This is a genomic window from Streptomyces sp. SID8352, from assembly GCF_009862265.1.
GTDB lineage: Bacteria > Actinomycetota > Actinomycetes > Streptomycetales > Streptomycetaceae > Streptomyces.
The window spans coordinates 1-57,256 of record NZ_WWGX01000086.1; the positions used below are offsets into that span (position 1 = coordinate 1).

The 57,256-nt window shown below is 74.2% G+C and carries 47 protein-coding genes, 10 tRNA genes and 1 other RNA gene; 31 read left to right on the plus strand and 27 right to left on the minus strand.

Annotated features, from left to right (window positions below; all coding sequences use genetic code 11):
- Positions 1–214, minus strand: a 214-nt coding sequence (locus tag GTY84_RS25465; RefSeq protein WP_161228738.1) for a transposase, incomplete at its 3' end; no start/stop codon positions are given.
- Positions 215–801: 587 nt separating this feature from the next.
- On the opposite strand from GTY84_RS25465, the gene GTY84_RS25470 reads away from it, so the two are divergent.
- Positions 802–1,110: a hypothetical protein gene (locus GTY84_RS25470; protein WP_161228739.1), complete on the plus strand. Its 309-nt coding sequence runs from the start codon at positions 802–804 to the stop codon at positions 1,108–1,110.
- Positions 1,111–1,206: 96 nt separating this feature from the next.
- On the opposite strand, the gene GTY84_RS25475 is transcribed toward GTY84_RS25470, so the two are convergent.
- The 4 genes from GTY84_RS25475 to GTY84_RS25490 form a co-directional block, all read right to left on the minus strand.
- Positions 1,207–1,279 (minus strand) — tRNA-Lys (locus tag GTY84_RS25475).
- 168 nt (positions 1,280–1,447) lie between these two features.
- Positions 1,448–3,649: a DEAD/DEAH box helicase gene (locus GTY84_RS25480; protein ID WP_161228740.1), complete on the minus strand. Its 2,202-nt coding sequence runs from the start codon at positions 3,647–3,649 to the stop codon at positions 1,448–1,450.
- Between the two features lie 506 nt (positions 3,650–4,155).
- A complete protein-coding gene (locus GTY84_RS25485) occupies positions 4,156–4,776 on the minus strand; it encodes a hypothetical protein (RefSeq protein ID WP_161228741.1) in 621 nt (206 codons plus the stop codon).
- A gap of 97 nt (positions 4,777–4,873) precedes the next feature.
- On the minus strand, positions 4,874–5,224 hold the full coding sequence (locus tag GTY84_RS25490; RefSeq protein WP_345943526.1) for a metallopeptidase family protein: 351 nt from the start codon (positions 5,222–5,224) through the stop codon (positions 4,874–4,876).
- Between the two features lie 98 nt (positions 5,225–5,322).
- Between GTY84_RS25490 and GTY84_RS25495 the strand changes: the two genes are divergently transcribed.
- The 7 genes from GTY84_RS25495 to GTY84_RS25525 all read left to right on the plus strand — a co-directional run bounded on the left by GTY84_RS25495 (position 5,323) and on the right by GTY84_RS25525 (position 12,060).
- Positions 5,323–6,987, plus strand: coding sequence for a metallophosphoesterase (locus tag GTY84_RS25495; protein WP_161228742.1), 1,665 nt, complete (start codon positions 5,323–5,325; stop codon positions 6,985–6,987).
- Positions 6,988–7,067: 80 nt separating this feature from the next.
- A tRNA-Glu gene (locus GTY84_RS25500) sits at positions 7,068–7,140 on the plus strand.
- Between the two features lie 50 nt (positions 7,141–7,190).
- Positions 7,191–7,265, plus strand: a tRNA-Asp gene (locus tag GTY84_RS25505).
- Positions 7,266–7,289: 24 nt separating this feature from the next.
- Positions 7,290–7,363 (plus strand) — tRNA-Phe (locus tag GTY84_RS25510).
- A gap of 117 nt (positions 7,364–7,480) precedes the next feature.
- Positions 7,481–11,449, plus strand: a complete 3,969-nt coding sequence (hrpA, locus tag GTY84_RS25515) for an ATP-dependent RNA helicase HrpA (protein WP_161228743.1) — start codon at positions 7,481–7,483, stop codon at positions 11,447–11,449.
- Between the two features lie 134 nt (positions 11,450–11,583).
- Positions 11,584–11,658, plus strand: a tRNA-Asp gene (locus GTY84_RS25520).
- Between the two features lie 216 nt (positions 11,659–11,874).
- Complete coding sequence (locus tag GTY84_RS25525) at positions 11,875–12,060, plus strand: DUF6274 family protein (RefSeq protein ID WP_161228744.1); 186 nt, start codon at positions 11,875–11,877, stop codon at positions 12,058–12,060.
- Positions 12,061–12,510: 450 nt separating this feature from the next.
- On the opposite strand, the gene bldC is transcribed toward GTY84_RS25525, so the two are convergent.
- Together bldC and GTY84_RS25535 are read right to left on the minus strand one after the other, a co-directional pair.
- Positions 12,511–12,717, minus strand: a complete 207-nt coding sequence (gene bldC, locus GTY84_RS25530; RefSeq protein ID WP_003949541.1) for a developmental transcriptional regulator BldC — start codon at positions 12,715–12,717, stop codon at positions 12,511–12,513.
- 491 nt (positions 12,718–13,208) lie between these two features.
- Complete coding sequence (locus GTY84_RS25535) at positions 13,209–14,054, minus strand: hypothetical protein (RefSeq protein ID WP_161228745.1); 846 nt, start codon at positions 14,052–14,054, stop codon at positions 13,209–13,211.
- A 217-nt stretch (positions 14,055–14,271) separates the two neighbouring features.
- Between GTY84_RS25535 and GTY84_RS25540 the strand changes: the two genes are divergently transcribed.
- On the plus strand, positions 14,272–15,366 hold the full coding sequence (locus GTY84_RS25540; protein WP_161228746.1) for a Glu/Leu/Phe/Val dehydrogenase dimerization domain-containing protein: 1,095 nt from the start codon (positions 14,272–14,274) through the stop codon (positions 15,364–15,366).
- A gap of 298 nt (positions 15,367–15,664) precedes the next feature.
- Positions 15,665–15,916, plus strand: a complete 252-nt coding sequence (locus GTY84_RS25545; protein WP_161228747.1) for a DUF3073 domain-containing protein — start codon at positions 15,665–15,667, stop codon at positions 15,914–15,916.
- Between the two features lie 95 nt (positions 15,917–16,011).
- Here GTY84_RS25545 and purM read toward each other — a convergent pair whose 3' ends face one another.
- The 7 genes from purM to purS all read right to left on the minus strand — a co-directional run bounded on the left by purM (position 16,012) and on the right by purS (position 23,946).
- On the minus strand, positions 16,012–17,094 hold the full coding sequence (gene purM / locus GTY84_RS25550) for a phosphoribosylformylglycinamidine cyclo-ligase (RefSeq protein ID WP_161228748.1): 1,083 nt from the start codon (positions 17,092–17,094) through the stop codon (positions 16,012–16,014).
- A gap of 48 nt (positions 17,095–17,142) precedes the next feature.
- Positions 17,143–18,669 (minus strand): amidophosphoribosyltransferase, encoded by a 1,527-nt coding sequence (gene purF / locus GTY84_RS25555; protein WP_161228749.1) that lies wholly within the window; start codon positions 18,667–18,669, stop codon positions 17,143–17,145.
- A 62-nt stretch (positions 18,670–18,731) separates the two neighbouring features.
- Positions 18,732–19,673 (minus strand): META domain-containing protein, encoded by a 942-nt coding sequence (locus GTY84_RS25560; protein WP_161228750.1) that lies wholly within the window; start codon positions 19,671–19,673, stop codon positions 18,732–18,734.
- Between the two features lie 35 nt (positions 19,674–19,708).
- The gene (locus GTY84_RS25565; protein WP_161228751.1) at positions 19,709–20,506 is read right to left on the minus strand and encodes a sterol carrier family protein; all 798 of its coding nucleotides are present in this window, start codon (positions 20,504–20,506) and stop codon (positions 19,709–19,711) included.
- Between the two features lie 211 nt (positions 20,507–20,717).
- Positions 20,718–22,976, minus strand: coding sequence for a phosphoribosylformylglycinamidine synthase subunit PurL (purL, locus tag GTY84_RS25570; protein ID WP_161228752.1), 2,259 nt, complete (start codon positions 22,974–22,976; stop codon positions 20,718–20,720).
- Complete coding sequence (gene purQ / locus GTY84_RS25575) at positions 22,973–23,677, minus strand: phosphoribosylformylglycinamidine synthase subunit PurQ (protein ID WP_161228753.1); 705 nt, start codon at positions 23,675–23,677, stop codon at positions 22,973–22,975. Before purQ ends, purL begins: the two co-directional genes overlap by 4 nt.
- On the minus strand, positions 23,674–23,946 hold the full coding sequence (purS, locus tag GTY84_RS25580; protein WP_161228754.1) for a phosphoribosylformylglycinamidine synthase subunit PurS: 273 nt from the start codon (positions 23,944–23,946) through the stop codon (positions 23,674–23,676). The genes purQ and purS overlap by 4 nt, the downstream gene beginning before the upstream one ends.
- Before the next feature lie 342 nt (positions 23,947–24,288).
- Here purS and GTY84_RS25585 point away from each other — a divergent pair, with 342 nt between their 5' ends.
- The 8 genes from GTY84_RS25585 to GTY84_RS25620 all read left to right on the plus strand — a co-directional run bounded on the left by GTY84_RS25585 (position 24,289) and on the right by GTY84_RS25620 (position 29,474).
- Positions 24,289–24,606 carry an Lsr2 family protein gene (locus tag GTY84_RS25585; protein WP_161228755.1) on the plus strand — a complete coding sequence of 106 codons (318 nt, stop codon included), beginning with the start codon at positions 24,289–24,291 and terminating at the stop codon, positions 24,604–24,606.
- A gap of 548 nt (positions 24,607–25,154) precedes the next feature.
- A tRNA-Gly gene (locus GTY84_RS25590) sits at positions 25,155–25,226 on the plus strand.
- Between the two features lie 100 nt (positions 25,227–25,326).
- Positions 25,327–25,399, plus strand: a tRNA-Gly gene (locus tag GTY84_RS25595).
- A 242-nt stretch (positions 25,400–25,641) separates the two neighbouring features.
- On the plus strand, positions 25,642–26,658 hold the full coding sequence (locus GTY84_RS25600) for an ABC transporter ATP-binding protein (protein ID WP_161228756.1): 1,017 nt from the start codon (positions 25,642–25,644) through the stop codon (positions 26,656–26,658).
- Complete coding sequence (locus GTY84_RS25605; protein WP_161228757.1) at positions 26,655–27,455, plus strand: ABC transporter permease; 801 nt, start codon at positions 26,655–26,657, stop codon at positions 27,453–27,455. Before GTY84_RS25600 ends, GTY84_RS25605 begins: the two co-directional genes overlap by 4 nt.
- Before the next feature lie 35 nt (positions 27,456–27,490).
- Entirely contained in the window at positions 27,491–28,741 is a 1,251-nt protein-coding gene (locus GTY84_RS25610) for a histidine kinase (RefSeq protein WP_161228758.1), read from the plus strand.
- The gene (locus tag GTY84_RS25615) at positions 28,738–29,352 is read left to right on the plus strand and encodes a response regulator transcription factor (protein ID WP_161228759.1); all 615 of its coding nucleotides are present in this window, start codon (positions 28,738–28,740) and stop codon (positions 29,350–29,352) included. Before GTY84_RS25610 ends, GTY84_RS25615 begins: the two co-directional genes overlap by 4 nt.
- 49 nt (positions 29,353–29,401) lie before the next feature.
- Positions 29,402–29,474: transfer RNA gene (locus GTY84_RS25620), tRNA-Gly, on the plus strand.
- A gap of 431 nt (positions 29,475–29,905) precedes the next feature.
- Here GTY84_RS25620 and GTY84_RS25625 read toward each other — a convergent pair.
- The 6 genes from GTY84_RS25625 to ffs form a co-directional block, all read right to left on the minus strand.
- Positions 29,906–30,808, minus strand: coding sequence for a phosphoribosylaminoimidazolesuccinocarboxamide synthase (locus GTY84_RS25625; protein ID WP_161228760.1), 903 nt, complete (start codon positions 30,806–30,808; stop codon positions 29,906–29,908).
- A gap of 69 nt (positions 30,809–30,877) precedes the next feature.
- Complete coding sequence (locus tag GTY84_RS25630; RefSeq protein ID WP_161228761.1) at positions 30,878–32,401, minus strand: N,N-dimethylformamidase beta subunit family domain-containing protein; 1,524 nt, start codon at positions 32,399–32,401, stop codon at positions 30,878–30,880.
- Positions 32,402–33,537: 1,136 nt separating this feature from the next.
- Positions 33,538–35,685: a hypothetical protein gene (locus GTY84_RS25635; protein WP_161228762.1), complete on the minus strand. Its 2,148-nt coding sequence runs from the start codon at positions 35,683–35,685 to the stop codon at positions 33,538–33,540.
- Between the two features lie 570 nt (positions 35,686–36,255).
- Complete coding sequence (gene purD, locus GTY84_RS25640) at positions 36,256–37,509, minus strand: phosphoribosylamine--glycine ligase (protein WP_161228763.1); 1,254 nt, start codon at positions 37,507–37,509, stop codon at positions 36,256–36,258.
- 1,002 nt (positions 37,510–38,511) lie between these two features.
- Positions 38,512–40,803: a DNA polymerase III subunit gamma and tau gene (locus GTY84_RS25645; protein WP_161228764.1), complete on the minus strand. Its 2,292-nt coding sequence runs from the start codon at positions 40,801–40,803 to the stop codon at positions 38,512–38,514.
- 48 nt (positions 40,804–40,851) lie between these two features.
- Positions 40,852–40,948: signal recognition particle sRNA small type (ffs, locus tag GTY84_RS25650), an RNA gene on the minus strand.
- 72 nt (positions 40,949–41,020) lie between these two features.
- Here ffs and GTY84_RS25655 point away from each other — a divergent pair.
- Positions 41,021–41,108, plus strand: a tRNA-Ser gene (locus GTY84_RS25655).
- Between the two features lie 227 nt (positions 41,109–41,335).
- On the opposite strand, the gene GTY84_RS25660 is transcribed toward GTY84_RS25655, so the two are convergent.
- A complete protein-coding gene (locus tag GTY84_RS25660; protein ID WP_161228765.1) occupies positions 41,336–42,559 on the minus strand; it encodes a damage-control phosphatase ARMT1 family protein in 1,224 nt (407 codons plus the stop codon).
- Positions 42,560–43,172: 613 nt separating this feature from the next.
- Positions 43,173–43,796 (minus strand): carbonic anhydrase, encoded by a 624-nt coding sequence (locus GTY84_RS25665; protein ID WP_161228766.1) that lies wholly within the window; start codon positions 43,794–43,796, stop codon positions 43,173–43,175.
- Positions 43,797–43,934: 138 nt separating this feature from the next.
- Between GTY84_RS25665 and GTY84_RS25670 the strand changes: the two genes are divergently transcribed.
- Positions 43,935–44,309 carry a metalloregulator ArsR/SmtB family transcription factor gene (locus GTY84_RS25670; protein ID WP_161228767.1) on the plus strand — a complete coding sequence of 125 codons (375 nt, stop codon included), beginning with the start codon at positions 43,935–43,937 and terminating at the stop codon, positions 44,307–44,309.
- Between the two features lie 49 nt (positions 44,310–44,358).
- Here the strand turns inward: GTY84_RS25670 and GTY84_RS25675 are convergent, their stop codons facing one another.
- Complete coding sequence (locus GTY84_RS25675) at positions 44,359–44,709, minus strand: metalloregulator ArsR/SmtB family transcription factor (protein WP_161228768.1); 351 nt, start codon at positions 44,707–44,709, stop codon at positions 44,359–44,361.
- Between the two features lie 306 nt (positions 44,710–45,015).
- Here GTY84_RS25675 and GTY84_RS25680 point away from each other — a divergent pair, with 306 nt between their 5' ends.
- A complete protein-coding gene (locus GTY84_RS25680) occupies positions 45,016–46,587 on the plus strand; it encodes a GAF domain-containing SpoIIE family protein phosphatase (protein ID WP_237532655.1) in 1,572 nt (523 codons plus the stop codon).
- Positions 46,588–46,632: 45 nt separating this feature from the next.
- Here GTY84_RS25680 and GTY84_RS25685 read toward each other — a convergent pair whose 3' ends face one another.
- The 3 genes from GTY84_RS25685 to GTY84_RS25695 form a co-directional block, all read right to left on the minus strand.
- Positions 46,633–47,070 carry an ATP-binding protein gene (locus GTY84_RS25685; protein WP_161228769.1) on the minus strand — a complete coding sequence of 146 codons (438 nt, stop codon included), beginning with the start codon at positions 47,068–47,070 and terminating at the stop codon, positions 46,633–46,635.
- A 311-nt stretch (positions 47,071–47,381) separates the two neighbouring features.
- Positions 47,382–48,146, minus strand: coding sequence for an SDR family oxidoreductase (locus GTY84_RS25690; protein ID WP_161228770.1), 765 nt, complete (start codon positions 48,144–48,146; stop codon positions 47,382–47,384).
- The gene (locus GTY84_RS25695) at positions 48,143–48,637 is read right to left on the minus strand and encodes a cupin domain-containing protein (RefSeq protein ID WP_161228771.1); all 495 of its coding nucleotides are present in this window, start codon (positions 48,635–48,637) and stop codon (positions 48,143–48,145) included. Before GTY84_RS25695 ends, GTY84_RS25690 begins: the two co-directional genes overlap by 4 nt.
- A 166-nt stretch (positions 48,638–48,803) precedes the next feature.
- Here GTY84_RS25695 and GTY84_RS25700 point away from each other — a divergent pair, with 166 nt between their 5' ends.
- From GTY84_RS25700 to GTY84_RS25720, 5 genes are all read left to right on the plus strand, one after another.
- Complete coding sequence (locus GTY84_RS25700) at positions 48,804–49,532, plus strand: siderophore-interacting protein (protein ID WP_161228785.1); 729 nt, start codon at positions 48,804–48,806, stop codon at positions 49,530–49,532.
- Positions 49,533–49,597: 65 nt separating this feature from the next.
- A complete protein-coding gene (locus tag GTY84_RS25705; protein WP_161228772.1) occupies positions 49,598–50,212 on the plus strand; it encodes an HhH-GPD-type base excision DNA repair protein in 615 nt (204 codons plus the stop codon).
- Between the two features lie 570 nt (positions 50,213–50,782).
- Positions 50,783–51,466, plus strand: coding sequence for an HdeD family acid-resistance protein (locus tag GTY84_RS25710; RefSeq protein WP_161228773.1), 684 nt, complete (start codon positions 50,783–50,785; stop codon positions 51,464–51,466).
- 131 nt (positions 51,467–51,597) lie between these two features.
- Entirely contained in the window at positions 51,598–51,894 is a 297-nt protein-coding gene (locus tag GTY84_RS25715) for a type II toxin-antitoxin system VapB family antitoxin (RefSeq protein ID WP_003999914.1), read from the plus strand.
- A 259-nt stretch (positions 51,895–52,153) separates the two neighbouring features.
- Entirely contained in the window at positions 52,154–52,768 is a 615-nt protein-coding gene (locus GTY84_RS25720) for a LytR C-terminal domain-containing protein (protein WP_161228786.1), read from the plus strand.
- A 21-nt stretch (positions 52,769–52,789) separates the two neighbouring features.
- On the opposite strand, the gene upp is transcribed toward GTY84_RS25720, so the two are convergent.
- The gene (gene upp / locus GTY84_RS25725; RefSeq protein ID WP_161228774.1) at positions 52,790–53,425 is read right to left on the minus strand and encodes a uracil phosphoribosyltransferase; all 636 of its coding nucleotides are present in this window, start codon (positions 53,423–53,425) and stop codon (positions 52,790–52,792) included.
- Positions 53,426–55,327: 1,902 nt separating this feature from the next.
- Here upp and GTY84_RS25730 point away from each other — a divergent pair.
- The 5 genes from GTY84_RS25730 (at position 55,328) to GTY84_RS25745 (ending at position 57,246) form a co-directional block, all read left to right on the plus strand.
- Positions 55,328–55,870, plus strand: coding sequence for a hypothetical protein (locus tag GTY84_RS25730; protein ID WP_161228787.1), 543 nt, complete (start codon positions 55,328–55,330; stop codon positions 55,868–55,870).
- Between the two features lie 59 nt (positions 55,871–55,929).
- Positions 55,930–56,361 (plus strand): tRNA adenosine(34) deaminase TadA, encoded by a 432-nt coding sequence (gene tadA, locus GTY84_RS25735; RefSeq protein ID WP_237532660.1) that lies wholly within the window; start codon positions 55,930–55,932, stop codon positions 56,359–56,361.
- 237 nt (positions 56,362–56,598) lie between these two features.
- Positions 56,599–56,683: transfer RNA gene (locus tag GTY84_RS25740), tRNA-Ser, on the plus strand.
- Between the two features lie 93 nt (positions 56,684–56,776).
- Positions 56,777–56,953: a hypothetical protein gene (locus tag GTY84_RS33170; protein WP_202551745.1), complete on the plus strand. Its 177-nt coding sequence runs from the start codon at positions 56,777–56,779 to the stop codon at positions 56,951–56,953.
- Positions 56,953–57,246, plus strand: a complete 294-nt coding sequence (locus GTY84_RS25745) for a Dabb family protein (protein WP_161228789.1) — start codon at positions 56,953–56,955, stop codon at positions 57,244–57,246. Before GTY84_RS33170 ends, GTY84_RS25745 begins: the two co-directional genes overlap by 1 nt.
- Positions 57,247–57,256 lie beyond the last annotated feature (10 nt).

Genomic DNA, 57,256 nt, shown 5'->3' on the forward strand with positions numbered 1-57,256 from the left:
GCCAGCACGTCATGCCCGACCCGAAGCCGAGTTCCTGCGGCAGATGCTCCCATGAGATCCCGGTGTGCAGCACGAACAGGATCCCCTGGAAGACCAGACGGTCCGGGTGCCACTTGCGCCCGGGATGCCGGGCCCGACGCTCCACTTTCGGCAGCAGCGGCTCGACCACAGCCCACAACGCGTCATCAACATCCCACGGCTTCGGCCGAGCCACCCCACACCCCCGGATCAACAGTCCCGGAGTGATCCAACCACCTCAAAGATCATTTCGTTAGGAGTTCTAAGTAGACCAGGTATCCGATGCGAGGCCGTGACCCCTGGCGCATGCGCACCGAGAGCTACCATCTCGGTGGCGTCGGCAACCGCCTACGCCCAGGAATCCATCCGGAGCGATCATGCCGACTCAAGGCCCCGGCAGAACAGCGGTGTGGGCGAAGGTCTTCGCTGCGTTCGCTCTCCTTGTCCTCATGCCTCTGGTGCTCTATTTCATGGTCTCATTCCAGGGGTCGGGCGCATTTCCCTGGTGAGTGCGGCTTCCGGTTTCCGCAAGTCCTCATCCGACCTGGGCCGTAGCTCCCCGCCAATGGACCGGAGGGCCTACCGAGGTTGAACTCGTGGTGTCGTAGGGGCTGATGGCTCGTCGTCCACGCGGTATCACCGGAGTATGCGGTATCCACCGGGGGCCGGACTGACCGCCGAACGGCAGTACTTCCGCGAGGAGTTACGGCTCCGGGCTGCGGAGACGTTCACGCAGGGGGCGAGTGCGTTGACCGCCAAGGTCCTGCGGGCGGTGTCCGCTCGGTGCAGCGATGGCGGCAGGCGTGGGACGAGGGCCGCCCGCGGGCTCCGCGGTCGCAAGGGCCGGCGTCGCTGCCGAGGCTGAGCGAGAAGCGGTTCGCCCGGTTGGAGGCGGAACTGGCCAAGGGGCCGGTCGCGCACGGCTGGGAGGGCCGACGCTGGGCCCCGAGCCGCGTGAAGACGGTGATCGGCCGGCGGCGCCTCCACCTGGTCCACACGACCCAGGGCGTGCGGAAACTGCTGGTGCGCAACGGCTGGTCCTGCCAGGTCCCGGCCGACGCGCCGCCGACGGGCCGGGTGACCACTCGGTGACCACCCCGGCTGCGGGTTCGGCCGACGAACAGGCCACGGAGCGGCGAAACCCCCGTCTGACCAGGTCAGCGGGGGTCACGAACCCGAGGGTTCCGGTAGGCCCTGTGGGACTCGAACCCACAACCAATGGATTAAAAGTCCACTGCTCTGCCAATTGAGCTAAGGGCCCAGGTGCTGTTGCTCGATGATGCCACTCCGAGCATAGCCGGACGCGGGCGCGCCGCCGATCGGGTATCCGGGTCACGGTCGCGTCGGCCGGGCGGGGGAAACGGCGCGGCCCCCGCCCGGCGGGGGCGGGGGCCGCGGCGCTCAGCGGGCCCCGGGGGCCCACGGGGCGTCAGCCGTTGCGCTTCCAGCGCGGCTTGTCGTCGCGGCGGCCGAAGGAGGACGTGCCGCGGTGGTCGTCACGCCGGCCGTAGGGGCGCTCGTGGCCGCCGGAGCGGAAGCCGGGGCGGTCGCCCTGGCGGTCGCGGTTGAACGGGCGGTCACTGCCCCGGTGGCCGCCCCGCTCGCCACCGCGGTCGTCACGGCGCTCGAAGGAACGGCCGCCACGGTCGTCACGGCGGTCGTCACGGCGGAAGCCGCCACGGTCACCGCGCTCGCCCCGGTCGTCCCGGCGGAAACCGCCGCGNTCNNCNCGGTCGTCACGNCGGAANCCGCCGCGGTCGTCACGGCGCTCGAAGGAACGGCCGCCACGGTCGTCACGGCGCTCACCCCGGTCGTCNCGGCGGAAGCCACCGCGGTCGCCGCGCTCACCGCGGTCGTCACGACGGAAACCGCCGCGGTCGTCACGGCGCTCGAAGGAACGGCCGCCACGGTCGTCACGGCGCTCGCCACGGTCGTCCCGGCGGAAGCCACCGCGGTCGTCACGGCGCTCACCCCGGTCGTCACGGCGGAAGCCGGCACGGTCGCCGCGCTCACCGCGGTCGTAGGAGCGCGGAGCGCGCTCGGTGCGCTGCTCCATGTCGCGCGCGCCCGGCTGCTCCGGCACGGAGACCTCGGCCTCGGCGGCCGGCGCGGCCTCGGCGGCGACCTCGGCCAGCACCGTCTCCGGGTCCTCGCCGCGCTCCCGCGCGACGCGGGTGACCAGCCGGTCGGCCTCCTCGCGCAGTTCGGTCGCGCGCCGCTGGGCCCGCTCCAGCTCCTTGGTGAGCTGGGCGACCTCGCGCTCGGCCTGCTGGGCGGCGTTGCCCGCCGACTCGGCCTGGACCTCGGTCATGGACCGGGCGCCGGTGATCTCGGCGACCTCCGGGTCGAAGGCGGCGCCGCCCTGGATGATGTGGCGCGTGGCGTCGACGCCCGCGTCCTCCATCAGCCGGAAGATCTGGCGCCGCTGGTGCGGCAGGGAGAGGGAGACGACGGTGCCGGTGCGGCCCGCGCGCGCCGTGCGCCCGGCGCGGTGCAGGTAGTCCTTGTGGTCACCGGCCGGGTCCACGTTGAGGACGAGGTCGATGCCGTCGACGTGGATGCCGCGCGCGGCGACGTCGGTGGCGACCAGGACGTTGACGTAACCGTCCTTGAAATCGGCCAGGGTGCGGGTGCGGGCGCCCTGGGTCATGCCGCCGTGCAGCGCGTCCGCCTTGGCGCCGGCCTCGCGGAGCTGGTCCGCGACGCGGTCGGCGCCGAGCTGGGTGCGCACGAAGATGATGGTGCGGCCCTTGCGGGAGGCGATGGCCGCGGTGACCGGCGCCTTGTCCTTGGGCTTCACGACCAGGATGTGGTGCGACATGGTCGTCACCGCGCCCTGGGCCGCGTCGACCTCGTGGCTGACCGGGTCCTTCAGGTACCGGTCGACGAGGGTCTTGATCTCGTTCTCCATGGTGGCGGAGAACAGCATCCGCTGGCCGCCCGCGGGCACCTGGTCGAGCAGTTCGGTGACCTCGGGCAGGAAGCCCAGGTCGGACATCTGGTCGGCCTCGTCGAGGACCGCGATCTCCACGTTCTCCAGGGAGCAGGCGCCGCGGTTGATGATGTCGCGCAGCCGGCCCGGGGTGGCGACCAGGATGTCGACGCCCTTCTCCAGGGCGTAGATCTGGTTGCCCATGGAGGTGCCGCCGCAGACGACCTTCATGCGCAGGCCGACGACGTCGCCGTAGGGCTGGAGCGCGTCCGCGACCTGCATGGCCAGCTCGCGGGTCGGCGTCAGGATGACGGCGCGGGGCTTCTTCCTCTCGGTGCGGCCGCCGGCCAGCGTGGCCAGGGTCGGCAGGCCGAAGGAGAGGGTCTTGCCGGAGCCGGTGCGGCCCCGGCCGAGGATGTCCTTGCCGAGCAGGGCGTCCGGGATGGTCGCGGCCTGGATCGGGAAGGGGGTGGTCACGCCGTTCTGCGCGAGCTTGCGCACGACGCCCTCGGGCAGACCGAGGTCCTCGAAGGTCACCTCGGGGGTCTCCGGCGCCTCGGGGGCCTCCGGCACCTCGACCGCGTCGTCGGCGACGGCGGTCCCGGTGGCCTCGACGGCCGCCTCGGGAGCCGACTCGACGCCGTCGACGCCCTCGGCGTTCTCGGGCACGACGACGTGATCAGTACTGATGATGGACATGCGAATGCGAAACCTTCCGGAGTCTCGTCGGCACGCGCCCGTCAACTCCGTGAATCGCGATTCGCAATACGACCGCCTCAATGCGGTCCACCACGGCAAGGGGAGAGTACGCGCCACACGGCGCGCTCTGCAGTGGCGCCGGGCAAATGGGATCAAACGATCTACCACCATACGCACCGTGCCCCCCTCAAGGCAAATCACCTGTTCGGAGCGGGCACGGCGGGCCTCTGCGGCCACCCGGAACCCGGCGCCCGGCACCCGGCACGGACGGGCGGCGGCCCCGCACGCGACACCCCCGCCGCGCCCCCGCGCACGGCACCCCTCGGCACCCCCTGGCACCCCCTGGCACCCCGCGCACGGCACCGCCCGTACGGCATCCCGGCACCCCGGTGGCCGCGCCACGCACCGCACCGCACCGCACCGCCCAGCCGAAGCCCCGCCCGGGACCCACGCCCGTGAAGCCCCGCCCTCGGATCCCCCGCCCCGGGTCCGGCCGCGCGGCGGCATCACGCCCAGCCCCGCGCCCCGTACCCGGGCACCGGCACCCCCGCCTCCGGGGCCGGTTCGCGCTGCGCGAGCTGGGTGCCCGGTGGTTCGTGCGCCGACGAGGAGGGTTCCGCCACGGTCGGTTCCGGGTCCGGGGAGGGCGGCGGCTCCTGGGTCGGTTCCGGCTCCGGCTCCTCCGTCCACGGGGGCTCCGGCGGGGGCGTCCGGGACGGGACCGGCTCCGGGGGGCCCTCCCCGGGGGGCGCCGACCCGGTGGAGCGCGGAGGCACCGGCGCCGAGGGGACGCCGGCGCCCTTCGCCTCCCCCTCCGCCCCCTCCGCCCCCTCTGCCCGCTCCGCCCGCCCGCCGTCGGCCCCGTCGTCCTCGGGGCGGGCCTCCTCGGCCGCAGTCCCCCCGGCGGGCCTGCGGTGCCCCCGGCCCGCCTCGGCCACGCCGTACCCGGCCTCGCCGCCCGACACCACGTCCGTGCCGCCGGGGATCCCGGAGCCCCGCTCACCGGCGGAGCGCGACGGCCGGGCGCCTCCCCCGGACCCGTCGTCGCCGACGCTCACGCAGCCGGTGGCGGCGACGGCCGTCAGGACCGCGACGGCCAGACGGACGGGTACGTTCAAGGGGCGCACGGGCGGCCACCTCCGGGGGTCAGGGGTCGACGTGCCCAACTCCCGCCACCCGCGGGAGGACACGCGGCCCGCCCCGCGGACCCGGCCCCCGGGCGGGTCAGCCGTACCCGAGGGCGTGCAGCCGCGCGTCGTCGATGCCGAAGTGGTGCGCGATCTCGTGCACCACCGTGATCTCCGTCTCCTCGACGACCTCCTCGCGGGTGGCGCAGTGGCGCAGCGTCGGCCCCCGGTAGACGGTGATCCGGTCCGGCAGCACCCCCGCGTACCACTCCCCGCGCTCGGTCAGCGGCGTCCCCTCGTACAGCCCGAGCAGCTCGGGATCGCCGGCGGGCGGTTCGTCCTCGACGAACACCGCGACGTTGTCCATCAGGCGCGTCAGCTCCGGTGGAACGCGGTCCAGCGCCTCGGCGACCAGTTCCTCGAACTCCTCGCGCGTCATCTCCAGCACGCCCCCATTGTCGGCCACGGCACCCGGGACGACGACCCCTTGGGCCGGTCGCGCCACGAGCCCGCATATCCGCGGCGCGAGACGGGCATACGCGACCAATGGCCCGCGTTCCCCCCGTCCCGCACCCCTTGGCCGAGAGGGCGCGGCGCGTCCTGCGCGCACCCGCCGCCCTCGCCCGCGGCGCCCGCGACCGGCGACGCGCCCGCCGGGCGGCCGGAACCGGTGCCCCGGACGGAGCGGGTGCCGGCGCCCTCGGCACCGCCCGTGCCGTCTCCCGCCCCCGGCGCTGGGCCCGCGCCCTCGGCATGGTCGCCGTCGTCCTGCTGGGCGCCTGGCTGGGCCTGCTGGCCGTGGGCGACGTCCGCGTCCCGGTCGGCCCGATGAACACGACGATGACCCTGCGGCCCTCGTTCGACGGCGGCACGAAGATCAATATCTCGCCGCTGGGCGCCCTGCGGCTGGACAGCCACACCGCCCCCGTCCGTCTGGACGTCAACGTCGACCAGCTCGACCCCGCCCGCGCGGGGGCCCTCGTCGACCACCCCGAACGGCTCTCCGGGCTCCAGGAGGAGGTCGCGGCCGACGTCGCCCGCGGCACCCTCGGCCTCGCCGCCCGCTCGGGCGTCGCCGTGGTCACCGGGGCCACCGCGCTCGGCCTCGCCGTCTACCGCCGCCCCCGCAGGGCCCTGGCCGCCGGGGGCCTGGCGCTGGCGCTGCTGGCGGCCTCCGGGGGCACGGCGTACGCCACCTGGAACCCCGACTCGGTCCTGGAGCCGAAGTTCTCCGGGCTGCTCTCCTCGGCACCCTCCCTGGTCGGCAACGCGCGCAGCATCGTCACCGAGTTCGACGTCTACCAGAAGGAACTGGCGCGCCTGGTGACGAACGTGACCAAGCTCTACGACGTCACCTCCACGCTCCCCGTCTACCAGCCCGACCCGACCACGATCCGGGTGCTGCACGTCTCCGACATCCACCTCAACCCGGCGAGCTGGAAGATCATCGGCTCACTGGTGCGGCAGTACCGGGTCGATGTGATCGTCGACTCGGGCGACACCATGGACCACGGCACGGCCGCGGAGAACGGCTTCCTGGACCCGGTCGAGGATCTGGGCGCCCCCTACGTCTGGGTGCGCGGCAACCACGACTCCCGGGTCACCCAGAAGTACCTGGAGGGGCTGCGGAACGCGCATGTGCTCGACGAGGGCCGGGCCCTGACCGTCGCCGGGCTGCGGTTCGCCGGGATCGGCGACCCCCAGTTCACCCCCGACCGCTCCCGGCCGCTCGGCGCGGAGGCCTCCCAGGAGCTGGCCGGGGCCCGGCTGGCCTCCGCCCTCCGCGACCAGCGGGCGGCGGGCACCCCGGTGGACATCGCGGTCGCCCACGAGCCGTCGGCGGCCCGCGAGGTGGACGGCGAGGTGCCGCTCGCGCTGGCCGGCCACCTCCACCACGAGGGCATGGAGGTCATGAAGTACGGGACCCGGCTGCGCACCGAGGGCTCCACCGGCGGCAGCGGTCTGCGCGCGGTCGAGGGCGAGCACCCCGATCCGATCCAGGCGTCGATCCTCTATCTGGACCGCGACACCCGCCGCCTCCAGGCCTGGGACGAGATCCGGCTCGGCGGCCTGGGGCTGACGACGGTCGAGGTCAGCCGCCATCTGCCCAAGGAGAACCAGCCGGGCGCCACCCCCTCCCCGACGGTCCCGGGCGGCTCCCCCGCCCCCGGCACGACAGCGCCGGGAACCCCCTCCCCCACCGCTCCGTAAAGCGTTTTGGCGATAGCTCCCGCCATCCCATATGCTTCTCACGTCCCCGACGCGCCGAAAGGCGCGCAGGCGGGCCGATAGCCCTCATCGTCTAGCGGCCTAGGACGCCGCCCTTTCAAGGCGGTAGCACGGGTTCGAATCCCGTTGGGGGCACGCAGTACGGTGTGCAACACTGACTCACGTCGGTGCGCACACATCCACATGGTCCTGTGGAGCAGTTTGGAGTGCTCGCCACCCTGTCAAGGTGGAGGCCGCGGGTTCAAATCCCGTCAGGACCGCTGAGGTTTCACGTGAAACCTCGCGGCTGGGTAGCTCAGTTGGTACGAGCGATCGCCTGAAAAGCGATAGGTCGCCGGTTCGACCCCGGCCCCAGCCACAGCACAGGCCCCGATCTTCGGATCGGGGCCTTGTTGTGTCCGGCCCTGTCCGGCGTTAGGCCCCGGGACAAAAGAGTTCGCCAGCCTTTTCTCCCGGATGAGACCCTGGAAGCCGTATGTCTACGCACCCCGCTCCCACCCTCGGCACCCTCGCCCCCCGGCTGACCGAGCTGTCGCTGCGCGATGCGCACCGGCTCGGCCGCCGACTGGAGGGTGCGCGGAAGATCCGTAAGCCGGAGGTCCGGGCCTCCGTTCTCGCCGAGATCGAGACGGAGGTGGCCAGGGCCGAGACGCGGATCGGCGAGCGACGCGCCCGCGTCCCCGACGTCACCTATCCCGAACAGCTCCCGGTCAGCCAGAAGAAGGACGACATCGCGGCGGCCATCCGCGACCACCAGGTCGTCATCGTCGCCGGTGAGACGGGCTCCGGGAAGACCACGCAGATCCCGAAGATCTGCGTGGAACTGGGCCGCGGGGTGCGCGGGATGATCGGGCACACCCAGCCCCGGCGGATCGCCGCCCGCACCGTCGCGGAACGGGTGGCGGACGAGCTGGACACCCCGCTCGGCGAGACCGTCGGCTGGAAGGTGCGCTTCACCGACCAGGTGAACCCCGACTCCACCTTCATCAAGCTGATGACCGACGGCATCCTGCTCGCGGAGATCCAGACCGACCGCGAGCTGCGCGCCTACGACACGATCATCATCGACGAGGCCCACGAGCGGTCCCTCAACATCGACTTCCTGCTGGGCTACCTCGCCCAGCTCCTCCCGAAGCGCCCGGACCTCAAGGTCGTCATCACCTCGGCGACCATCGACCCCGAGCGGTTCTCCCGGCACTTCGGGGACGCGCCGATCATCGAGGTCAGCGGGCGGACGTATCCCGTGGAGGTGCGCTACCGGCCCCTGCTGGAGGAGGACGGCGAGGACGCCGACCGGGACCAGATCACCGCCATCACCGACGCCGTCGAGGAGCTGATGGGCGAGGGGAAGGGCGACATCCTCGTCTTCCTCTCCGGTGAGCGCGAGATCCGGGACACGGCGGACGCGCTGGAGAAGAAGAAGTTCCGCTTCACCGAGGTGCTGCCGCTCTACGCCCGGCTCTCGCACGCCGAGCAGCACCGCGTCTTCCAGCAGCACACCGGGCGCCGGATCGTGCTGGCCACCAATGTCGCGGAGACCTCCCTGACGGTCCCCGGCATCAAGTACGTCATCGACCCCGGCTTCGCCCGTGTCTCCCGCTACAGCCACCGCACCAAGGTGCAGCGGCTGCCCATCGAGCCGGTCTCGCAGGCCAGCGCCAACCAGCGCAAGGGCCGCTGCGGCCGCACCTCCGACGGCATCTGCATCCGGCTGTACAGCGAGGACGACTTCACCGCGCGGCCGGAGTTCACCGACGCGGAGATCCTGCGGACCAACCTGGCCTCCGTCATCCTCCAGATGACCGCCGCCGGGCTCGGGGACATCGAGAAGTTCCCCTTCATCGACCCGCCCGACCACCGCAACATCCGCGACGGCGTGCAGCTGCTGCAGGAGCTGGGCGCGCTCGACCCGGCCCAGAAGGACCCCCGCAAGCGGCTGACCGACACCGGCCGCAAGCTCGCCCAGCTCCCCGTCGACCCCCGGCTGGCCCGGATGGTCCTGGAGGCCGACCGCAACGGCTGCGCGCGCGAGGTCATGGTCATAGCGGCGGCGCTGTCCATCCAGGACCCACGCGAGCGCCCGGCGGAGAAGCAGGCCCAGGCCGACCAGCAGCACGCCCGCTTCAAGGACGAGACCAGCGACTTCCTCGCCTACCTCAACCTGTGGCGCTATCTGCGCGAGCAGCAGAAGGAGCGCGGCTCGTCGTCCTTCCGCCGGATGTGCAAACAGGAGTACCTGAACTTCCTGCGCATCCGCGAATGGCAGGACATCTACACCCAGTTGCGCACGGTCGCCAAGCAGATGGGCATCCACCTCAACGACCAGGACGCCCCCGGCGACCGCGTCCACGTCTCCCTGCTGGCCGGGCTCCTCTCCCACGTCGGCATGAAGGACGTCAGGACCGGCGGCGGCGAGAGCGGGAAGGGCCCGGGGAAGAACGAGTACCTGGGCGCCCGGAACGCCAAGTTCGCGATCTTCCCCGGCTCGGCGCTGTTCCGGAAGCCGCCGCGGTTCGTGATGTCCGCCGAGCTGGTGGAGACCTCCCGGCTCTGGGCCCGCGTCAACGCGCGGATCGAGCCCGAGTGGGTCGAGCCGCTCGCCGGCCACCTCCTCAAGCGCACCTACAGCGAGCCGCACTGGGAGAAGGACCAGTCGGCCGTGATGGCCTACGAGAAGGTCACGCTGTACGGCGTGCCGATCGTCGACCAGCGCAAGGTGAACTACGGCCGGATCGACCCGGAGGTCAGCCGCGAGCTGTTCATCCGCAACGCCCTGGTCGAGGGCGACTGGCGGACCCATCACAAGTTCTTCGCCGACAACCGGCGGCTCCTGACCGAGGTCGAGGAGCTGGAGCACCGGGCCCGGCGCCGGGACATCCTCGTCGACGACGAGACCCTCTACGACTTCTACGACCAGCGGGTGCCCGAGCACGTCGTCTCCGGCGCGCACTTCGACTCCTGGTGGAAGCACAAGCGCCACGAGCAGCCCGACCTGCTCGACTTCGAGCGCGAGATGCTCATCAACGAGAAGGCGGGCGCGGTCACCAAGGACGACTATCCGGACTCCTGGCGCCAGGGCCCGCTGAAGTTCCGGGTGACCTACCAGTTCGAACCCGGCGCGGACGCGGACGGCGTGACCGTGCACATCCCGCTCCAGGTGCTCAACCAGGTCACCGACGAGGGCTTCGACTGGCAGATCCCCGGGCTGCGGGAGGAGGTCGTTACGGAGCTGATCCGCTCCCTGCCGAAGCCGATCCGCCGCCACTACGTGCCCGCGCCCAACTACGCCGGGGCGTTCCTGGAGCGGGCGGTGCCGCTCCAGGAGCCGCTGACGGTGACCATGGCACGCGAGCTGAGGCGCATGGTGGGGGTGCCGTTCGAGGCGGAGGACTTCGACTGGTCGAAGGTCCCCGACCATCTGCGGATCACCTTCCGCATCGTCGACGAGCGGCGCCGCAAGCTGGCCGAGGACAAGGACCTGGAGGCCCTGAAACTGCGGCTGCGGCCGAAGGCGCGCAAGGCGCTCTCCCAGGCCGCGGCGGCCACCGCCGAGCGCGCCGGAGGGGAGTCCCTGGAGCGCTCCGGGCTGACCGACTGGACCATCGGCAGCCTGACCCGGGTCTTCGAGACCCGCCGGGCCGGTCAGCCGGTGAAGGCGTACCCGGCGCTGGTCGACGACGGCGACACCGTGTCCGTGCGCCTCTTCGACACCGAGGCCGAGCAGGCGCGGGCGATGTGGCGGGGCACGCGGCGGCTGATCCTGCGCAACATCCCGGTCAACCCGGCGAAGTTCGCGTCCGAGAAGCTGACCAACCAGCAGAAGCTGGGGCTCTCCGCCAGTCCGCATGGCTCCGTCCAGGCCCTGTTCGACGACTGCGCGACCGCGGCGGCCGACCGGCTGATCGCGGACCTCGGCGGACCGGCGTGGGACGAGGAGTCCTACCGGAAGCTCTACGACGGGGTCCGCTCGGAGATCGTCGACACCACGGTGCGCGCGGTGGGCGGGGTCCAGCAGGTGCTGGCCGCCTGGCAGGCCTGTGAGCGCCGGCTGAAGGCCGTCCGCAGCCCCGCGCTGCTCGCCAACCTCCAGGACGTGCGGGCGCAGCTCGACGCCCTGGTCGGGCCGGGTTTCGTGACGGAGGCGGGGCTGGGCCGGCTGCCGGACCTGATGCGCTATCTGGTCGCCGCGGACCGCCGCCTCCAGCAGATGCCGGCCAACGTCCAGCGGGACACCACCCGGATGGAGAAGGTCCACGAGATGCGGGACGAGTACCTGTGGCTGCTGGAGCAGATGCCGCAGGGGCGGCCGGTGCCGCGGGAGGTGCTGGAGGTGCGGTGGATGATCGAGGAACTGCGGGTCAGCTACTTCGCGCACGCGCTGGGCACGGCCTATCCCGTCTCGGACAAACGGATCGTGAAGACCATCGACGCGCTGGCGCCGTAGGGGCGCGGAGGGGGCTCCACCACCGGCGGCGCACGGTGACGGAGCTTCGACGGAGGGTGAGTTCGACCCCGGGCCCACCCTCCTGTAAAGTCTCTTCTCGCAGCGCAACGCAGCAGCGGGCGCCGCGAAAACCTGGTCCTGTGGAGCAGTTTGGAGTGCTCGCCACCCTGTCAAGGTGGAGGCCGCGGGTTCAAATCCCGTCAGGACCGCAGTGGGAGAAGGGCCCGAGTCATCGCGACTCGGGCCCTTCTCCGTGCGCTCCCGCACCCCGCCCCGCACCAGGCCCCGCGGACATCGGCGGCGGCCCCGCGCCACCGATGTCCGGGAAAGCCCTCAGCGGCCCTCTCGCGGCCTTGACGGCGCCGGATTCCCTCGGTACTCCAAAGGCAGGGCCCAAATCCCCGTGCGGCCCCCGGAGGTGGCGTATGGCGGCATCGGTCAGGCACGAGACGCGGGCCCTGCTCCGCGCGCATCTGTCGGCCGCGTCGTCGTACCGCCACGCGACGCGGCGCTGCCCCGTCTGCCACCGGCTGCTGCGGCAGGCGCTGGACTCCGCGCCGGCCGCGTCCCCGACGGACCGTCAGGAGGCCGCGGCGAACCGGAGCGTCTGAGCGCCTCCGGGCCGGGCGGCGCCCCAACACCCGGGCCACCGGGAGCGGTTCCGCCCTCATAGCGCACACCGGCGGGGACCAACAAGGAGCGGACCCTGTGACGGGTGTCACCGCAAGAGTTTTTGAAATGACGGCGCTCACACCTGACCCGCCGCCAGCCAATTTAATATGTGCAATTGCACCGTACGCGACACCCCTCCGGGGACTCCGGCGGGACCGCGCGACCGGACCGCCGGGCGCCGCCCCGGGACTTGCCCCACGGGCACAAAAAAGACCGCGCTGGACCCGGCGGAGTCCAGCGCGATCGACGACGTATCCGGTCGGTCGCCCGACGGGGTGAAGCGGCTCGGATGCGGGGCCTGTTGGGGCAGGGCCCTCGTCGTGTGGAGCTGTGGTCCGGACCTTCCGGCAGATTGGGGGACCTGCCGTTATGTCCGGCTATTCAGTTGTTCAGGCCTCGCTGCGCTGCTGCGGAATGCCCGCGAGCAGTGCGCGGACCTCCGCCTCGCGGTAGCGGCGGTGCCCGCCGAGCGTGCGGATCGACGTGAGCTTGCCGGCCTTCGCCCACCGCGTGACCGTCTTCGGGTCCACGCGGAACATGGTGGCGACCTCAGCCGGGGTCAGCAGTGGCTCGGCATCAGGGGTGCGAGCGGTCATGAGCGGCCTCCTCGGGAGAACCGAACCTTCTCGGTTCATTCCTCTAAATTCTGCACCTTGACCCGCGTTGCCCGATATGGCGGACGCGAGTCGAGTCGGTTATAGGACGAACGGCTTGTCCTCGGCACTACAACTACACCATCTGTCCAGCCGCGTCGGCCAAACCGATGGAATTGCCCTCCCAGGTGTTCATCAGCGACGGAAGCCGATGGACCATGCCATAGCGGACAGTCACTCCAGTGTGACGATCAGTCACACTGGAGTTCAGGAGGCACCTGACCCCCCAAAAGCATGCAATGCTGCGAATCCGCCTGAAGTGCACCACAACAGACGGACAGAGCCTCCCCCGGACTCCTTGTCCTATTTTGGCACGAGGAGGGGCAAGGGGCGCAAGAGTGGGGTACGTGCGTTCCGTCACGGTTGCCACGAACTGCCCGGATCGGGACCTACGTCCCTTCTCCGCAGGACCGCGCCTTCTCCGCAGGACCGCGTCAGTTGGCCGACCGCCGGTCCCGCACCGCCCGCCACCGCTCCACCAGCCGCCCGTAGGCCTCCCCGGCCGCCTCCCCGTCGCCCCGGCGCAGCGCCTCGATCCCCTCGGCCACGTCGGCCGCCGAGTGGTCCTCCGCCAACTCCCCGGCCGGCAGGGCGTGCACCAGACCGCCGTAGTCCAACTCCACCAGCGAACGCGGGTGGAACTCCTCCAGCCAGCGCCCCACGTCCACCAGGCCGTCGATCAGCGGCCCCTCGTCCATCGCCTCCCGCAGGGCCCGCAGCCCCCGCGCCACCCGCCGCCGCGCCTGGGCCATCGGCGTCCGGTAGCGCAGCACCCGGGCCGGGGCGCCGGAACCGCCCGCGCCGAACTCCCGCTCCTCGTCGGAGACCAGCACGAACCAGTTGATCGGCACCTGCCAGGTGGCGGTGCGGATCCACGGGCGGGCGTCCGGGTGGCCGCGCAGCCAGCGCTCGTAGTCCTGCGCGCTCTGGCGCCGCACCACGGGCGGCAGCAGGGCGTCCAGCACCGGCTCCGGGAAGTCCTCCGCCAGCTCCGCCAGGGCCTGCCAGCCGCGCAGCCTGGTCCGCCACGGACAGATCCGGACGACCCCGTCGTCCCGGGCCACGAAGGCGTCCGCGCTCTCGTGCACCGGTACGGCGACCGGCGGGGTGGGCAGCAGGTCCGCCAGGGAGCGGCGCAGCTCGTCCTGGTAGGAGGGCAGGTCGCTCCGGCGGGCGTAGCGGGCCCAGTGGGCGCGCTCGGGCTCGGGGAAGGCGGCCAGCGGCTCGTAGACACGCAGGTACGCCGCATAGGGGACGATCACCGAGGAGACCTTGGGCACCCCTGCTCCCTCCCCCGCGCACCGCCCCGAAAACCTGCCGGACCCCGGCCGGGGCGCGGGACCGCCGCGGACCGGGGGACGGGCCGGGCCGCGAAGGGAGAGGATCATGGGCACGGTGCGGCGGCGGGGACCCGGCAGGCTCTAGTCTCATGAGCGAGTCCCCGCCATCCGCACGGGGTCCTCACCATCCCGCCGCAACTACACAGGAGTCACCACCGTGACCGACGTAACCGGCGCACCTGCTGATGTACTGCACACCCTGTTCCACTCGGACCAGGGCGGACATGAGCAAGTCGTGCTCTGCCAGGACCGCGCCAGCGGTCTCAAGGCCGTCATCGCCCTCCACTCCACCGCCCTGGGCCCGGCCCTCGGCGGCACGCGCTTCTACCCCTACGCCACCGAGGCCGAGGCCATCGCCGACGCGCTCAACCTGGCGCGCGGGATGTCGTACAAGAACGCCATGGCCGGTCTCGACCACGGCGGCGGCAAGGCCGTGATCATCGGGGACCCCGAGCAGATCAAGTCCGAGGAGCTGCTCCTCGCCTACGGCCGGTTCGTCGCCTCGCTCGGCGGCCGCTATGTGACGGCCTGCGACGTCGGCACCTTCGTGGCGGACATGGACGTCGTGGCCCGCGAGTGCCGCTGGACGACCGGCCGCTCCCCCGAGAACGGCGGCGCCGGTGACTCCTCCGTGCTCACCTCGTTCGGCGTCTACCAGGGCATGCGGGCCGCCGCCCAGCACCTCTGGGGCGACCCGACCCTGCGCGACCGCACCGTCGGCGTCGCGGGCGTCGGCAAGGTCGGCCACCACCTGGTGGAGCACCTGCTGGCGGAGGGCGCGCGGGTCGTGGTCACCGACGTGCGCGAGGACGCCGTCCGGCGGATCACCGAGCGCCACCCCTCGGTGCGCGCCGTCGCCGACACCGACGCGCTGATCCGCGAGGAGGGCCTGGACATCTACGCCCCCTGCGCGCTCGGCGGCGCCCTGAACGACGACACCGTGCCGGTGCTGACCGCCTCGGTGGTGTGCGGCGCGGCCAACAACCAGCTCGCCCACCCGGGCGTCGAGAAGGACCTCGCGGACCGCGGCATCCTCTACGCGCCGGACTACGTGGTGAACGCCGGCGGTGTCATCCAGGTCGCCGACGAGCTGCACGGGTTCGACTTCGACCGGTGCCGGGCGAAGGCCGCGAGGATCTTCGACACCACGCTGGCGATCTTCGCACGTGCGAAGCAGGACGGGATTCCGCCGGCCGCGGCGGCCGACCGGATCGCGGAGCAGCGGATCGCGGAGGCCCGCCCGGGGGCCTGACCGTACGGGGTCCCGCGGACCCGGGCGGTACCCGCCGGGGGCGGGTGGGAGAGAACTCTCACTTCTTCCGGCGGGTCGACCGCCGAAAGGTGGTTAAAATCGGCCTTGACCAGCGAGGACGGGGCTCCTCGCCGGGCCCGGGGACACCCACGTCCTGCGGGCGACGTACCGTATGGGCGTGGGCTCAGGTACCGTGGAAGCCCTACGGACCGGTCTCTCCACGGAGAGCCCGTTCCGGACCATGAACGCGTGTCAAGACTCTGGGGCCGTCGAGCCCCGTCGTTGAGGGGGTCGAGCCATGGGGCGCGGCCGGGCCAAGGCCAAGCAGACGAAGGTCGCCCGCCAGCTGAAGTACAACAGCGGTGGGACTGATCTCTCCCGCCTGGCCGAGGAGCTGGGCGCATCGACGTCGAATCCGCAACCGCCTAACGGCGACCGGTTCGAGGACGATGAACAGGACGACGACGTGTACGCACGGTACGCCGACCTCTACGAGGACGACGACGAGGACGAGGACGGCCAGTCCCCGCAGCAACGTCGCGGCGCTTGACCTTGTACTGAACGCACGCCCGGTCGGTGACCTCGGTCACCGACCGGGTTCTGTGCTGCCCGCGCGCGGGGCGTCGCCGCCCCGCGCGCGTCATCTCATCCGGCGTAGTCGCCCACCAGCGCGGCGCCGCTCGTGTGCTCGCCCCGGTCGGTGACCGTGCCGGCCACCCAGGCGTCCAGGCCGCGGTCGGCCAGGGTCGTCAGGGCGACGTCGGTGGACTCCTCGGGGACGATGGCGATCATGCCCACGCCCATGTTCAGGGTCTTCTCCAGCTCCAGCCGCTCGACCCGGCCGGTGCGGCCCACCAGGTCGAAGACCGGCGCCGGGGTCCAGCTGGAGCGGTCGACGACGGCGTGCAGCCCGTCGGGGACCACCCGGGCCAGGTTGGCGGCCAGACCGCCGCCCGTGACGTGGCTGAAGGCGTGCACCTCGGTGGTGCGGGTGAGGGCCAGGCAGTCCAGGGAGTAGATCCTGGTGGGCTCCAGCAGCTCCTCGCCCAGGGTGCGGCCGAGGTCGTCCAGGTGGGTGTCGAGGGCCAGACCGGCCTCGTTCAGCAGGACGTGGCGGACCAGCGAGTACCCGTTCGAGTGAAGCCCCGAGGCCGCCATGGCGATCACGGTGTCACCCCGGCGGATGCGGTCGGGTCCGAGCAGCCGGTCGGCCTCCACGACGCCGGTGCCCGCGCCGGCGACGTCGAAGTCGTCCTCGCCCAGCAGTCCGGGGTGCTCGGCCGTCTCGCCGCCCACCAGGGCGCAGCCGGCCAGCACGCAGCCCTCGGCGATGCCCTTGACGATCCCGGCGACGCGCTCGGGGTGGACCTTGCCGACGCAGATGTAGTCCGTCATGAACAGCGGCTCGGCACCGCACACCACGATGTCGTCCATGACCATGGCGACCAGGTCGTGGCCGATCGTGTCGTAGACGCCCATGCGGCGGGCGATGTCGACCTTCGTGCCCACGCCGTCGGTGGCGGAGGCGAGCAGCGGACGCTCGTAGCGCTTGAGCGCGGAGGCGTCGAAGAGCCCGGCGAATCCGCCGAGGCCGCCCAGGACCTCCGGGCGCCGGGTCTTCGCGACCCACTCCTTCATCAGCTCGACGGCGCGGTCGCCCGCTTCGATGTCGACGCCGGCTGTCTTGTAGGACGCCGCTGCGTCCCTGGCACCAGTTGTGTCAGGCATGACGATGAGAACCCTTTGTGTCGGACGGCAGGTGGTGCGGACGGCCCGCTACGGGCGCCGGATGGCGTCGGCCGCTGCCGTGGCGGCCGGCCCGGCGGCCAGCTCGGTCTCCAGGAGCTGCTTGCCGAGCAGCTCGGGGTCGGGCAGCTCCATCGGGTACTCGCCGTCGAAGCAGGCCCGGCACAGGTCGGGCTTGGCGATGGTGGTCGCGTCGATCATGCCGTCGATGGAGATGTACGCCAGCGAATCGGCGCCCAGCGAGGTGCCGATCTCGTCGATGCTCATGCCGTTGGCGATCAGCTCGGCGCGGGTGGCGAAGTCGATGCCGAAGAAGCAGGGCCACTTCACGGGCGGGGAGGAGATCCGGATGTGGATCTCGGCGGCGCCCGCCTCCCGGAGCATCCGGACCAGGGCCCGCTGGGTGTTGCCGCGGACGATGGAGTCGTCGACGACGACCAGCCGCTTGCCCTTGATGACTTCCTTGAGCGGGTTCAGCTTGAGGCGGATGCCGAGCTGGCGGATGGTCTGCGAGGGCTGGATGAAGGTCCGGCCCACGTAGGCGTTCTTCACCAGGCCGTTGCCGAAGGGGATGCCGGACGCCTCCGCGTAGCCGATGGCGGCGGGGGTGCCGGACTCCGGGGTCGCTATGACCAGGTCGGCGTCGGCGGGGGCCTCCTTCGCCAGCCGGCGGCCCATCTCGACCCGCGAGAGATAGACGTTGCGGCCCGCGATGTCGGTGTCCGGGCGCGCCAGGTACACGTACTCGAAGACACAGCCCTTGGGCTTCGCTTCCGCGAATCGCGAGGTGCGCAGACCGTTCTCGTCGATGGCGATGAACTCGCCGGGCTCGATCTCGCGGACGAAGCTGGCGCCGCAGATGTCGAGGGCGGCGGACTCCGAGGCGACGACCCAGCCGCGCTCCAGCCGGCCGAGGACCAGCGGACGGATGCCCTGCGGGTCGCGGGCGGCGTAGAGGGTGTGCTCGTCCATGAAGACGAGGGAGAAGGCGCCGCGCACCTGGGGCAGCACCCGGGTGGCCGCCTCCTCGACGGTCAGCGGCTTGCCGTCGTCGTCGGTCTGGCCCGCGAGCAGCGCGGTGACCAGATCGGTGTCGTTGGTCGCCGCGACCCGGCCGGAGCGGCCCTCCTGCTTGGGCAGGTCGGCCACCATCCCGGCGAGCTGAGCGGTGTTGACCAGGTTGCCGTTGTGGCCGAGCGCGATGGAGCCCTGGGCGGTGGCCCTGAACGTCGGCTGGGCGTTCTCCCACACGGACGCGCCGGTGGTCGAGTAGCGGGCGTGTCCGACCGCGATGTGACCCTGGAGCGAACCTAGCGAGGTCTCGTCGAAGACCTGGGACACCAGCCCCATGTCCTTGAAGACGAGGATCTGGGAGCCGTTGCTGACCGCGATTCCCGCGGATTCCTGGCCCCGATGCTGGAGGGCGTAGAGCCCGAAGTACGTGAGCTTTGCGACCTCTTCACCCGGAGCCCAGACACCGAAAACGCCGCAGGCGTCCTGGGGGCCCTTCTCGCCGGGAAGTAGATCGTGATTGAGTCGACCGTCACCACGTGGCACACAACCGAGTGTAGGCGAGGCCGACCGCTGGTCCGAATTGGGGACACCGGACCGACTCCGGCTCACCGGACCGCGACGGCGCGCACGAAGGTGCCGTCTTCCCTGGTCAGCGTGAGGGTGTCCTGATCGATCCGGTAGTCGGCGCGCCCCTCGAAGAGGCGCAGCATCCGCTTCTCGGCCGCCATGAGTGAGCCTTCGCACATCATTCGGGTGGTGCGCGGCACTCCGAGAGTGATCCTCCCGTCGCGGACGGTGGCGGTGGCGGAGACGCGGTTGCAGGGCAGGCGGCCCGCGACGGTGCCCCCGGCCCGGTCGAAGGTGAGCCGGGCGGTGGTCCCGCCGGGGTCGGTTACCTCCCATTCCGTGCCGTACAGGGATGCTTCGGACCGCTCGCTCAGCCGGACGGTGTCGCCGTCCGCCGTGGTGAGGGTGAGCCGGCCGGGGCCGGGCGCGGTGGCGGTGACCGGGCCGTCGGTGAGGGCGCCGACGAGGGAGTGCTCGACCGCCACGGGGACGCTCGCACAGGCCCGCTTGGTGAGGAGGATGTCGCTGAGGCGGACGCGGGAGCCGTCGACACGGGCGCGGGCGCCGAAGCCGTTGCAGCCGGTGCTGCCCGCCACCGCGCCGTCCGGGTCGATCCGCAGCCAGGCGCCGGGTGCCCGGTGGGTGGCGCCGTCCGCGGTGACGTCGTCCACGCCCCAGTGGACGCCGGTGACGGTGGCGGGGGGCGCGGCGGAGGCGGCGCCCGGCCCGCCGCCCCCTGGACTCCCCGCGCCGTCCGCCCGCTCGGTGCCGCAGGCCGCGGCGAGCGGGAGGAGCACGGCGAGGGCCGCGGCGGCCAGGGCGGTGGCGGACCGCGGGGCGGCGGGGGTCGGCGGGGCGGCGGGGGCGGGCGCCGGGACCGTGGCCGGCGGGGCGTGGGTCGGCGGAGCCGTGCTCGCCGGGGCCGTGGCGGACGGCGGGGTGGCGGTCGGGGCGATGGGGCGCTTCTTCTGCCGGTCCATGCGGGTCCGACGGAGGCAGGGCGCGTCCGGTTCCCTCAGCCCGCGAGCGGCAGCAGCGGCGCGAGGTCGGCCCGCTCCCCGCTCGCCCGCACCCGGCCGTCGTCCACCGCGTCCCGCCAGGCCAGCCGCCCGGTGGCCAGCCGGACCCAGGTCAGCGGGTCGGTCTCGACGACGTTGGGCGGGGTGCCGCGGGTGTGCCGGGGCCCCTCGACGCACTGCACCACGGCGTGCGGCGGGATCCGCACCTCCGTCGAGCCGCCGGGCGCCCGCGCGGCCAGCGCGTCGGCCAGCAGCCGGGTCGCGGCGGCCATCGCCCCGCGGTCGTACCGGACGGCGAGGCCGGGGACGGCGGTGTGGAGGTCGTCGCTGTGGACGACGAGTTCCACCGCGCGGGTGACGACGAAGTCGGCCAGTGGCAGCGCCCCGCCGCCGGTCGGCAGCAGCCGACCGCCCGGGTGGGCGTCGAGGAGGGCGGTGAAGCGCCGCTCGGCCTCCGTGAGCAGGTCCTCGGGGACGGGGTGCGCGGCGGCCAGGGCGCGGGCGGTCCGGTCGACGGCGTCCGCGTCGGCGCCGGGGGCGGACGGCCAGTCGAGCAGGCGGGCGTCCTGCCGGACGGGCCCGGGGCCCTCCAGCAGCGGGCCGAGGACCGCGAGGGAGGCCCCCGCGTGCGCGATCAGCTCCCCCACGGTCCGGTCGCCCGGCCCGGCGGGCAGCGCGAGCCGCTCCGGGGTGAGCGTGCGGACGGCCGCGCGCAGGTGCGCCGACTGGGCGAGCACGGCGGCACGGGTGCGGACGGGGTCGTGGGCGCGGGCGCGCTTCCTGGCGGGCGGCATGGCGGCGAGCTTAGGCCGTCCGGGGGCGGGCCGGGCCGGACCGGGGGCGCGGGCGGGACGGGACGGGGGCGCGGGCGGGACGGGACGGGGGCGCGGGCGGGACGGCGCGGACCCGCCCGGGATCACCGGCCCGGCGCGCCCCCTCGGGGGCCCCCGGGAACGGCGAGGCCCCCGACCGGCGGACCGGACGGGGGCCTCGGAGCGGCGGGGCTCAGGCGAGCAGCGCCGGGATGGTGTTCTCGTGGGCCTCGCGAAGCTCCGCGAGGGGCAGGGTGAACGCGCCCTGGACCTCCACCGCGTCCCCGTCGACGACACCGATTCGGGTCGCCGGGAGACCGCGAGCACCGCACATGTCGGTGAAGCGGACCTCCTCGGAGCGGGGCACGGCCACGACGGCGCGGCCCGCGGACTCCGAGAACAGGAAGGTGAAGGCGTCGAGCCCGTCCGGGACGACCAGCCGCGCGCCCCGGCCGCCGAGCAGCGCCGACTCCACGACGGCCTGGACCAGCCCGCCGTCGGAGAGGTCGTGCGCGGCGTCGACCATGCCGTCGCGGGAGGCGGAGATCAGGATGTCGCCGAGCAGCCGCTCGCGCTCCAGGTCGACCCGGGGCGGCAGGCCGCCGAGGTGGTCGTGGACGACCTGGGACCAGGCCGAGCCGCCGAACTCCTCGTGGGTGTCGCCCAGCAGGTACAGCAGCTGGCCGTCCTCGCGGAAGGCCGCCGGGGTGCGCCGCGCCACGTCGTCGATGACGCCGAGCACCGCGACCACCGGGGTCGGGTGGATGGCGGCCTCGCCCGTCTGGTTGTAGAGCGAGACGTTGCCGCCGGTCACCGGGGTGCCGAGCTGCCGGCAGCCGTCGGCCAGACCGCGCACGGCCTCCACGAACTGCCACATGACCGCGGGGTCCTCGGGCGAGCCGAAGTTCAGGCAGTCGGAGACGGCGAGCGGCTTGGCGCCCGTGGTCGCCACGTTGCGGTACGCCTCGGCCAGGGCGAGCTGCGCGCCCGTGTACGGGTCGAGCTTGGCGTACCGGCCGTTGCCGTCGGTGGCGATGGCGACGCCGAGGCCGGTCTCCTCGTCGACGCGGATCATGCCGGAGTCCTCCGGCATGGCCAGCACGGTGTTGCCCTGCACGAAGTGGTCGTACTGCTGGGTGATCCAGCGCTTCGACGCCTGGTTCGGCGAGGCGACCAGCCTGAGGACCTGCTCGCGCAGTTCCTCGGAGGTCTCCGGCCGGGGCAGCTTGGCGGCGTCGTCGGCCTGGAGCGCGTCCTGCCAGTCGGGGCGGGCGTAGGGGCGCTCGTAGACCGGGCCGTCGTGGGCGACGGTGCGCGGGTCGACGTCGACGATCTTGCCGCCGTGCCAGAAGATCTCCAGCCGGTCGCCGTCGGTGACCTCGCCGATGACGGTGGCGATGACGTCCCACTTCTCGCAGATCTCGAGGAAGCGGTCGACCTTCTCCGGCTCGACGACGGCGCACATGCGCTCCTGCGACTCGCTCATGAGGATCTCCTCGGGCGAGAGCGTGGAGTCGCGCAGCGGGACGTCGTCCAGGGTGACGCGCATGCCGCCGGAGCCGTTGGAGGCCAGCTCGGACGTGGCGCAGGACAGGCCGGCCGCGCCGAGGTCCTGGATGCCGACGACCAGCTTCTCCCGGAACGCCTCCAGGGTGCACTCGATGAGGAGCTTCTCCTGGAAGGGGTCGCCGACCTGGACGGCCGGCCGCTTGGACGGCTTGGCGTCGTCGAAGGTCTCGGAGGCCAGGATCGAGGCGCCGCCGATGCCGTCGCCGCCGGTCCGGGCCCCGTAGAGGATGACCTTGTTGCCGGTGCCGGAGGCCTTGGCGAGGTGGATGTCCTCGTGCCGCATGACGCCGATGGCACCGGCGTTGACCAGCGGGTTGCCCTGGTAGCAGGCGTCGAAGACGACCTCGCCGCCGATGTTGGGCAGGCCCAGGCAGTTGCCGTAGCCGCCGATGCCGGCGACGACGCCGGGCAGCACGCGCTTGGTGTCGGGGTGGTCGGCGGCGCCGAAGCGCAGCGGGTCCACGACGGCGACCGGGCGGGCGCCCATGGCGATGATGTCGCGGACGATGCCGCCGACGCCGGTCGCGGCGCCCTGGTAGGGCTCCACGTACGACGGGTGGTTGTGCGACTCCACCTTGAAGGTGACGGCGTAGCCCTGGCCGACGTCGACGACGCCGGCGTTCTCGCCGATGCCGACGAGCATCGCGTCGCTCTGCGGGGCCTTCTCGCCGAACTGGCGGAGGTGGATCTTGGAGGACTTGTACGAGCAGTGCTCGGACCACATGACCGAGTACATGGCCAGCTCGGCGCCGGTCGGACGGCGGCCGAGGATCTCGACCACCCTCTCGTACTCGTCCTTCTTCAGGCCCAGCTCGGCCCAGGGCAGCTCGACGTCGGGGGTCGCGGCCGCGTGCTCGACCGTGTCCAGAGGCGTCCGGCTCATGCGTTGACCAGCTTCTTGAGGATCGAGGTGAAGAACGGGAGCCCGTCCGTGCGGCCGCTGCCGACCAGCGGCTCGACGGCGTGCTCGGGGTGCGGCATCAGACCGACGACGTTGCCCGCCGCGTTGGTGATGCCGGCGATGTCGTTGAGCGAACCGTTGGGGTTGCCGTAGCCCTCGGCGGCGTCGCCGTCGACGGCGTACCGGAAGGCGACGCGGCCCTCGGCCTCCAGCTCGTCCAGGGTGCGCCGGTCCGCGACGTAGCGGCCGTCCATGTTCTTCAGCGGGATGCTGATCTCCTGGCCAGCGGTGTAGTCGGCGGTCCAGGCGGTGCCCGCGTTCTCCACCCGGAGCTTCTGGTCACGGCAGATGAAGTGCAGGTGGTCGTTGCCGAGCATCGCGCCGGGCAGCAGGTGGGCCTCGGTGAGGATCTGGAAGCCGTTGCAGATGCCGAGCACGGGCAGACCGCCGCGCGCGCCCTCGATGACGCTCTCCATCACCGGCGAGAAGCGCGCGATGGCACCGGCCCGCAGGTAGTCGCCGTAGGAGAAGCCGCCGCACAGCACCACGGCGTCGACCTGCTGGAGGTCCTTGTCCTTGTGCCACAGCGCGACGGGCTCGGCCCCGGCGACGCGGATCGCGCGCCGGGAGTCCCGGTCGTCGAGGCTGCCGGGGAAAGTGACGACGCCAATACGAGCGGTCACTTCGCGGCCCCCGCGACGGCGTCATCGGCCTCGACCTTGACGGTGAAGTCCTCGATCACGGTGTTGGCGAGGAAGGATTCCGCAAGATCGCGGATGCGGGCGAGGGCGGCGTCGTCGACCGGCCCGTCCACTTCCAGTTCGAATCGCTTTCCCTGGCGGACGTCCGAGATCCCGTCGAAACCCAGTCGCGGCAGTGCGCGCTGCACCGCCTGGCCCTGGGGGTCGAGGATCTCCGGCTTGAGCATGACGTCGACTACGACGCGTGCCACTGGCACTCCCGGTATGTGTGGTGCTGAGCAGGTTCCTTCAGACTACCCGTCCAAAATTTCTACGCGCGTAGTGTTGTAGGAAAGTACGTGAGGCCCCTCACGGCCCGGCCCCGGGGAGCGGTTCGTGCGAAAAGCTTCGGAAAAGATCCCGGATCGAGCACCGGGAGCTATTGCGCCGGAGACACGCGGGGAGATTAAGTCGAGCTTCCACATGCATTGCCGGGCACTGTACAAATGAAATGTCATTAGCCGATACTTTGCCCAATTGCAGACGAACAGTCGGCATCACCGTGACGTCCTGGCACGTCACCGCGGAGATGCCGCACGAAGGGACCGATATTCGTGGCGCAGCGTGTCGTGGTCACTCTCTTTGACGACATCGACGGCTCGGAAGCGACGGAGACGATCGCCTTCGGGGTCGACGGCAGGACGTACGAGATCGACCTGAACGAAGCCAATGCCAGGGAACTCCGCGCGGCCCTGGAGCCCTACATGGCGGCCGGGCGCAAGCGCTCGCGCTCCGGCCGGACGTACCGCCAGACGGAGGTCGCCCCCGATCCGGCGGCCGTCCGGGCGTGGGCCCAGGCGAACCGGATGGACGTGCCGGCCCGGGGCCGCATCCCGAAGCGGGTGTACGAGGCGTTCGCCGAGGCGCAGTGAGCGGTGCCGCGGGCGGGGCACGGGCGCGGAGGCCCGTCTCGCGGTGGGTCCGTATCGCGACGGGTCCGGGGGCGCGGTGGGTCCGGGGCGCTGAGCCTTGGCGCGGTGCGGCCTGGTGTCGTGCGGCCGGCGCCGTGGGGGCTTGGTGTTGTGCGGCCGGCGCCGCGGGGGCTTGGCACGCCGGGCCCGGGCCTGGAGGGCCGGGGTACGGCGGGCCCCGCGGCCGACCCGGGCCACGCGACGGGCGACGGGCGACGGGCGACGGGCGACGGGCGACGGGCGACGGGCGACGATACGGATTCCACCCCGCCGCGGTCCCGTGCCGGGGGTGCGTGCGGGGTGCGGTCCGGACGGGTCCCGGGGCATGTCCCGCCGAGGGGCGCGCCCCGGCGCGAGCCCCGGGGAGGCGTGCGCGGCGCGCCCGCCGGGGCGGCCGACGGCCGCTCAGCCGCCCCCGTCACCAACCGACTTGCGCTGCACCCCGGGTGATCAGCTAAAGTCTGGAGCACGCCGAGGGGCGAGGCCGAAAGGCCCGGCCCGAGGAACATGCGGGTGTAGTTCAGTAGTAGAACATCCCCCTTCCAGGGGGAAGGCGCAGTGTGCAATTCCTGTCACCCGCTCCGCATCGCCGAACCGATCATCCGGAAGGGTCCGCCCTTCCGGATGGATCAGGTAGGCTGGTGCCCGCACCGATCGGTGAAAGCCGGTCGGGAGCCATCTGCGGACGTAGCTCAGTTGGTAGAGCGCAACCTTGCCAAGGTTGAGGTCGCGAGTTCGAGCCTCGTCGTCCGCTCGGGAATGAGACCCCGGTCCTTCACGGACCGGGGTCTTTTCGTTTCCCCGGGACTTCCCCGGCCCGTTCCCCACGGAAGTCACCGGCTTCCGGAGGGCGGCCTCGCGGACGTCCGCGCTTCCGTCCTCGCACGCCTTCCGCCCTCCCGGCTCCGCTCCTTCCCGATGACGGCTGACATTTGTCATATCGAGTGATGACAGCGCGCACTGCTGCCCGCTCCCCCGTGCCGTGATGATCGGAGCATGGAAGCGAACGGACACGAGCACGTGATCGATGTCACCGGGCTGCGACGGGTCTACGACGGTGGGTTCGAGGCGGTGCGCGGCATCGACTTCTCCGTGCGCCGCGGCGAGGTCTTCGCCCTGCTCGGCACCAACGGCGCCGGCAAGACCTCCACCGTGGAACTCCTGGAGGGCCTCGCCGCCCCCTCCGGCGGACGGGTGCGCGTCCTCGGCCACGACCCGTACACCGAGCGCGCCGCCGTACGCCCCCGCACCGGTGTCATGCTCCAGGAGGGCGGCTTCCCCTCCGAGCTGACCGTCGCGGAGACGGCCCGGATGTGGGCCGGGTGCGTGAGCGGGGCCCGCCCCGTGCCCGAGGCGCTGGCGCTGGTCGGCCTGGAGGCGAAGACCCGCACCCGGGTGAAGCAGCTCTCCGGCGGCGAGCGGCGCCGCCTGGACCTGGCGCTCGCCCTGCTCGGCGAGCCCGAGGTGCTCTTCCTCGACGAACCCACCACCGGCCTCGACGCCGAGGGCCGCCGCGACACCTGGGAGCTGGTCCGCCGACTGCGCGACGGCGGCACGACCGTGCTGCTGACCACGCACTACCTGGAGGAGGCGGAGAGCCTCGCCGACCGGCTGGCGATCCTGCACCGGGGCCGCATCGCCGCCACCGGCACCCCCGCCGAGGTCACCGCCACCCAGCCGTCCCGGATCGCCTTCGAACTGCCCGAGGACCACTTCGTCGGCGACCTGCCGCCCCTGGACGCGCTCGGCGTCACCGCCCACCGGACCGACGGCCGCCGCGTCCTGCTGAGCACCCGGGAACTCCAGCGCGCCGCCACCGGCCTGCTGACCTGGGCCGAGCGCGCCGGGGTGGAGCTGCGCGGGCTGGACGTGCGGTCGGCCTCCCTGGAGGAGGCCTTCCTCGGCATCGCCCGGGAGGCCCGGGAGGCGGCCGACGAGACACCGCGGGACACCGGCGGCACGCAGGACACGAAGGACACGAAGGACACGAAGGAAGCGGAGTACACGGCATGAGCACCACCGGCACCCCGGCCCCGGCCGCCCCCGCCACCACCCCCGTGAGCCGGATGACCTCGCTCGCCCGCGCCGAACTCACTCTGTTCGGGCGGAGCAAGGGGACCCTGGTCGCCGCCGTGTTCGTACCGCTGGTGCTGCCCGTCAGCGTCCGCGCCGCGGCACGGGGGATGGACCTGGAGGAGGTCGGGCTGAGCGTCGGCACCGTGGTGCTGCCCGCGGCCATCGGCTTCTCGCTGCTGTTCGCCGTGTACTCGGCGCTCGTCGGCGTCTTCGTCGTCCGGCGCGAGGAGCTCGTCCTGAAGCGGCTGCGCACCGGCGAGCTGAGGGACGCCGAGATCATCGCCGGGACCGCGCTGCCCGCCGTCCTGACCGGTCTCGTCCAGAGCCTGCTGCTGGCCGTGGGCTGCGCCGTCCTGCTGGACCTGTCGGCCCCCTCCGCGCCGCACCTCGCGGTCGCCGGGCTGCTGCTGGGGCTGCTGCTGTGCACCGCGCTGGCCGCGCTCACCGCGAGCTACACCCGCACCGGCGAGAGCGCCCAGGTGACGCCGATGCCGCTGATGCTCGTCTCGATGATCGGCTCCGGGATCACCTTCCCGCTGGAGCTGCTGCCGGACCGGATCGCCACCTTCTGCGAACTCCTGCCCCTGACCGGCCCCGTCACCCTGCTGCGCGGCGGCTGGACGGGCGCCCTGTCCGCCTCCGAGGCGCTCTTCGCCCTGGCCACGGCGGTGGCCTGGACCGCGCTGGCGGTGTTTGCTGGGGCCCGGCGGTTCCGCTGGGAACCGCGGCGCTGAGGCGCGACGAGCGGGGCAGTGGAGCGGGAGCGGGCATGCGGGGACCGGAGAGCTGGTGGCGGAGCAAGAGCACGCCGGCCAAGGTCGAGACCTACACGAGGTGGTCGTTCCACTTCTTCGGTCTCCTGGAGACGGCCGTGATCGCCATGTCGGCCTTCGGCGAGACCGGGCCGCGGCTCGCGGGCACGCTGACGCTGCTGGTCGGGGCGCACGCGGCGCTCTGCGCGGTGACCGCCTCCCGGTCGCTGGACTTCCTGCGGGGGCTGCGCCCCCGGCCGGTACGGGCGCTGTGGACGCTGGCCGCCGCCACCGGGGTCCTCTCGGTCGGCGCCCTCGCCCTCGCGCTGCACGGCCCGTCCGGCGACGGGGTCGACACGGCGGGCGGCGCCGTCCTCGGGACGGTGACCTGCTTCGGCGCGGGCACCATGGCGCTGGCGGCGCGCGACCGGCGGCAGGTCGTCGTGATCGTGGCCTGCTGCGGGGCGGGCGCGGGCACGGCCGCCCTCGTCCTCGGCATGCCGGTCCTCGGCGCCCTGGTGACGGCCTGCGTGGTCCTGGTGGGCTCCGGGCTGCTGGCCATGACCTCGCTCTTCTCCGTGTGGCTGCTCAACGCGGTGTACGCGCTCGACGAGGCCCGCGAGACCCGCGTGCGGCTGGCCGTGGCGGAGGAGCGGCTGCGGTTCGGGCGCGACCTGCACGACGTGATGGGCCGCAACCTGGCGGTGATCGCGCTCAAGAGCGAGCTGGCCGTCCAGCTCGCCCGGCGCGGGCGGCCCGAGGCGGTGGAGCAGATGATCGAGGCGCAGCGCATCGCGCAGGAGTCGCAGCGGGAGGTCCGCGACGTGGTGCGCGGCTACCGGGAGGCGGACCTGGGCACCGAACTCACCGGCGCCCGGGGCGTGCTGTCGGCGGCCGGGATCGACTGCCGGGTGACCGGCGAGGCGGCCGGGCTGCCCGCGCCGGTGCAGTCGGCGCTCGGCTGGGTGGTGCGGGAGGCGACCACCAATGTGCTGCGGCACGGCGAGGCGGAACGGTGCACCGTACGGGTGCGGACGACGAAGGGGCGCGTGGTGCTGACGGTGGAGAACGACGGGGCGGTCGCCCCGCCCGGGGCGGACACCCCCGCCGGGGCCGCCGGGACGGGCGGCTCCGGGCTGGCCGGACTGCGGGAGCGGCTCGCCGCCGTGGGCGGCACCCTGGAGGCCGGGCGCGTCGGCGAGGACCTGTTCCGGCTGGTCGCGGACGTCCCGCTGGCCGCCGGGCCCGCGCGGGAGGCCGTGGCATGACCGAGGCCGTGCGGGTCCTGCTCGCGGACGACGAGCACCTGATCCGGGGCGCGCTGGCCGCCCTGCTGTCCCTGGAGGACGACCTGGTGGTGGTCGCCGAGGCGGCCACCGGCCCGGAGGCCCTGGCGATGGCGCGGGCGCACCGGCCCGACGTCGCCGTCCTGGACCTGCAGATGCCCGGCGCCGACGGTGTGAAGGTCGCCACAGCGCTGCGGACCGAACTGCCCGGCTGCCGGGTGCTGATCGTGACCGGTCACGGGCGGCCGGGGCATCTGAAGCGGGCGCTCGCGGCGGGGGTGCGCGGTTTCGTGCCGAAGACCGTCAGCGCCCAGCGGCTCGCGGAGCTGATCCGCACGGTGCACGCCGGGAACCGCTACGTCGACCCGGAGTTGGCCGCCGACGCGATAGCCGCCGGGGACTCCCCGCTGACCGCGCGGGAGGCGGAGGTGCTGGAGTACGCCGCCGACGGGGCGCCCGTGGCGGAGATCGCCGAACGGGCCGCGCTCGCGGAGGGGACGGTGCGGAACTACCTCTCGTCGGCGGTCACCAAGACCGGTGCGGAGAACCGGCATGCGGCGGTGCGGCTCGCACGGGAGCGGGGTTGGGTATAGTGGTCCACGCGTCACGGCGCCGCCCCTGCGGTGGAGCCCGCGGCGCAGTGCGAACGTAGCTCAGTTGGTAGAGCGCAACCTTGCCAAGGTTGAGGTCGCGAGTTCGAACCTCGTCGTTCGCTCCGAAGAAAGAGCCCCCGGTTCCGGCCGGGGGCTCTTTCGTGTGTTCGGGGTCCGGCGGCATCCCGGGGCCGGGGCGTCCTGGCGGCCTCAGGGCCTCAGGGCCTCAGGGCCTCAGGGAGGCTGCCGTTCCGGGTGCTTCGCGGCGGAGCCGCCTCCGAGCGCGGCCCGGGGGCAGGCGTCCGCCCGGGTGCGATGGGCCGGGTGCCGCTCCTGCGGGGTCCGGGGCGGGTGCCGGTCCGGGTGGTCCCGGCCGGGGCCGACGCCGCGGGACTCCCTGGACGGGAGCCGTCCCGCGGCCTCCGCCGTTCCGGGGTGCCGGGCACCTCCGAGGGGTTCTCCCGGGCCTGGTTCGGAGCGGCCCCGGGCCCGGGCCCCGGTTCGGACCGGCCCCGGGCCGGTACTCCCGCCCGGGGCGCGTCCCGTGTCGGGCTCAGGACCAGCGCACGCCCGTCAGACGCTCGTACGCCTCCACGTACTTGGCGCGGGTGGCGTCCACGACCTCCCTCGGCAGCGCCGGCGGGGGCTGCTCGCTCCTGCGGTCCCAGCCGGACTCCGCCGAGGTCAGCCAGTCGCGGACGAACTGCTTGTCGTACGACGGCTGCGGGCGGCCCGGCTGCCACTGGTCGGCCGGCCAGAAGCGGGAGGAGTCCGGGGTGAGCACCTCGTCCGCGAGGACCAGTTCGCCGTCGGCGCCGAAGCCGAACTCGAACTTGGTGTCGGCCAGGATGATCCCGCGCTCCCGGGCGATGTCCCGGCCCCGGGCGTACACCGCGAGGGTCGCCTGGCGCAGCCGCGCCGCGGTCTCGGCGCCGACGCGGCGGGCGACCTCCTCGTAGGAGACGTTCTCGTCGTGCTCGCCGACCTCCGCCTTGGTGGCCGGGGTGAAGATCGGGGCGGGCAGCTCGGAACCGTCGACCAGGCCCTCGGGAAGGGCGAGGCCGCAGACCGTACGGGACTCCTGGTACTCGGCCAGCCCGGAGCCGGTGAGGTAGCCGCGGGCCACGCACTCCACGGGCAGCATCTCCAGGGACCGGCAGACCAGCGTGCGGCCCCGCCAGTCCTCGGGGGCCCCGGCCGGCAGCGCGGTGCTCAGCACGTGGTTGGGCACCAGGTCGGCGAGCTGGTCGAACCACCACAGCGAGAGCTGGGTGAGGACGCGCCCCTTGTCGGGGATCTCGGTCGGCAGCACCCAGTCGTAGGCGGAGATGCGGTCGCTCGCGACCATCACGAGGTCGCCCGCCTCGTTCCGGTACAGGTCGCGCACCTTGCCGGTGTGCAGATGCACCAGACCCGGCACCTGGATCGGCTCGGGCTTCTCGACGAATCCGGACACGGTTCCTCCCCGTGGTTCTGTTCTGTCCCACGATTCTCCCGCACCTCCGGGTCTCCGGTGGACACGGGGTCAGTCGCGTTTGCAGATGCGGTCCAGGAGGTTCGCGGTGGCGCGCTGGACGCGCTCGTCGACGTGCCCGGGGCGGTCCAGGGCCGGGGACCAGGCGAAGGTGCCGGAGGCGAAGACCCAGGCGCCCGACGGCGCCCGGTACAGGGAGGTCTCCTGGTGGCGGCGGACCCCGCCGGCGTCCCGGTAGGGGGAGTGGGCGAGCAGCACCCGCTCGTCGTGCTCGGGGAGCGGGGTGCGCGGGAAGTAGCGGTCCGCCTCACCGGCGACCAGTCCCTCGATCCCGTCGCCCTCGTGGGCGCCGGCGGCCTCCCAGAGCCAGTGGCCGGCGTTGCGGACGACCAGCGGGTGCGGCTCGGGAACGGGGCCCGCGTACTGGATGCCGAGCAGGTGCTGCTCGGCCCGGTCCGACTCCCGCCACAGCACCGGGCGACCGGGGCCCCTGCGCTTCCGGCAGGTCAGCAGGCGGTCGGGGGTGCCGGACGGGGAGGGGGCGAGGTCGACCCGCCAGTACATGGTGTTCGCGGAGAGGAAGACCAGGGAGGTGCCGCCGTCCCGGGCCCCCTCGGCGGCGCGGCGCATGGCGGCGGACCAGTACTCGTCGTGGCCGGGGAAGACCAGCCCCCGGTAGCGGGCCGGGTCGACCCGGCCGGAGTGCAGGTCGCGGGCGTCGGCGTAGGCGAGGTCGTAGCCGTAGCGCTCGGCGAAGCGGATGAAGTCGTAGGCGTGCCCCACGTGCAGCGGCAGGCCCGCGCCCGCGTACGGCCGGTCGAAGGAGACGGTGCTCGCCGCGTCGGACTCGCCCAGCAGCCGCCCCTCCTCGTCCCAGGCGTGGTAGAAGCTGGCGCCGGTGCGGCCGTCCTCCGGATAGAGGTTGTACGCCTGCCAGGTGATGTCCGGCAGCAGCAGGAGCAGGTCGGCCGGGTGGTCGTCGCGAACGGTGAACGGCACGTGGGAGCGGTAGCCGTCGGCCGTGGTGAGCACCGCGACGTACGCGCCGATGTTCCAGTACGACGGGATCTGGAGCCGCCAGGACAGCCACCAGTGGTGGCAGGAGACGGTGCGGTCGGCGGCGAGCGGGGGCGGCTGCACGATGCCGGACAGGCGGGGGCTGGTGGTGATCTTGGCGGCCCCGTCGCCCCCGTAGTGGCCGATGCGGTAGATGTCGACGCCGAACTCCTGGGGCGGGTCGACGGTGATGTGGAAGTCGATGGCCTCTCCGGGCGCGACGGCGCCGGTCGAGGTGAAGCCCTTGATCTGCCGCCGCACGTCGTCGGCGGCGCGCGGCCCGCCGCCGTCCGGGCTCCGCCGAGCGGCCGGGCGACCCCGGTCCGGGCGGCCGGGGCGGTCCGGGGAACCGTGCGGCTCCGCCCGGCCGGGCTCCACGTACCAGGGGACGACCTGGCCCGTCTCCGCGAAGTACGTCTCACCGCCGCGCAGCCAGGGCACCGGTCCCTGGCCGAAGGGGTCCGTCACGGCGTGCGCGAGTGCTCCGGACTCCCAGCGGCGGATCTGCTCCGGACCCATGGGACATTCCCCTCCCTTGTGCCCCCGTGGTCGTGCCTATGACGAACGCCGTTGCCATGTGCGCGAACGGTCCCAGCACATCACATATCGCACGCGTGCTGTCACTGTTCGTCGCGAAGTGGCCGAAAGTGGAATGCCGAAGTCCGGTTCATCGGGGGCGGAGGGAGGGGGCACGGAGGTGAGCGCGGACGGGGGCGGACGGGGCCCTGGACGTGCGCCGGGGACGGTGGCGCGGACGGGGCCCGGCACGTGGACCGGGGACGGTGGCGCGGACGGGCGTGCGGGGTGGTTCCGGGTCTTCCGGGCCGTTGAGGGAGCGGGGCGGGGGCCCGGGGTGGGGCTGCGGTCGGCCTCGGGGCCGGGGCGGACGGGCCCCGGGCCGGGCGGGGCGGGTGGGCCTCGGGGCCGGCCACGGCGGGCAGACGGAGGCGTCGGGCGTCGGCCTCCGGGGTCACCGGGTGCGCGTGGGTGAGGAGGGGAGGGTTCGGCTCCGGTCCGGGCGTCGGCTCCGGTCCGGGATACGGGGCCGGTACGGGATACGGGGCCGGTTGAGGTCGTGGGGCCGGTACGGGTCCAGTACGGGTCCGGTTTCTGTACGGGTCCGGTTTCGGTACGGGCTCCGGGGCCGCCCGAGGTCGCGGTTCCGATCCGGGCGAACTCGGCTTGTGCGGGGGCCTGCCGTCTCAGCGGACACGGCAGTGCGGGTCCTGCCAGGGCTCGGAGTTCTGAGCACGGCGGGCTTCGGAGCGGTGCGGGGCCGGAACGGGTCGGCCGCGGAGAGGCGGAGGGCCGTGTCGGCCGTGTAGGCCGCCGAGCACGGTGCGGCCGTGGGGGTGCGCACCCGTCGGCCGGGCGCGTACCCCGGGGTGCGGCGCGGGGCGCGGGTACGGCGCGGGTCACGCAGGACGCGGCGGTGGGTCGCGGGGGCGCGGGCACCCGGACTGTGCCGGGAAGAAAACAGTACGTGGACGACGCCTGCCGGGCGTTCACGCGCCCCGGGCAGGGGGCGAAGCACCCCGGGCAGAGGGCACCAAGGGCAGGAGGCGCCCGGGAACGGGCGTGCCCGGCGCCAGGGGCCAGGGGCCCGAGGCCCGCGGGCCTCCCCCGAGCCGCTGGCCCGGGGCGTCGGGCCGGGCTCAGACCAGGCGGACCGGCTTGTCGGGGCGTATGCCCTGCTCCGTCAGCCAGGCGCGCAGGGGCGCGCAGTCGCCGCTCTCGACGAGGGCGTGGACGCGGGGGGCCAGGTCCGCCACGCGCACGCCGTCGATCAGGAGGGACGGGCCGTCCAGCCAGTCCAGCCCGGGACGGGCGCCGGCGGTGTCCATCGCGGCGCAGCAGACCATGGCCGTGACGTGGTCGGTGAGGATCTCCCGACCGGTGCGCGGGGGCTGGAGCGGAACGAGGGGCAGGGGACGGTCGTCCCAGAACCCGGCGTCGGAACCGCCCGCCCCGGCGTCGGCCCCGGGCACGGTGCCCAGGTCCTCCCGGGCCAGTTGGGCGGCCAGCCCCGCGGCCAGGGCGGCGCTGCGGGGCGTGGTGCCGGCCAGGTCGTCGTCATCGTCGTCGCCGTACCCGCCCTCACCGGCGCCGGACGCGGTCACCGGGGGGAGGGCGGCCCGGGGGCCGTGGTCGTCGGACCCGGGGGTGGCCGCGGATGCGGCGACGGGATCGGTTCCGTGCCCGGCTCCGGGGGCCGGGGGGCGCGCGGCCCCGTCCTCACCTCCCGCTCCGGGGCCGGACCCCGGCTCCGGCCCGCGGCCGGCCGAGGGCCCGTGCTCGGGCGCGTCCCCGGACGCCCGGGTCGAGCCGGGTTCGGCACGGGGGCCGTCGGAGGCTGGCTCCCCCGCCGTGCCGGACGGGCCGTCGGAGGCCGGCTCCCCCGCCGTGCCGGACGGGCTCTCCGTGCCGGGCGGGTCCTCCGTCCTGGACGGACCGTACGGCTCGGTCCCCGTCCCGGGATCTCCGGCACCCGGCCCGGGGTCGTCCGGCGCGGGCGGTGTCGGTGCTGCCAGGTGGTCGAGGACCCGGGCGAGCGTGGGGCCGACGGCGGGCGCGGGGCGGCGGACGCCCAGCGTGTCGAGGGCACGGTGGAGCCGGGCCGCGTCCGCGCGCCAGGTGCGGTCGACGACCTCGTCGGGGTACGCGCTCCACTCCACCGGCGACCAGTCCGGACGGCGGGCGGCCGGGCCGCCGTGGAAGAGGCGGGCGGCGAGGAGGGAGACCGCCTCGTCCGCCACCCCGGGCTCCTCCAGCAGGTCGCAGGCGGGGCGCTCGGCCAGCCGGGAGGCGAAGCCCTCGGCCAGCCGGTCCCGGCGGGACAGCTCGGTGAGGGCGGCGACGACCCCCACGTCCAGCCGCGAGGGCCACCGGCCCATCCGCCAGGCGGGCAGCGCGACCCGGGTGAGCAGCCGGTCCCAGCCCGCGTAGGCCAGACCGACCTGCTCCTGGGCGACGATCCGCAGGCCGTAGTCCACGGCCTGCGCGCGCTCGGCCGCCGCCGCCGCGACGCCGCGTTCCATCTCGGCGGCGTGGTCGCGGCAGGCGCGCAGCATCAGCCGGACCGCCCGGCCGAGCCCCACGCACAACACGCGGAGGAGCGGGTGGCGCTCCTGGGCCCCGGCCACCGCCGCGGCGGCGTCGAGCCCCCGTATGAAGCGCCGGGCCGCGGCTATGTCGGGGTGCGCCGACGGCCCCGTCCCGGCGACGACCGGGGCGAGCACGGCGCGCAGCTCGCCGACGCGCATCCACCAGAGGAAGGGTGAGCCGATGACCAGCACGGGGGCCGTGGCGGTACGGCGGCGGACCGGGCCGCCCAGGCCCGCCACGTCGTCCTCCTCCACCCGCACCGGCGACCGGCCCCGGAGCCGGTGGCTTCGGTGGGTGCGGTCCTCCAGCCAGCTGTCGCAGTCCGGCGTCAGGGCTATCGCGGACGGGGCGGGGACGGCGAGCCGTTCGGCGAGGTCGCGCACCATCCGGTACAGGTCCGGCGCCGCCTCCTCGGACACCTCGACCGTCGGCGTCACGGCGGGCCGGGCGCACGCGACCACCAGGGCGACCCCGGCGGCGGCGAGCAGGACGAGCAGCGCGACCGCGCAGACGGCCCAGCGGGCGGCGTCCCAGCCTCCGCCCGCCAGACGGCCGGTGGATCCCCCGACGAGCAGGATCACGGCGGCGGCAGCGGGCAGCAGCGCGACGGCAAGGGCCCAACTTCGGACGCGCAGCACGGCCAGGGCCCGCGCTCGCGCGTCCCGGGCACCCCTCTCGACACCACCGGAACCGGTCACTTAGGACCTCACCCCCTCCTCGTCGACCTGGACCGTCCTGTCGCTCTCTCTGCTGCCCTGCTCGTCTTCATGCCCTCCACTGTGTCACCCGTCACCGACATCGCAATGCCGGTGGGCCAAGTGCCGGAACGCTTGCGCGGCACCCTAGTTGGGGCCTCCACGCCCGTCAGCCGTATGGCGCAACGGTCACTCGATGGAATGGCTTTGGGGAGAGCTGAATGACGGACAGCAATGATCAGGCCCCGGCTCCTGAAAGGGAACCGGGGCCTGGTCACGGGCCGCGAACAAGGGCGCGACGCGTGGCCGGGCGGGCACGGGGTTGACGTGCCCGGGCGGCCCGGACGGCCGGTCGGCGGAGGCGGGCGGATGGGCCGGCCGCGCCGGGAGTCGACCCGGACGGGGTCGGTCCGGGCACTGGGTTGACGCCACGACGATGACGGACGCGGCGGACGCGTAGTGCGGGGGGCGTGGTGCGGGAGACGCGGTGTGGTGTGCACGGGGCCGAGGCGGACGCGGTGGACGCGACGCGTGCGGCCCCGTGCGACCCGCGTGACGGGCACCCGGGCGCGGTTACGCCCCCGCCGCCGCCTTCGCCGCGATGTCGGTGCGGTGCTGCGAACCGTCGAGGCCGATGCGGGCGACGGCCCGGTAGGCGCGGTCGCGGGCCTCGGTGAGGTCGGCGCCGGTGGCCGTGACGGACAGGACGCGCCCGCCCGCGCTGACGACCGCGTCGCCCTCGGTGCGGGTGCCCGCGTGCAGGACGTACGCGTGCGGCGCGTCCTCGGCGGCGACGGTGTCGAGACCGGTGATCGGGTCGCCGGTGCGCGGGGTGCCGGGGTAGTTGTGCGAGGCGACGACCACGGTGACCGCGGCGTCGTCGCTCCAGCGCAGCGGCTCCAGGTCGCCGAGGTTGCCGGTGGCGGCGGCCATCAGCAGCCCGGCGAGCGGGGTCCGCAGCCGGGCCAGGACGACCTGGGTCTCGGGGTCGCCGAACCGGGCGTTGAACTCGATCACGCGGACACCGCGCGAGGTGATCGCGAGACCGGCGTAGAGCAGCCCGGAGAAGGGGGTGCCGCGGCGGCGCATCTCGTCGACCGTCGGCTGCAGCACGCTCTGCACGACCTCGTCGACGAGCTTCGGATCGGCCCAGGGCAGCGGCGAGTACGCGCCCATGCCACCGGTGTTGGGGCCCTCGTCGCCGTCGAGGGCGCGCTTGAAGTCCTGGGCGGGCTGGAGCGGGCGGACGTTCACACCGTCGGTGATGGCGAAGAGGGAGACCTCGGGGCCGTCCAGGAACTCCTCGATGACGACGCGCTCGCACCCCGCGGCGTGCGCCCGGGCGGCCTCGACGTCGTCGGTGACGACGACCCCCTTGCCGGCGGCGAGTCCGTCGTCCTTGACGACGTAGGGGGCGCCGAAGGCACCGAGGGCCGCGTCGACCTCCTCGGACGTGACGCAGACGTAGGAGCGGGCCGTGGGCACACCGGCGGCCGCCATCACGTCCTTGGCGAAGGCCTTGGAGCCCTCCAGCCGGGCGGCCGGGCCCGAGGGGCCGAAGACCGGAATCCCCGCGCCGCGCACGGCGTCGGCCACCCCGGCGACGAGGGGCGCCTCGGGACCGACGACGACCAGGTCGGCACCGAGCCCGGTGGCCAGCGCGGTGACGGCCGCGCCGTCGAGGGCGTCGACCTGGTGCAGTTCGGCGACCTCGGCGATACCGGCGTTGCCGGGTGCGCAGTGCAGCGCGGTGACGTCGGGGTCGAGGGACAGGGAACGGCACAGGGCGTGTTCGCGGGCGCCGCCGCCGATGACAAGGACCTTCACGGGCCCCAGCCTAATGGGAACGGCCGGGCGCCCTTGTGGGGGCCACCGAGGCACGGTGGGCCGGGGGCTCGGCCTTTCCTCCAGGAGGAGGACGGGGCCCGGGGCGGGCGAGCGGTGCGCGGGGCCTCGGCGGGGCGGCGCCGTGAGCCGTGCGCGGGGGTGGGCCGGGGCGGCCACGGCACGGGCGGGGGTCTCCGGCCGGGGGTACGGGGGTGGGCACGGCACGGGAGCGGAGTCGGCCGGGGGTGGGCACGGCACGGGAGGGGGCGGCCGGGGTGAGCACGGGAGGGGGGCGGCCGGAAGTGGGCACGGCGCAGGAGGGGCTCTGGCCGGGCCGCGATCCCCTGACGCGGATCTCGGCTGGAGGCACAAGCCCCTGGCCAAGGCTGCGGACAAGCTTCAGGGGCCGAACCCGGACCGGGGACCGAGCCCGGACGCCGGGAAACGGCCTGGCGCCCGGCGTGGGTCACGGCGCAGGAGCGTGGGTCTCCGGCCGGGGCCGGACGCCCCTGACACGGATCTCGGCTGAACCCACAGACTCCTGGCACAGGCTCCTGACCGGTACTCCGGGCAGGATCCGAGGTGTCCGCCCCGACTCCGGGCCGAGCCGACTCCGGACCGAGCCGACTCCGGACCGAGCCGACTCCGGACCGAGCCGACTCCGGACCGAGCGGGCTCCGGGGCCGAGACCGGGCACAGCGAGAGCGGACCTGGCGGCCGGGCGTGGGTGATGGCGCAGGAGCGGGAGCCTACGGTCCGCGAGCGAGCCCCTGGCGGATCTTGGCTGCGGGCCCGGCCCCCCTGACCGAGGGCCTCGCGTCTGGCCCCGAGGTGCCGGGCCGGGCGCTGGGGCGCCGGGCCGGGCGCTGGGGCGCCGGGGAGCCGAGGGGGTCAGGCCGGGCGCCGGAGGCCAAGGCGGAGCGTCGGACGCCGGAAGACCGGGGCCTGCACCCCAGGACGGCCGGGCCGTCGGCCTCCTGCGCCCGGCGTCCTCTCCCCCTCCTACTCGTTCGCGATCTCCTCCACGACCGTGGCTCCCAGCTCGCGTACGAGGAGGTCCTTGCCGGAGAGGGCGGACTCGTCGAGGTCGGGATCGTCGTCCTCGGGGACGTCGTCCTCGGGGGAGACCGGGGGCCGCTCGGGCGCGGGGGGCCGGGCGGCGGGGGCGGGCGCCGGGGACGGGGCGGACGCAGGGGGGGCGGCGGGTCCGGAGGGCGGGGCGACCGGTGCCGACGGCGGGGCCGGGGGACGCTGCGCGGGCGCACCGTTGAACCCTCCGCCGCCGGGGGCGCCCCCGTAGCCTCCGCCGCCGAAGCCGCCGGGGGCGGCGGGCGGGGACGCGGAGCCGCCGGAGGGGTCGACGACCGCCTCGATCTTCCACTGCACGTGGAACTGCTCGGCCAGGGCCTGGCGCAGCACGTCCTCGCTGCCGCTGCTCAGGAAGTTGTCCCGGGCACCGGCGTTGACGAAACCGATCTGCAGGACGGCCCCGTCGAAGCCGGTCACCTGGGCGTTCTGGCTCAGCAGGATCCAGGTGAAGCGGCGGCGGTTCTTGACCGCCTCCAGAATGTTGGGCCAGATCGACCGCGGGTCGAGCCCGCCTGCCGCGGGCGGGGCGGCAGACGGTGCCGGTGCGGCGGGCGCGGCGGGACCCGGCGGGGGCGCCGCCGCCTGGGCAGCGGGCGGGACGGACGGCCCGGCCGGGGCGGACGCCGGGGGCTGCCCGCCGCCCGCGGGGACCGCGGTGGGCCATCCACCGGGCCGTCGTCCGCCGCCCCCGGCGGGGGCCGCGGTGGGCCAGGCGCCGGGCGCGGACGCCTGGGCGGGGGGCTGCGCGGGAGGAGGCGGGGCGACGGGAGGGGCAGGGGTCGCGGGAGCGGCCGGGGGCGCCACGGGGGGCGCCGGGGGTGCCTGCTCAGCTGCGGCGAGGCCGGGCGGCGGCCCGTCGGGAGCGCCCGGACCACCGGGTGTCCCGGGCCCCCGCACGGCGGCCCGCGCGGCGGCGGCCCCGCCACCGGGGGGCACGGGAGCGGCGCCGGGCGGCACGGGGCCCGCGCCGGGCGCGCCCCCCGCGGGTCCGTCGGGCGCGGGCACATACGCCATGGCAGGCGCCCCGGCCCCCGACGAGAACTGCGCCGCGCCCCGCTCGATCCGGTCGAGCCGGGCCATCACGGACCGCTCGTCGCCGTACGCGGCGGGCAGCAGGACCCGGGCGCAGATCAGCTCCAGCTGGAGGCGGGGCGAGGTGGCGCCGCGCATCTCCGTGAGCCCTTCGTTGACGAGGTCGGCGGCGCGGCTCAGCTCGGCGGCGCCGAAGGAGCGCGCCTGGGCCCGCATCCGTTCGATGACGTCGGCCGGGGCGTCGATCAGCCCCTTCTCCGCCGCGTCGGGCACGGCCACGAGGATCACCAGGTCGCGCAGCCGCTCCAGCAGGTCCGCGACGAAGCGCCGCGGGTCGTTGCCGCCCTCGATCACCCGGTCCACCACCTCGAAGGCGGCGGAGCCGTCCCCCGAGGCGAAGGACTCGACCACGGAGTCGAGCAGGGAGCCGTCCGTGTAGCCGAGCAGGGAGGTCGCCATGGCGTACGTCACACCGTCCTCGGCGGCGCCGGCCAGCAGCTGGTCCATGACCGACATGGAGTCGCGCACCGAGCCCGCGCCGGCCCGCACCACCAGGGGCAGCACCCCGTCCTCCACGGGGATCTTCTCCTGGCCGCAGACCTCCGCGAGGTAGTCCCGCAGGGTGCCGGGGGGCACGAGCCGGAAGGGGTAGTGGTGCGTCCGGGACCGGATGGTCCCGATGACCTTCTCGGGCTCGGTGGTGGCGAAGATGAACTTCAGGTGCTCCGGCGGCTCCTCGACCACCTTGAGCAGCGCGTTGAAACCGGCCGACGTGACCATGTGGGCCTCGTCGATGATGTAGATCTTGTACCGGCTGTGCGCCGGCCCGAAGAACGCCTTCTCGCGCAGGTCACGGGCGTCGTCCACACCACCGTGCGACGCGGCGTCGATCTCGATGACGTCGATCGAGCCCGGCCCGTTCCTGGCCAGGTCGCGGCAGGACTGGCAGGTGCCGCACGGAGTCGGTGTGGGGCCCTGCTCGCAGTTCAGGCAGCGCGCCAGGATGCGCGCGCTGGTCGTCTTGCCGCAGCCCCGCGGACCGCTGAACAGGTACGCGTGATTGACCCGGTTGTTCCGCAGCGCCTGCTGCAGCGGGTCGGTGACATGCCCCTGCCCGATGACCTCGGCGAAGGACTCGGGGCGGTAGCGGCGGTACAGCGCGAGAGACGACACGTCTACGAGGTTATAGGCGCCCACTGACAACCCGCCCGCCCCACGGAACGCAGACGCCCCCCACGCACCCGCCAGAGCCGACCTACCCTTGCTGCCTTCCGGCCCTGGGGGAGTTCAGTCAGATAGCGCCGCGTGAGGGGCTGCGCACAGGCTACCCGATCCGGGGCCCGAACAACGAGTTCGCGAGCACCGCCCAACGTCATGTAATGTTCCCGGCGGAGGATTCGCCTAGAGGCCTAGGGCGCACGCTTGGAAAGCGTGTTGGGGGCAACCCCTCACGAGTTCGAATCTCGTATCCTCCGCCAGTGCCTCACCGGGCACGATGTCGAAGGGCCCCACCGTTCTCGGTGGGGCCCTTCGACATTCTTCGGCCCCCTGTTGTCCTGTCCTTCGTCCACGCCGCTCGCTTCCGACGCCCCAGATCGCGGTGCCGCTCTTCCGGGCCGTTTCATCAGAAGGTGGACCGAGGCCCGGAGGTACCGCGCGCGCATCCTCGCGGCACCCCCGGGCTCCCGTCCCGTGATTCGGACCTCTACGCCCTGACCTGGATCAGGGCATGGGTGCCGCTCGTACGCCAGGCACCCCCAGACTGCTCCAGAGCGTCGAGCACCTTCCGCTCCAGTCCCACTACGACATCGGACTTGAGCGTGCGGAATGCCGCCACGGCCCCGGGAAAGTACGCCGTGCGGCCGGCGAACGACTCCGTCGCGTCCAGCATCCGGTCCCCCACCAGACGCCGGTAGTTGAGGTCGCCCTTCAGGATGGTCAGCGTGACGTCCGCGAACTCGCCCCGCAGGTCCTCCGGCATGTCCTCGTAGGGCAGCGGCGCGCAGAAGAACGGGTGCACCCGGATCTCCAGGCACCCGGTCGCCACGGCCTCCCAGAGGCGCCTGCCGATCCCGCCCGCTTCGCCGGGCGCCTGGTTGAGGCGGCCCAGGCAGTCGACGACGTCGGCCGTCATCGCGTCGGAGACGTAGTACGGGTGGGGCTTGACGTAGAGCACGATCCGCTCGGCATGCCGTTCCACCAGGAGGTGATCGATGAGGATCAGGTCCGGGATCAGCTCCCTCCCGGCGTTGTCCGCCACCACGGCGACCGTGGAGCCGCCTCCGGCCGGGAGAAGCCTCCAGAGCAGCGCACTGTCGTCGGCGACCACGGCACCGGCCGTGTCACCGGGCGCGGTCTCGCCCTCCGTGACACGGAAGCCGAGGTCCGCCCGGTTGCCCCACAGCGAGGCCTGGAGCAGGGCGGCTGCCCGCTCGTCGGCCGGTGCGCCGGCGAGCGTGTCCAAGGCCCCGAGTTCCTCGTCCACCGCCGGGCCGCGCAACTCGGCCCTCTTGAAGGGGGCGAAGGGATCGACGCCCCGCCACGGCCCGGTGCCGAAGTACCCCACGGCACCGAGGAGTCTGCGGTAGAAGTAGCTCTCCGACCAGAGGAACGGGGCGTCGAACCACGATCGTCCGAAGTGCGGACGCCCCCAGACCGCCCACTGTTCGTGGTCGGGTTCCGAGGGACCGAGCGGTTCGATCACACCGGTGGTGATCTCGTCCAGCAGGATGTCAAGAGCCTCGTGCCGAGCCGGACCGTACGGGAAGGCGTCCCGCACCTGCCGGATCAGTGCCGGATGGCGCTCCGCCAGAACACTCCGGGCGAACGAACCGGGCTTGTTGCCCAGGATGACCGGTGCGTGCCGTGCGGTGGGGCGGCCGGCGCCGTCGGCACCGTCGTCCGGGCGAGGGGAGGTCTTCGCTGTCATGCCCCTAGCCTCGCGTACGCCGCGCCCGAGTTCTGATTCTTGGGTGCGCCGAGCCGGACTGGGGCGAACGGGCTGGACGTACCGCGCGGGCGCCCTGGCACGGCGGCATCGCCCTGGGCTCCTGAAGGAACAGATTCCCTCCAGTGCGGCGGATCACCGGCCCTCACTGAGGAAGGAGACCGAGTACGAGGACGCGCCGAGCACTGTGCCCCGCGCTGGAGGTGTCGATCAGACAGAACACGCCACTCTGCGGCGGCGGCTCAGGGTGCATCCACCGGAGTACGGCACCGCTCACCGCCCTACGGTTGGGAGCTTCAGCCAAATCACCCGCCACCGCGATGAATCCGCAGTTCGGAACCAGTGCTCCCCGCACATGCGGGGGTGGTCCCCGCGTATGCGAGGGTGGTCCCGTACCTCGCCGGTACAACCATCTTGAGACCGAGCGGTCCCCGCACACGCGGGGCTGCCGCCGCCGGAGTGGCCTGACCCGGGCGCCGGTCAGCGGGCCGGCGCCCGGGGAAACGTCGGCCCCGTAACCCCGTAACCCCGGTGCCCCGGGCGTCACGCGCCGGTGTCGGGAAGCGGCGCCCGCCCCGGGCGTATCCCCGTCGCGTCAGGCGTCCAGGCCGTGGGACGCCACGAGGTTCACCGTGCCCTCGGCCAGGCGGTAGGAGAGGCCGACCACCGCGCAGCGGCCCTCGGCGACCTCGTTGGCGAGGAGGACGGAGCGGCCGACCAGGCCGTCGACCGTGCGGTGGATGTGCTCGTCGACGAACTCGCCGATCCCCGTGTGGCCCTTGGCGCGGGCCGCCAGGACGCTCGGGACCACGCGCTCCACCACGTCACCGAGGTACCCGGGCGGTGCCGTGCCGCCATGGGCCGCCTCGGACGCCGCCGTCACCGCGCCGCAGGAGTCGTGGCCCAGCACCACCACCAGCGGCGCGCTCAGCACCTCGATGCCGTACTCGATGCTGCCGACCACCTCCGCGCCCGCCACGTGGCCGGCCGTGCGGACCACGAACAGGTCGCCCAGCCCCCGGTCGAAGATGATCTCCGCCGCGAGCCGTGAGTCCGAGCACCCGAAGAGCACGGCGAACGGCTTCTGCCGCGGTGCCAGTTCCGAGCGCCGGTCGGCGTCCTGGTTGGGGTGGAGGCGGCCGCCGCTGACGAAGCGGGCGTTGCCCTGCAGCAGCGCGGCGTAGGCGTCGGCGGGTGAGGAAGGGGCGACATCAGGCATACCGGAAACCTAGCGGACGGGGGCGTCCCCCCGGTGCTCTCCCCGGCGGATGACGCCCCGCACGAGGGTAGACTTGAAGAGTTCTTCATTTTGTCAGTTGCTGTGCTTCACAGATGCCCTGGTGCGGAGGTGGGCGGAATGCCGGTTCCGCTGTACGAGGCCAAAGCCGAGTTCTTCCGGATGCTGGGCCACCCCGTGCGCATCCGGGTGCTGGAGCTGTTGCAGGACGGACCGCGGCCCGTCCGCGAACTGCTCGCCGCGATCGAGGTCGAGCCGTCCAACCTGTCCCAGCAGCTCGCGGTCCTGCGCCGGTCCGGCATCGTCACCGCGACCCGCACCGGCTCGACCGTGGTCTACGAGATGGCCTGCGGCGACGTGGCCGATCTGCTGGCCGCCGCCCGGAGCATCCTTTCCGGTCTGATCTCGGGGCAGCAGCGGCTGCTGGAGGAACTGCGGACCGCGGAGGCGCCCCGCCCGGCGGGGACGGCCGGCCCGGCGGGTTCCACGGGGTAGCCCTCGTCTCCCGCGTCGCCCGCCACCCGTCCGGCCCCCGCCCCACCCCCTACTCCGGCGGTCGGGTCCGGGCGGGTCCGGCCTGGAGGTCCGCCAGGAGTTCCGCCTGCCCGGCGAGCACGCCGGAGAGGATGCCGCGCGCGACCCTGAGCAGTTCGGCGATCTGCGGGCTGGTCAGCGAGTAGTACACGGACGAGCCCTCCTTGCGGGAGACCACCAGGTTGGCCCGGCGCAGCACCGCGAGCTGCTGGGACAGGTGGGCCGGTTCGATGGCCACCTCGGGCAGCAACTCCGCCACCGCGTGCTCCCGTTGGCTCAGCAGCTCCAGCACGCGGATGCGCGCGGGGTGGCCGAGCGTCTTGAAGAACTCGGCCTTCAGCTGGTACAGGGGCGTGCTCATCGTGCCCTCGTCTCCCCGGCCCCGTGGCGGCCCGGCCGCTCGGCCGGTACGGGGCGCGTCGCGGCCGCCCCGCGTCGTCGCCGTACGTCCGTCCCGGCGCCGCCCGCCGGGCCGTTTCCGCCCGGGACGCACACCGCGGCGGTGAGGCGTTACGCCGACCGGCTGCGGGCGGGCGGCACACTGCCGTCCGCCGGGCGATGGTGGGCGGAAGGCAAATCGTACGGCAGGGCGGCCGGCGGCGGGGGCCGCGCCCGCGGGACGGACGGGCCGCCGCCCGGGGCGCACGGCACGAGTGAGGCGGGATCGATGGCGGAGGAGCGGCGGCGGCCGAGCGGGGAGCCCCGGGACGGCGGGGGCGCCCCGGACGGCGCCCGCACGCCCCCCGGCGGTCCCCCCGACGGCGACGCCCCTCACGAGGCCGACGCGCCCCTCCGACCGGGCGGCGGAGAGCACCTCCCCCGTGAGGGGGAGAGCCCGGGGGCGGGCGGCGGCGGCCGGGCCGCCCCGTACCCGCCGTACGGGGGCGGCGGCGGCCGCGACGCCACGGGTGCCGACGAGTCGTACACCTCCCTCCTCGGCCTCCCGCTCAGCTCCGACCTCGACCGGATCGGGGAGCAGCTGCACGCCCTGGCCCGTGCCCAGAGCACCCTCCAGGAACTCCTCCAGGCGGTCGTCAGCATCACCGGCGAGCTGGAGCTGCCCACCGTGCTCCGCCGCATCGTGCGCACCGCCATGGATCTGGTGGGCGCCCGCTACGGGGCCCTCGGGGTGCTCGACCCGGAGGGCAGGGCACTGGAGGAGTTCGTGCCGCTGGGGCTCACCGCCCGGGAGCTGGCCGATCTGGACGGCGTGGAGCTGCCGCGCGGCCGGGGACTGCTGGGGCATCTGATCCACCACCCCGAGCCGCTGCGGGTCGAGGACATCGCGAGCCATCCCGAGTCGGCGGGCTTCCCGCCCGGGCACCCGCCCATGCGTTCCCTGCTCGGGGTGGCGATCAGCGTGCGCGGGCACGTCTACGGCAACCTCTACCTCTCCGAACGCACCGACGGCAGGCCCTTCGACCGGCACGACGAGGGCGTGATCCGGGCGCTGGCGGGCACGGCGGGCGTGGCGATCGAGAACGCCCGCCTCTACCAGCGGGTCCGGCGCAGCGGTGAGCGGTTCCAGCGGCTCCTGCTGCCCCGCCTGCCCGACCTCGGCCCGTTCGCCGCCGGGGCCGCCTACCGCCCGGCGAGCGCGCCCGCGGCCGTCGGCGGCGACTGGTACGACGCGATGCTGCTGCCCGACGGGGCGTGCGCGGCGGTGATCGGGGACGTCGCGGGGCACGATCTGCGGGCGGCGGCCGAGATGGCGCAGATCCGCAACATTCTGCGCGGTCTGTACTACGACTGGACGACCCCGCCCAGCGCCTCCCTCGCCCGGCTCGACCGCATCATGGGGGCCGCCCTGGACGCGGCCCCGATCGCCACGGCGCTGCTCGCCCGGCTGGAGCCCTCCGCCGGGGGGTGGCGGCTGCGCTGGTCCACCGCCGGGCACCCGCCGCCGCTCCTGCTGCTGCCCGACGGGCGGGCCCGCTACCTGGAGGCGGAGCCCGGCGTGCCGCTGGGGGTGGCGCCCGAGCTGCCCCGGCCCGAGCACTGGCGGACGGTTCCGGCGCACAGCACCGTGGTCCTGTACACCGACGGCTTGGTGGAGGCCCCGGGGCGGCCCATCGGCCGGGGGCTGGAGACCCTGGCGGGCACCGCCTCGCGGCTCGCCGGGCTGCCGCCGGGCGAACTCTGCCGGGCGCTGATCTCCCACCCGCCGGACGACGGCCACGACGACCGGGCCGTGCTCGCGCTGCGCACCCCGTCCCGGCCGTCGGTCCCGCGCTGCTGACCGGGCACGGCTCCGGTCCCGGCCACCGCCCGGCCAGGGGGGCGGTCACAGGGGCAGGGTGATCCAGATGCTCTTGCCCCGCCCGTCGCGGTCGCCGCGCACCACCGCCGTGCCGCCGAGCCCGGTGGTCAGCTCCATGACGGTCGCGAGTCCGCCGGTCCCCGCGCCCCCGCCGGTCCCCGTACGCGCGGCGTGCAGCGGCGGCCGGTAGGGGTGGCGGTCGTGCACGGCGAAGGCCAGGCAGTCCGGCCCGGCGGCGTAGGTGACGGTCACCTGACGGGTCGGCGGGACGGCGTGCCGGACGCTGTTGGCGACCAGTTCGGCGAGGATCAGCAGGGCGGGGCCGACGGCCGGGTGGCTCGCGCTGACGCCCCATTCGGCGAGCGCCGCCTCCGCGGTCTCCCGGGCCACCCGGACCGCCGGTGGCTGCGCGGGCAGGGTGAGCACGTGCCGGTGCGGCAGGGCTTCGAGCGGCGTGCTCATCGCGTCTCCAGGCGAGCGGGCGGCGTCCGGCCACGGCGCGGAGCGGGGCGCGGCGGTGTGCCGTCCGGCCCGTGCCGGGTGCGGCACCCGTATCCGCCCGGGACACGGAGACCCGGGTCCGCGGCTACCTGCGGACCCGGGCGTCACAGCATCCAATGAATTGCAGACTTTCGCAATTCAGCAGCTCCGGTGCGCGGCGACCGGCCACGGAACGGCGCCCCGTTCCCACGGCGCCCCCGCGCCGCCCGCGCCACCGCGCACCCGCGCACCCTCGCACCCGCGCACCCGCGCACCCGCGCACCCGCCGCCGCTCACCACGTCGGGCGCGCGCCCACCCCTCCGTCGACGACCAGATCGTGGCCGGTGATCCAGGAGGCCAGCCGGGAGGCGAGGAAGACGCAGGCGTCGCCCACGTCCTCGGGGCGGCCCAGCCGTCCGGCGGGCGCGGCGCCGAGCCAGCGCCGTACGCCGTCGGGCCAGGCGTCGGCCAGGCCCTCGCGGTCGATCAGGCCGGGCGAGACGGTGTTGACCCGCACGCCCCACGGTCCGTACTCCTGGGCCGCCGCGCGGGCGTGGGCCACGACCGCCGCCTTGGAGGCGCCGTAGTGGGCGTGGCCGGGGGCGGGGGCACCGGCCTCGATGGAGGCGATGTGGGTGACCGTGCCGCCGCCGTCCTGCCCCCGCATGAGCGCCGCGGCGGTCCGGGTGCAGACGAGGACGCCGGTCAGGTTGGCGTCCAGCACCTCCCGCCATGCGGCCGCCGTCATGCCAGGAAGTTCCCGCACCGGCTGGACCGCGGCGTTGTTGACCAGTGCCGTCAGGCGCCCGCCGCCCCAGTCGGCGGCCTCCTCGACCAGCCGCCGGCAGGCGTCCTCGTCGGTGAGGTCGGCGCGCAGCACCACCGCCGCGCCGCCCGCGTCCCGGATGCGGCCGGCCGTCTCCCGGGCGGCCCCGACCGAGGTGCGGCAGTGCAGGGCGACGGCAGCGCCCTCCTCGGCGAACCGCCGCGCGATGCCCCGGCCGATGCCGCCGCCCGCGCCCGTGACCAGGGCCACCTGTCCGTCCAGCAGGGTCATGGGCGGCACAGTCGCAGAATCCGCGCGGCCTCGGCGGGATAGCGCGCGGCGAGCCGGTCCGGGTCGCCGTGCTCGTAGTCCCCGTAGGTGAATCCGGGGACCGCCGTGCAGCCGAACAGGGTCCAGGCGCCGCCCTCGGCCACCCGGGCGCCCATCCAGGTCCCGGCGGGGACGGTGTGCTGCACGTGCTGCCCGCGCAGGACGTCCGGGCCGAGGACGACGGTGCGGGAGGTGCCGTCGGGGGCGAGGAGCAGCAGCCCGAGCGGGTCCCCGAGGTAGAAGTGCCAGGTCTCGTCGGCGGTCAGGCGGTGCAGGGCGGAGAAGTCGTCCGGGCCGCCGGTGAGCAGGGCGACGATGGCGGAGCCCGTGGGGCGGCCGTCGGGGCGCCCGGGCCCGGCCCAGGTGCGCCGGAAGAGGCCGCCCTCGCGGGGGATCGGCTCCAGTCCGTAGTGCGCGACGAGTTCCTCGGGTGTCACGGGCGCGGGCGTCACCCCGGTGAGGCTACCGCCCGGGCGGCGCGCCGCCGGGGGTTTCGGGCCATGCCCGGCGAGGACTCCCCCACCCGCGTAATTTAGGTTAGCCTTGCCTAAATTCAATGCGGCGGACCTGCGGAGCGCGGCCCGCGGCCGCGTACGGGCGGCGGAGAGGCGGGCGGCCATGGGGCAGGAGCGGCGGGGCTGGGAGGGCGCGGTCCTCCGGCTGATGGGCGCGCGGGACTTCACGTTCACCGTGACGGACACCGAGGACCTCGGCCCCTCCTTCCGAAGGCTGCGCCTGACCGACGGCGGGATGCTCGCGGCGACCGGCGTCCATCCCACCATGTGGGTGCGGCTCTGGTTCCCGGGCACGGGCAGGCCCCACCAGCGGGCGTACACCCTGGTCGACCCGGACCCGGCGGCCGGGACCCTCACCCTGGAGTTCGCCCTGCACCCGGGGCGCGCGAGCGACTGGGCGCGAGCGGCGCGGCCCAGTGACACCATCGGGGCCACCGTCCAGGGCACCGGCTTCCAGCGGCCCGACCCGGCCCCCTCCCATGTCTTCGCGATGGCCGACCCGGCCTCCCTGCCCGCCCTGAACTCCCTGCTCGACGCGGTGGGCGGGGCCCCGGCGACGATCTGGTTCGAGGGCGACCCCGGGGCCGGGCCGCCCCCGCGCACCGACCCCGCCCGGCACGAGGTGCGCGCGGCGCCGCGCCATGAAGCGGGCGCGGGACTGGTGGCACGGGTCCGGGAGGAACTGCCCGCCCCGCTGGGCGCCGCGGCGCACCCGTACGTCTGGATCGCCTGCGACACGGCCACCACCCGGGCACTGGGCGGATACGTCCGCAGGGAGCTGGGCGTCCCCCGGCGGCAGGTGCACGCGCTGGGCTACTGGCGGCCCTCCTGAACGCGGCCGGGGACGCCGTCGTGCGTCGGCGGGCGTCCCGGGCGCGCACGCGCGACCATCGGGGCATGGACGTCACGCTGCACCTCGCCCAGGACCCCGAGGCCGACGAACTGCTCGGCCGCAGCCCCCTCGCCGCGCTGGTCGGCATGCTGCTGGACCAGCAGGTGCCCATGGAATGGGCGTTCAAGGGGCCGTCGACCATCGCCCGGCGCATGGACGCAGAGGACCTGGACGCCCACGACATCGCCGCGCACGATCCCGCCGCCTTCGCCGCGCTGCTGTCCGAGAAGCCGGCCGTGCACCGCTACCCGGGCGCGATGGCCGGACGGATCCAGCAGCTGTGCGCCCATCTGGCCGAGACGTACGACGGTGACGCCGAGGCCGTCTGGCGAGGCGTCAGCACCGGCCCGGAACTGCTGAAACGGCTCCAGGACCTCCCGGGCTTCGGGCGGCAGAAGGCGCAGATCTTCCTCGCCCTGCTGGGCAAGCAGCTCGGTGTGCGCCCGGAGGGCTGGCGCGAGGCCGCCGGGGAGTACGGGGAGCCGGACTCCTTCCGCTCGGTGGCCGACATCACCGGGCCGGAGTCCCTCACCAAGGTGCGGGCGCACAAACAGGAGATGAAGGCGGCGGCCCGAGCCGCGAAGGCCGCGCGGGGGGCGGGGGGCAGGGCCCGGGGCTGAAGGAACGGCGGCCTCCGGGGCCGGGAGCGGCACGACGGGCCGGGGCTGCGAGCCGCACGGCAGGGCGGCGGGTGCGCGGCACGACTCGCGGGCGGAGCCGACGGGACCCGGGTACGGGGGGGCGGGCCGACGTGGACGGGTCGGCACGACGTCGGGCGGGGGGCGACGGGACACGGGGACGGGCCGACGTGGGCGGGTCGGCGCGGCGGCGGGCGGGGCCGAGGGGACACGGGCACACCGGGCCGGGCGGCACGGCCGTGAACGGGGCCGACGGGACACGTATACGGCGGGCCGGGCCGACGCGGGCGGGACAGGCGCGACCGGTGCGAAGGGCACGGTTCCGCGCCCCGGGCCGCCGCTTCACCTCTCGCGCCGCCCGAGGCGGAACGTGCCGCCGGCGCGAACCGCGCCCCCGGCGGGCGCGCGACGTACCGGCGGCGCGGGCCGTGCCCCCGGCGGGGCCGTGCCGACGGCTCCGCGTGCGCTCGGCGCGCCGGGCGCGGCCCCGGATTTCGCTCCGGTGGCGGAGCCCGGGTGGCGGCGCCGACCGGGGCGTTCCCAGCATGGACCATGACCGAGCCACCGAGCGGCTCCCCCGGGGGCCCGCACTACGACGACCGGGGCGTCCACGCCCGCGGCGGCCCGCACGGGGCGCCCCCGCCCGGCGGACCGCACGAGCCCGAGCCGCCCTTCGAGGGCCCCCTGCACCTGCTCGCCCGCGCGGCCTGGCAGACCGTCCTGTTCACCGGGATCGCCTCCCTGGTCCTCGGGGTGCTGGTGCTGGTCTGGCCGGGGGCCTCGCTGCGCGTCGCCGGGGTGCTCTTCGGCCTGTACCTCGTGGTCAGCGGCGTGCTGCAACTGGCCGCCGCGTTCGGCACGCACAGCCGGACCTCGCTGCGCGTCCTCGCCTTCATCAGCGGCGCCGTCTCCATCCTGCTGGGCCTGTTCTGCTTCCGCGGCACCCTCCAGTCGGTGCTGCTGCTCGCCCTGTGGATCGGCATCGGCTGGCTGTTCCGGGGCGTCACCCAGACCGTCGCCGCCGCGCACGACCCGGCGATGCCGGCCCGCGGCTGGCACGTCTTCCTCGGGATCGTCACCATCCTGGCCGGCATCGTGCTCATCGACTCGCCGGTCGAGTCCGTCGCCGTGCTCACGGTGGTGGGCGGCTGGTGGCTGGTGGTCGTCGGCGTCGTGGAGATCGTCACCGCCGTGCGCATCCGGGGCCGCGCCCGCCAGGTACCCCACACCGTATGAGGGGAACGTCCCGTCACCGGGCGGAATCTTCCCCCGTTTGCCCCCGTTGCGACCGATTGCGGCGGCTTTTCCGGCGCCGCGCTCGGTCACCATGGCTGCACCCGCGACGACTTGGCCGGTAGGCTTTCCGTGTGATCTTCAAGCGCATCGGAAACGGCCGGCCGTACCCCGACCACGGCCGGGAAAGCACCCGGCAGTGGGCGGACGTCGCGCCGCGCCCGGTCCGCCTCGATCAGCTCGTGACGACCAAGGGCCAGCTCGATCTGGAAACCCTGCTGGCCGAGGACTCCACCTTCTACGGCGACCTCTTCGCCCACGTGGTCAAGTGGCAGGGCGACCTGTACCTGGAGGACGGGCTGCACCGCGCGGTCCGCGCCGCCCTCCAGCAACGCCAGGTGCTGCACGCGCGCGTCCTCGAACTCGACTGACCGTCCGGCCGCACGTCCTCCCGGGGACACCCGACGCGCGCCAGGCCCCCTCCGCCGACCGCCCGGGGCGACCGCCCGGCCGTCCGGGGCACCCGTTCCCCATCGGCTTCCCGACGGCTTCCCGGGCCGTTCCCCCCTCACATCTTTGACCCTTTCGGGTGGGTTTAGGGCGAAGTACGGAACACCCGCTGATCATCTAATAGGCATCGCCGTCCGGGCGCATTACGCTGCGCCCATGAGCATGCTGACTCCCCCCGGCATGGGCGGCAAGTACCGGATCACGGGGGGCAAGTACCCCCGGATGCGCCCGGCCCGAAAGCGCGGCAGGCTCGCGGTCGTCCTCGTCGCGTGCGCCACCGTCCTCGGTGTCCTCGGCTGGGGCACCCTGCAGCTCATCGACGCCTTCACCGGCGGCGACAAGGCGTCGGCGGCCGGGGCGGACTGCGCGGCGAGCCCGTCCCCGTCGAGCGCGTCGCCCTCCCCGGCGACGGCCCTGCCGAAGCCCGGCGAGGTCACCGTCAACGTGCTCAACGCCACCACCCGTTCGGGACTGGCCCAGAAGACCGCCGACGAGTTGAAGAAGCGCGGCTTCCGCATCGGCGCGGTGGGCAACGCGCCCGAGGAGCTGGACAAGAAGATCGACGGCGCCGGGGTGCTGCTCGGCCCCGCCGCCGCCGTGAAGACCGCGTTCCCGGTGCTCGGCACCCAGATCCCCGCCGCCGAGCGGCGCACCGACGCGGCCCGCAGGGGCACCTCCGTCGACCTCGTCATCGGCAAGGCCTTCAAGGGACTGGCACTGCGGCCGGAGGCCGACGCCGCCCTGGCCGGGCTGACCGCGCCGAAGCCGGCGCCGGTGGCCGGCAAGGGCTGCTGAGGCCCGGCCCCGCCGCGCCGCCTACTCGGCGGCGCCGTACATGCGGTCCCCCGCGTCCCCGAGGCCCGGCACGATGTAGCCGTGCTCGTTGAGGCGCTCGTCGACCGAGGCCGTCACGACCGTCACCGGGGTGCCCGCCAGCTCGCGCTCCATCAGCTCGACGCCCTCGGGCGCGGCCAGCAGCACCACCGCCGTCACGTCGTCGGCACCGCGCCCGATCAGCTCGCGGATGGAGGCGACCAGGGTGCCGCCGGTGGCCAGCATCGGGTCCAGGACGTACACCTGGCGGCCCGACAGGTCCTCCGGCATGCGCGTGGCGTAGGTGGACGCCTGGAGCGTCTCCTCGTTGCGGATCATGCCCAGGAAGCCCACCTCGGCGGTCGGCAGCAGCCGGACCATGCCGTCCAGCATGCCGAGCCCGGCCCGCAGGATCGGCACCACCAGCGGGCGCGGGTGGGAGAGCTTGACGCCGGTGGTCCGCTCGACCGGCGTGTGGAGGTCGACCCGCTCGGTCCGCACGTCCCGGGTGGCCTCGTAGGCGAGCAGGGTGACCAGCTCGTCGGCGAGGCGGCGGAAGGTCGCGGAGTCGGTGCGCCGGTCGCGCAGCGTGGTGAGCTTGTGGGCGACCAGGGGGTGGTCGACGACGTGGAGACGCATGGGCCCCACATTAACCGGACCCCCGCATACCGGCGTCCCCCGGCGCTTCACTCACTCGCTGGCGTCAAACCACTCGTCCGGGGGAAGGTGGGAGGGACGGACGCGGGGTGATGACACGGTGCCGGACGACACCTTCCACAGCGCCACGCCCCGGGAGACACCCCCGGGGACGCGGCGTCCACCCGGCCTGTCCGCCGCGCCGGACCCCGCGCGCACCCGGTCCCGCGACGGCGCCCGGCCCCCGGGCCGGAGCGGCCCGCCGCGCCCGCCCGGCCGGGACACCACGGCGGCGCCCGAGGACCGGGACCCACCCCGTTCCCCGTCACCCGGCCCCCGCCCCGACGGTGCCCGGACCCCCCGGACGGCCACCCGGAACGCCGCGGGGCCCTCCGGGAATGGCAGTACCGGGAGCGGCGGTACCGGGACCGCGGGCCGGTCGGGAGCACCCGCCCCCCGGTGGCGCGGCACGGGCCGCGCGACACCCAGCGGCCCCCCGGCGGCGGCAGGGACCACGGACAGCACGGACGTCCCCCGGACCGACCGCACCCCGACGGCACGGCGGGACGGCGCGGCGCCCCGACGCCGGAACGGCACGGGCACTGCGACACCCGACGGCACCCCGGCCCCGGCACCGGCACCAGTCGACACGGACACACCCCGGGCCGACCGAACCCCGACGGCACAGCGGAACGGCGCGGCACCCCGACGCCGGAACGGCACGGACGGCACGGACGGCACGGACGCCCCCGCGCCGGGCACGGTCCCGGCGGCGGCACCGGACGAGGACCCGGGCGGCCCGCGCGGCGGCGTGCTCGGGGCGCGCGGGGTGTCCCAGGTCTCCGGAGCCTCCGGTACGCCCGGGGACCCCGGCGTACCCGGTGCCCTCGGAACTCCCGGCGCTCCCCCCGCTCCCGGCATCCCCGACACACCTCGCGCTCCCGACGCTCCCGGAACCTCCGACACACCCCCCGTTCCCGGCGCTCCCACGGGAGCCGGTGGCTCCGGGGCGTCCCGTGAGGACGGGGCGGACGACGCGGCGGGGGCCGACGCCGAGCGCCGTCGGCGGCGCGCCCAGTTCCTCCGCGAACTCGCCGAGGCCCGCGCCCTGCGCGACCGCGTCCAGCCCCGCCGTGCCAAGGCGGCCCGGCTGCGCCACGCCATGCGCATGCGCACGTTCCGCTGGTAGCGGACGGTCCAGGTCCAGCCCCGCCGCACGGCACAGCGCCCGGGGCCGTGCCACGGCCCCTCCCCTCGTACCGCCACGGATCCCGCCACGGGTACACGGACGAGCGTCTCGGTCCTCCGGGCCTTCCCCCGGTCTCCCGAGGACATACGGGCACCTCGCGCGTCCCTCGCGCCCCATGGCTCCGGTGCCCGTGACCCCCCGGCAGTACCGGGCACCCCGGCTCGCCCCGCCCCCGCACACTCCACGACTCAGCGAGCCCGCGGCACCGGCCGCGCCCCACGCCCGCCCCCGCGTCCCCGCCCCGCCCTCCCGCACGCGTCCCCCGGCACCGCCCGTCGCCCCGAAGGGCGGCCGGCCGCGCCCGCCCGGCCTCTCCGGGGCGCGGGCCCGGTGACCGGGTCCGGGCGTCGGACCGTCTCCCGGGGGAAGTACGGGCGGCGCGCCGGGCGCGGGGGAAGGGTGTGCGCGGGGGCGGAAGGGAATCCGCGTACGATCCGGTTCGTGGTGGTGGCGATGGTGCCGGGGGCATGTTCACCCGGCGCGTTTCCCGATCCACCGGCCGAAACTGACGGACACAGGGCGCCGAAGACGTCCCCTGTGGGCGCTGTTTCTGCCACGATTCCCCGTGGGCGGGGCTCAAGCACCGTCTCCCCGCCCGCACACCACCGCCGGGGGAACCCCCAGCCGGCACGCCTATGACCAGTGGGAGAGTCACGGTGTACTTCGCCGCACTGCTCGCGCGCACCGAAGACGGGTGGGAAGCGAGCGACACAGAGCTCGACGATGTGGAGAGCCTGTCGGATCTGGCCGATCTGGCCCGGGAAGCGTCCCCCGACGAGGACACGGTGCTCGTGCTGATCGAGCAGGAGGACGCGTGGTTCGGAGTCGTCCGTGTGGACGGCGAGGACGACCCGCGCATCTACGTGTCGGACGCCGCCGCCGCTGCCCGCAGCAGCTACGGCGAGATCCTGCTCACCGACGAACTGCTCGGCCGCGAGCCGGGTGACGGCGCCGACGACCTCGACGCCCTCGACCTCGACGGCACCGAGGACGGTGAACCCGACGACGGCGAGGACGCCGACGGCGGCACGTCCGGCGCCGCCGCCGACTCCGCCGTGCCGCACGGGCCCGTCGGCGACATCGAGATCCTCGACGACCTCGGCGTCAGCGAGAAGGAACTGCGCGTCATGTCCGGGGACGCCGTCGGCGAGATCGCCGAGGCCCTGGGCGCCCTGGAAGTCCTGGAGACCGTCCGCTGAGCACACCGAACGACACGGCGGGACCCGCCGACCCGGTGCGCGACCCCTGGCGGCCCGCGATGCGGCTCGCCCTGGCCGAGGCCGGGGCGGCCGCACTGGGCGGCGACGTCCCCGTGGGCGCCGTCGTCCTGGCCCCCGACCGCCGCACCGTCCTGGCGGCCGGGCACAACGAGCGTGAGGCCACCGGCGATCCCACGGCCCACGCCGAGGTCCTGGCGATCCGCAGGGCCGCCACCGCCCTGGGCGGCTGGCGGCTGACCGACTGCACCCTCGTCGTCACCCTCGAACCCTGCACGATGTGCGCGGGCGCCCTCGTCCAGTCCCGGGTGGACCGGGTCGTCTACGGCGCCCGGGACGAGAAGGCGGGCGCGGCCGGCTCCCTGTGGGACGTCGTCCGCGACCGCCGCCTCAACCACCGCCCCGAGGTGATCGAGGGCGTGCTCGCGGCGGAGTGCGCCACCCTGCTCACGGACTTCTTCCGGACCCGCTGACCGGCCCGCCGCCCAGCCGACGGCCCGGCCGGCCCCGACCGGTCGCCCGGCCCTCCGGACAGTTCTCCGGGCAGCCCGCCGGAACCCGCGCCGGGCCACCCGCGGACCCCGGTCCCGTACCCCACGTACCCCTCGGCGCCCGCCCCGCGGCACCCGCGGACCCGGCACCGGAACGCCCGTGGACCTCACCCCGGAACGATTTCTGACCATGCCCCGCCGTGCTGTAAGGTCTCTCTCGGTAGCGTGTCCGAGCGGCCGAAGGAGCTCGCCTCGAAAGCGAGTGTGGCGCAAGTCACCGAGGGTTCAAATCCCTCCGCTACCGCTTCGGAAGGGCCCCGTCGAAAGACGGGGCCCTTCGTGCGATCATGTCCCGCAGTCGCGTATCGACGGTACGACGGGGACAGGGGAGGCCGCGGTGACGGTGCACGCGAAGAAGATCGCCGTCTATGTGCTCGTGGTCTTCGTGCTGTACATCATCATCACGGACCCCGCCAAGGCGGCCGACTACGTCCAGATAGGTTTCCAGGGCATCTCCGACGCCGCCGGCGCCATCGGTGACTTCATGACCTGGGCCGCCAACGGAGGAAAATGATGATCCGTCATCTCGTGCTGTTCAAGCTCAACGACGGCGTCGGCCGGGACGACCCCCGCGTCGTGGAGGGCGCCGAGGCCTTCCGGGCCCTGGGCGGCCGGATCGAGGAGCTGCGCTTCTGGGAGTGCGCCTGGAACATCAGCGACCGCCCCATCGCCTACGACTTCGCCATCAACTCCGCCGTGGACGACACCGACGCGCTGCGGCGCTACGTCGAGCACCCGGCGCACCAGGCGTGTGTCGCCCTCTGGCGCGAGTTCTCCACCTGGGTGATCGCCGACTACGAGGTCTGACCGGCGGGGC

Bases quoted from the DNA above. Each gene is read 5' to 3' on its own strand.
- GTY84_RS25495 (WP_161228742.1), top strand. From the start codon at position 5,323: ATGGCCCGCGTTCCCCCCGTCCCGCACCCCTTGGCCGAGAGGGCGCGG.
- hrpA (WP_161228743.1), top strand. From the start codon at position 7,481: ATGTCTACGCACCCCGCTCCCACCCTCGGCACCCTCGCCCCCCGGCTG.
- GTY84_RS25525 (WP_161228744.1), top strand. From the start codon at position 11,875: ATGGCGGCATCGGTCAGGCACGAGACGCGGGCCCTGCTCCGCGCGCAT.
- bldC (WP_003949541.1), bottom strand. From the start codon at position 12,717: ATGACCGCTCGCACCCCTGATGCCGAGCCACTGCTGACCCCGGCTGAG.
- GTY84_RS25545 (WP_161228747.1), top strand. From the start codon at position 15,665: ATGGGGCGCGGCCGGGCCAAGGCCAAGCAGACGAAGGTCGCCCGCCAG.
- purM (WP_161228748.1), bottom strand. From the start codon at position 17,094: ATGCCTGACACAACTGGTGCCAGGGACGCAGCGGCGTCCTACAAGACA.
- GTY84_RS25560 (WP_161228750.1), bottom strand. From the start codon at position 19,673: ATGGACCGGCAGAAGAAGCGCCCCATCGCCCCGACCGCCACCCCGCCG.
- GTY84_RS25565 (WP_161228751.1), bottom strand. From the start codon at position 20,506: ATGCCGCCCGCCAGGAAGCGCGCCCGCGCCCACGACCCCGTCCGCACC.
- purL (WP_161228752.1), bottom strand. From the start codon at position 22,976: ATGAGCCGGACGCCTCTGGACACGGTCGAGCACGCGGCCGCGACCCCC.
- GTY84_RS25600 (WP_161228756.1), top strand. From the start codon at position 25,642: ATGGAAGCGAACGGACACGAGCACGTGATCGATGTCACCGGGCTGCGA.
- GTY84_RS25605 (WP_161228757.1), top strand. From the start codon at position 26,655: ATGAGCACCACCGGCACCCCGGCCCCGGCCGCCCCCGCCACCACCCCC.
- GTY84_RS25610 (WP_161228758.1), top strand. From the start codon at position 27,491: ATGCGGGGACCGGAGAGCTGGTGGCGGAGCAAGAGCACGCCGGCCAAG.
- GTY84_RS25615 (WP_161228759.1), top strand. From the start codon at position 28,738: ATGACCGAGGCCGTGCGGGTCCTGCTCGCGGACGACGAGCACCTGATC.
- GTY84_RS25630 (WP_161228761.1), bottom strand. From the start codon at position 32,401: ATGGGTCCGGAGCAGATCCGCCGCTGGGAGTCCGGAGCACTCGCGCAC.
- GTY84_RS25660 (WP_161228765.1), bottom strand. From the start codon at position 42,559: ATGACAGCGAAGACCTCCCCTCGCCCGGACGACGGTGCCGACGGCGCC.
- GTY84_RS25665 (WP_161228766.1), bottom strand. From the start codon at position 43,796: ATGCCTGATGTCGCCCCTTCCTCACCCGCCGACGCCTACGCCGCGCTG.
- GTY84_RS25670 (WP_161228767.1), top strand. From the start codon at position 43,935: ATGCCGGTTCCGCTGTACGAGGCCAAAGCCGAGTTCTTCCGGATGCTG.
- GTY84_RS25675 (WP_161228768.1), bottom strand. From the start codon at position 44,709: ATGAGCACGCCCCTGTACCAGCTGAAGGCCGAGTTCTTCAAGACGCTC.
- GTY84_RS25680 (WP_237532655.1), top strand. From the start codon at position 45,016: ATGGCGGAGGAGCGGCGGCGGCCGAGCGGGGAGCCCCGGGACGGCGGG.
- GTY84_RS25685 (WP_161228769.1), bottom strand. From the start codon at position 47,070: ATGAGCACGCCGCTCGAAGCCCTGCCGCACCGGCACGTGCTCACCCTG.
- GTY84_RS25690 (WP_161228770.1), bottom strand. From the start codon at position 48,146: ATGACCCTGCTGGACGGACAGGTGGCCCTGGTCACGGGCGCGGGCGGC.
- GTY84_RS25700 (WP_161228785.1), top strand. From the start codon at position 48,804: ATGGGGCAGGAGCGGCGGGGCTGGGAGGGCGCGGTCCTCCGGCTGATG.
- GTY84_RS25705 (WP_161228772.1), top strand. From the start codon at position 49,598: ATGGACGTCACGCTGCACCTCGCCCAGGACCCCGAGGCCGACGAACTG.
- GTY84_RS25710 (WP_161228773.1), top strand. From the start codon at position 50,783: ATGACCGAGCCACCGAGCGGCTCCCCCGGGGGCCCGCACTACGACGAC.
- GTY84_RS25720 (WP_161228786.1), top strand. From the start codon at position 52,154: ATGGGCGGCAAGTACCGGATCACGGGGGGCAAGTACCCCCGGATGCGC.
- upp (WP_161228774.1), bottom strand. From the start codon at position 53,425: ATGCGTCTCCACGTCGTCGACCACCCCCTGGTCGCCCACAAGCTCACC.
- tadA (WP_237532660.1), top strand. From the start codon at position 55,930: ATGCGGCTCGCCCTGGCCGAGGCCGGGGCGGCCGCACTGGGCGGCGAC.
- GTY84_RS25745 (WP_161228789.1), top strand. From the start codon at position 56,953: ATGATCCGTCATCTCGTGCTGTTCAAGCTCAACGACGGCGTCGGCCGG.